This window comes from Halomonas eurihalina (assembly GCF_008274785.1).
Lineage (GTDB): Bacteria > Pseudomonadota > Gammaproteobacteria > Pseudomonadales > Halomonadaceae > Halomonas > Halomonas eurihalina.
Window position 1 is genome coordinate 1 of record NZ_VTPU01000018.1, and the last position, 55,471, is coordinate 55,471.

The window sequence follows — 55,471 nt, forward strand, 5'->3', positions numbered from 1 at the left end:
TTGTTGTCGCTGTCGATGGCCTGCTTGCCGAGAATCACCAACTCCGGCTGCTCCTCTTCAACCACCTTGGCCAGCACCTTGGCCGCGCCCAGCGACTCGACACGCTCGTCGGTCTGCACGTGGATGGCGCGATCGGCGCCCAGCGCCAGGGCGGTACGCAGCTGCTCCTGGGCGGCCTTGGGACCGACGGTGACCGCGACCACCTCGCTGGCCGTGCCGGCCTCCTTCAGGCGTACGGCCTCTTCCACGGCGATCTCGCAGAAGGGATTCATGGCCATCTTGACGTTGGTGAGGTCAACGTCGGAGTTATCCGGCTTGACCCGGATCTTGACGTTGTAGTCGATGACGCGTTTGACCGCGACGAGGATTTTCATGACGAGAACTCCCGATGAAATTTATTGAATTTCTTTCAGCATGCTCTGGAACTGACGGCCCACATTCTCGTTGGGCTTCGGCGTCATCAGCGTGACGAGGACAATGGCCAATGCTGATAAAATAAAGCCCGGCACGATTTCATAGATAGCGTAGATACCGCCACTGAGTTGCCCCCAGATAATGACGGTCAATCCCCCCATAATGACACCTGCCAGGGCGCCCCACTGGTTCATTCGTGGCCAGAAGAGTGACGCGATGAGGGCCGGCCCGAAGGCCGCACCGAACCCTGCCCAGGCATACGACACCAGGCCGAGTACATTGGAGTCAGGGTTCAAGGCCAGCATGACCGCCACACTGGATACGCCCAGGACCGCCACACGTCCCACCATGACCAGCTCCTTTTGCGAGGCGGACTGGCGAAAAACGGCCTTGTAGATATCGTCGGCAATCGTCGACGAACAGATCAGCAACTGAGAGTCGGCTGTCGACATGACGGCAGCCATCACTGTCGTCAGCAATACCCCGGCGACCAGCGGATTGAACATGATATCGATCATGAACATGAAGATGCGCTCGTGGTCATCCAGGCCTTCGGGGAAATAGGCGTTGCCGAGTATGCCGATCAGCAGGGCGCCCACCAGACCGACAGCCGTCCAGGTCACCGCAATCCAACGCGCCATGGGGATATTGCGTGCATCATTGATGCCGGCAAAGCGCGCCAGTGAATGCGGTTGCCCGAAGTAGCCAAGCCCCCATGCCAGTGAGCTGACGACAGCCGTCCAAGTCAGCCATTCGCCGGTCGAGGCATCACGCAGGCCATTCAGAATACCTGCCTTGGCGCCTTCTGCGGCGGAGAAAGCGTCACCGACCCCACCAAGCTCATATATTGCCACCACCGGCACGATGACCAGGGTCAGGAACATCATCATGCCCTGGATGACATCGGTCCAGGAGACCGCCAGGTAACCACCGAAAAAGGTGTAGGAAATGACCGCCAGGGCACCGGCCAGTACCGCCAGCGAATAGTCCATGCCGAAGACAGTGTTCAATAGTTTTCCGCCAGCCACCAGGCCTGAGCTGGTGTAGAACAGGTAGAAGATAATGATGAAAATCGCCGATATCAGTCTCAACACCAGCGTGCGGTCCTGAAAGCGCTCGGCCAGATACTCGGGAATCGTCAGAGCATTATTGGCGATGAAGCTATAGACCCGCAGGCGGCGCGCCACGATCAGCCAGTTGAGCAGCGCGCCCGCCAGCAGGCCCACGGCAATCCAGAAGGATGACATGCCTGTCAGAAAGGCCGCACCGGGCATGGCAATCAACAGCCAGCCAGACATCTCGGAAGCTCCGGAAGAGATCGCCGTGGCGAATGGCCCCAGGGTGCGACCGCCCAACACATAGTCGGAGAAACTGTTGGAACGCCGATAGGCGACAAAACCGACGATTAGCATGACGACGAAATACGCCATGAAGGTGCCGATCACGACACCGTGACTCGTATCTATCATTGTGGAACCTGATTATTGAATATTGTTGGTCTTGAACCGGAGGTTCGGCGTACTCGTTGTTATGGGTCTGGTGATCAATGGTTGGCCAACACAACGTCGGCCAGATACGTGCTTATCCCCCCCTGGCGGTTCGATAGGCCGCCTGCAGCCCCTCGTGGACGACCCGCTCGAAACCGCCCTCAATCATGGTGCGCAGTCCCTCGGCGGTGGTGCCTTGATAATCCACCAGGCGTTTGACCATCTCGCCGGGCTCAGCCGCCTGCTGTTCCAGCAACAGGCTCCCGCCCATCAGGGTCTGCATCACGGCTTCCCGGGCGACGTCACCGTCGAGTCCCGCCTGTCTGGCATGCGACAGCATTGCCTGCGCCAGCAGGGCCGGATAGGCGGGCCCGGCACCGCTCACCGCCGTCAGGTAGTCGATCGCGTCTTCGGACGACACCTCGCGTGCCGTGCCGCAGCTTTCCAGCAACGCCTGCACGATGCCGCGATCGGCATCACTGATGGCCGGTGACGCATACCAGGGAAAGTAGCCACGCTGGATTTCCGCGGCCGCATTGGGCATGGCCCGCACCACTCGCTGGCTGCCGAGTTGATGCGATACGGCCTGCTGCGAGGCCATCGCCAGCAGCGATATCACCAGCTTGTCGCCGACCTGGATGTCGATATCAACGAGATCCTGCGGACGAATTGACAGCACGATGACATCCGCCAGGTCAGCGAGCTGCCGATTGTCCTGAACACAGCGCACGCCGGGCCAATCCACATAGGCACCGCGCTTCCCTGAACGAGAGGAAATCACCAGTTGCTCGGGCGCCAGCAGATTCTTCTCCAGCAAGGCCAGCCCCAGAGCGCGCCCCACCCAACCTTGCCCGCCAATCAGGCCAACCACCGCACTTTCCAACATGCGTCGTACCTCTCGGAAGCCTTATGTACATCGATGAACATATAATTGACAATTATGTACATTCGACTCTAACGTTGTCAAGAACACAACAATCAAGAACGCAACACTAAGGAGAATCCGACCGTGGCCACCGATCCCCTGCTGCAGCCGTTTCAGCTCAAGAACCTGACCATCAAGAACCGTCTGATGATGACGTCCCATGAACCGGCATACCCAGAAGACGGCATGCCCAAGGAGCTCTATCGCGCCTATCACGTCGAGCGCGCCAGAGCAGGCCTGGGCCTGACCATGACGGCCGGTTCGGCTGCGGTGTCCAGGGACAGTCCGCCGGTGTTCAACAACATCCTGGCCTACAAGGATGAGGTCGTGCCGTGGATGCGCGAGCTGACGGATGCCTGCCATGAACACGGCACGGCGGTGATGATTCAGCTCACTCACCTGGGCCGGCGCACGCGCTGGGACAAGGGCGACTGGCTGCCGACGGTCTCGCCCTCACACCATCGTGAGGCCTCGCATCGTGCCTACCCCAAGCAGGTCGAGGACTGGGATATCGAACGCCTGATCCGCGATTACGCCGATGCCGCCGAACGCATGCATGCGGCAGGGCTCGACGGTATCGAGCTGCAGGCCTATGGTCACCTGATGGATCAGTTCTGGTCGCCGCTGACCAATACCCTCGAGGGTCCTTATGGCGGCAGTCTGGACAACCGACTGCGCTTCACCTTCGAAGTGCTCGAGGCCATTCGCAAACGGGTGGGACCAGAGTTCATCGTCGGCCTGCGCTATACCGGCGACGAGATGCTCGAGGGCGGCCTGACGCCGGAAGATGGCATGGATATCTCCCAACGCCTCAAGGACAGTGGCCTGGTCGACTTCCTCAATGTGGTTCGGGGACACATCGATACCGACCCGGGCCTGACCGATGTCATCCCGGTACAGGGCATGCGCAGTGCCCCTCACCTGGATTTCGCCGGCGAGATCCGCCGCCAGGTCGATTTCCCCACCTTCCATGGCGCCAAGATTCAGGATGTCGCCACGGCCCGTCATGCCATTTCTTCCGGCCTGGTCGACATGATCGGCATGACACGCGCCCATATGGCCGAGCCGCATATCGTCAAGAAGCTGGTGGAAGACCGCGAAGAAGAGATCCGCCCCTGCGTGGGTGCCAACTACTGCCTGGACCGCATCTATCAGGGCGGCGCCGCCTACTGTATTCACAATGCGGCCACCGGGCGTGAAACCACCATGCCGCACACAATTCCACCCGCCACTCAGCAGCGACGAATCGTCATTATCGGCGCAGGGCCTGGCGGCCTGGAAGCCGCCCGTGTCGCCGGCGAGCGCGGCCATGAGGTTCTGGTGTTGGAGGCTTCCAGCGAAGCCGGTGGCCAGGTACGTCTGACCGCACAGAGCAAGCGTCGTCGCGAGATGATGGGCATCATCGATTGGCGCCTGTCACGCTGCGAGGCGCTCGGGGTGGAAATTCGCTACAACGTCTTTGCCGAGGCCGAGGAAGTGCTCGCGGAGAATCCGGACGTAGTGATCGTGGCCACCGGTGGTTACCCCATCGAGGACATGCCCGCTCAGGGCCACCAACTGGTGGTCAACACCTGGGATATCCTTTCGGGCCACGTTGCGCCAGGCAACAAGGTACTGCTGTTCGATGACGCCGGAGACCACGCCGCCCTGCAAGCCGCCGAGATCATCGCCGCCACCGGGGCAGAAGTGGAAATCATGACCCCCGACCGCACCTTCTCGGCCGAGATCATGGCCATGAACCTGGTGCCCTACATGCGTGAACTGCAGCGCCCCAACGTGACGTTCACACCGACCTATCGTCTGAAGTCCGTGGAAAAGGAAGGCAATGGCTTGCTGGCCAGGGTCACCAGTGACTACATGGACCTGAATCATGAACGCCACATCGATCAGGTCGTGGTTAACTACGGCATCACGCCCATGGCCGATGTCTACTTCGAGCTCAAGGAGCACGCCTCGAACGGCGGCGAAGTGGATTACGATGACTTGATCGCCGGCAACCTACAATCGGTCGTACGCCATGCCGGCGGCAGCTTCCAACTGTTCCGACTGGGCGATGCCGTGGAGTCGCGTAATACCCATGCTGCCATCTATGACGCCCTCAGACTGGTCAAGGATCTGTGAAACCGGCCGCGACAATGCCGATAACGCTTCCATATCCAGGATAGCCGCCGAGCATGGCGGCTATTCCGTTCAGTCGCTCGTGACGCGGCACGCCTCAGTCAGCCATTACCAAGGCTCATCCAGAATGGACTCCAGCGCCTCGTTGAGCTCCCTGATCCCCGCCCGCGGCGAGAAACGACGCACGACACGGCCATCCCGAGCCACCAGGAACTTGGTAAAATTCCACTTGATGGCCTTCGTCCCCAGGACCCCCGGCGCCTCGCGCTTGAGTTCGATGAACAAGGGATGAGCGTGGCGCCCGTTGACCTGCACCTTTTCCATCATCGGAAAGGTCACGCTATAGGTCTGTTCACCAAACGAGCAGAACCCGGCTGCCGACTCGGGAGATTGCCGCCCGAACTGGTTGCAGGGGAACGCCAGCACGGTAAAGCCGCGGTCGCGGTGACGCCGATAGAGACGCTCGAGCTCGCCGAGCTGGGACGTGAATCCACAGCGGCTGGCCACATTGACGATCAGGAGCACCTGGCCGCGCAAGGCGCGGAGGTTGAAGGGCTCGCCGCTATGGGTGCGGCAATCGTGGTCATGGATGCTCATGGCTCGGGCTCGCTGTCTGTTCCATCACGATGCCACGCCGGCTCCCTCGGCGCCAGTCCCGCGCCGAAGACTCACCTGGAGGCTGCAAGCGAGCCGTCGTGGATAAGCGTTTCCACCACCTGGCGCGTGTCCGGTGTGACATCCTCGAGCACCAGTGCCTGCTCGGGAGGCAGCCAGAAGGCCTCGGCGACTTCTTCTGCCTGCAGAATCAAGGGGCCATCGTAGTCGACCAGATAGGCACTACCGAAGATGTGATTGCCATTCCGGGCATGAACGAATTCCAGCACATGCCGCAGGGGAACCCCCTCAATTCCAAGTTCCTCGGCCAGCTCGCGTCTCGCCGCCACATGCACCGCCTCGCCGGCACCGACCACGCCACCGGCAGCCAGGTCGATGCCGCCGGGAAAGACTTCCTTGAACAGCGTACGGCGCTGCACGCATAGCTCGCCTTGCGCATTGCGCACCACGATATAGGTGGCACGATGCCAGAAGCGATAGCGGCGCATGGTCGCGCGCAGCGCGCTGCCGCAAGGCCGATTGCGCGCATCCACCAACTGGATGCTCTCGTCGGATATGCGCTGGACCGTCGTCGGCTCGGACGACACACCTGGATCGGTGGCCATGGAAACTCCCTGAAGGGAAATGGATTCAGCCTAACGGCCCGTCGTGGGCACGTCACCTCCCTGCCGCAACGACACCTTCGCCCTCGCCAGCGGCTGCGTTACAGTCTTCACCCTACCGACAACAACGACAAGGCCCGAGCGATGCGCGATACCGATGCGAATGCCGACAGCCGCCAGGTGGATCTCGACGACGAGGGCGTGCACTGGGATCAGGCCATGAGCTATGGCCAGTACCTGAACCTCGAGACGCTACTCGATTGCCAGCGCCCGTTGTCCCATGAACACGACGAAATGCTGTTCATCGTCATCCATCAGACCTCCGAACTCTGGATACGACTGTGCCTGCACGAAGCGCACGGCGCCGCCGAGCGCATTCGCCACGGCGACCTGCGCCCCGCTTTCAAGATGCTGACTCGAGTCGCGCGCATTCAGGAACAACTCATCAAGGCCTGGGAAGTCCTCGTCACCCTGACCCCGGCGGACTACCTGAGTTTCCGCGACGAACTGGGCCAGAGCTCCGGCTTCCAGTCATACCAGTACCGGGAACTGGAATTCCTGCTCGGCAACAAGAACGCGCGCATGGTCGAGGCCCACCGTGCCCATCCCCACCACCATGAGCGATTGCTCGCGGTGCTGCACGCGCCGAGTCTCTACGACATCACCCTGCAACTACTGGGGCGGCGCGGCTTCGACATCCCCGACGACCGGCTCGAGCGAGACTGGTCCGAGCCCTATAGCGCCTCATCGCTCGTCGAGGATGCCTGGCGCGAGATCTATCGCGACACCGAGACCCACTGGGACCTGTACGAACTGGCCGAAAAGCTGGTCGACCTGGAGTACAACTTCCAGAAATGGCGCTTCAGCCACATGAAGACCGTCGAGCGCATCATCGGCTATCGTCGCGGTACCGGTGGCACCGGAGGTGTCAGCTATCTGGTCAAGGCCCTCGACCTGCAGTTCTTCCCCGAACTCTGGTCGGTGAGAACCACTATCTGAGCGCTGCCGAAAGCGTTGACCGGGCACCAAGTGGCGGCCATGCTCACAACAGGCCCAGTCATCGGAGTTTGCCATGCAGGAATACGCGCCGCGTGCCCGGTTGGCCACCCATGAGGTGACCAACCAGCCTCCTCCCTCCGAGGATCGCCACCTACTCGACGATGACCTGCCGATGCGCGAAGCATTAGCCCGCGAGGCCCCCGACTGGGTAGCCGAACGCCTGGCGCCGCTGGGGCGCGACGTCGGCAGCGAACGCGTCCGTGCCCTGGGCGAGGCCGCCAACCATCACCCGCCCGAACTGCGACTGTTCGACCGCTACGGGCGACGCCTGGATGCCGTCGACTACCACCCGGCCTACCATGAGCTGATGCACTTGGCCATGGACCATGGCTGGCACGCGGTTGCCTGGCAGGAAGAAGGCCGCGGCGGGCACCAGGCCCATGTGGCAGCCCTGTACCTGCTCACCCAAGCCGAGCCCGGCTTCTGCTGCCCGGTGACCATGACCCATGCCGCCATGCCGGCGCTGCGCCACTCGCCAAGCCTGCATGAACACTGGTCTCCCGGCCTGCTGCACTGGGATTACGATCCCCGGGCACTGCCCGCCGAACGCAAGACGGCGCTGACCTTTGGCATGGCGATGACCGAGAAACAGGGCGGCAGCGACGTTCGCGCCAACACCACCCAAGCCACTCCCGTCGCCGACGGCTGGCGGTTGAACGGCCACAAGTGGTTCTGTAGCGCGCCCATGTCGGATGCCTTCCTGACCCTGGCGCAGACCGACGAGGGCCTCGGCTGTTTCCTGGTGCCTCGCTTCACCCCGGATGGCGAGCGCAACGCCATCGAACTGCAACGACTCAAGGACAAGTGCGGCAACCGGGCCAATGCCTCGGCGGAGATCGAATACCGCGATGCCTGGGCCGAACCGCTGGGCGAACCAGGACGCGGCATCGCCACCATCCTTTCGATGGTTCAGCAGACCCGGCTCGATGCCGCTACCGCTCCGGTGGCGATGATGCGTCAGGCACTGAGCGAGGCGTGGCGGCACGTTCGAGCCCGCCACGCCTTCGGCCGGTGCCTGGCCGAACAGCCCTTGATGCGCACCCTGCTCGCCGACATGGCCCTCGAAGTCGAGGCCGGCGTCGCCCTGACCCTGCGCACCGCCCGTGCCTTCGACGGCGCCGCCCGTGGTGACGCCCACGAGACCGCCCTGGCACGCCTGTTGCCGGCCCTGGCCAAGTACTGGCACAACAAGCGCGCCCCCGGCTTTTTGGCCGAGGCCATGGAATGCCTGGGCGGCATCGGCTATGTGGAAGAATCGCCGCTGGCGCGGCTCTATCGCGAAGCGCCGGTGAATTCCATCTGGGAAGGCTCGGGCAACGTCATCTGCCTCGACGTGTTGCGGGTTTTCGGTCGCCATCCCGAAGCACTGACGGCACTCCGCCAGGAACTCGACGCCGCTCGCGGCGCATCACCAGCGCTGGATGCCGCCATGCAGGAACTCGTCACGCGTCTCGAAGCGCCGCCGGACACCCTGGAGCGACAGGCACGCTGGCTGACACAACGCCTGGCCCAATGCCTGCAGGGCGCCCTGCTGCTGCAACACGCTCCTGCCGAGATCGGCGAGACCTTCTGTCGCTCGCGGCTCATCGATGCCAGCCCCGTTTTCGGGACCTTGCCCGCGGATGCGCCGGAAGCGGCGATCCTGAACCGTATCCAGGCCTGAGCTTCCCAGGGTTTTGCGTGTAGAGTGTGGGGCCGGAGCCCTTATGTCGCGGAGCCTCTCATGGAAGACTGGACGCTCAGGTGGATGCTGGGGCAGGCGGTCAGCCTTGTCGCCCTGGCGCTTTGCGTCGTCGCCTTTGCCAGCAAGCGCGACGACCGGCTGTTCGTGATTCTGGTGTTTGCCAATGTTGCCTTCGCCGCACAGTTCGCTCTCTTCCAGAGCTGGGTGGCGGCCGGCATCTCCGCACTGATCGTGCTGCGCATCGCCCTGGCACGCCGTTATCCGCGCAATACCGGCATCATGCTCGCGATGCTGGTCGCCACCCTCGCGATCGCCGCCCTGACCTGGGGCGGACCACAGGATATTCCGGCCTTGGCGGCGGGGTTGCTGGGTACCTATGGCATGTTCATGCTGCATGGCGCCCTGTGACGCCTTGCCGGCTTCAGCCGCCAATAGGCTCCAAGGCTACCCGCAGCGCCAACGCCAGCAGCAGCACCCCGGTGGCGCGGTTGATCCAGTGGGCACGCGCCTGCAACCAGGGCAACACTCGGGAATGGGATAGCCCGACGGCGACCAGCACATACCAGCCGCCATCAATGATCATGGCCGTGAACACGATGATCGCACGTGCCGCCAGACTCATGTCCGGCGTCACGAACTGACTGAGCAGAGCGACGAAAAACAGGATGAGCTTGGGATTGCCGAGTGCCACCAGCATCCCTTCACGCGCCGCTTGCATGCCAGAGGTTGCCATGGCATCCGCGTTGAGCGCTCCTGCTCGCCCGGCACGCAGAGCCTTGATGCCCAACCAGGCCAGATAGGCCGCCCCAGCCCAGGTGATCATCTGGAACAGCTCCGGGAACCGCACGATCAGCGCTCCCAGCCCCCAAACAGTCAGCAGCGCATAAAACCCCACCCCCAGGGCATGGGACAAGGCCGCCGCCACGCCCGGCATGCGACCGCCCCCGAGGGTATGGCGTAACACCAGCGCCAGGCTCGGCCCGGGCGACATGGCCCCCATGGCACAGACAGCCGCCAACGACAACCAGAGGGAAAGTGGCATGAGCATTCTCCGTAAACATGACCGACAAGGCGTCTCCCGGCCTGTCGGCGAGAACAGATGCGTTGTGAAATGACCGCCTGACGATGGGGAGACGATGACAGTACCGGCTCCATCGCCTCCTAGGTCTTGTACGAAAAGTCGACGAGCGAAGGTGAGGCAAGGCGAAATCGGTCGAGAAAGCGCAGTTTACAAGGGTAAATGAGCATTTTGATCGGACTCGCGCACGAGATCGGTTTCAACACTGCATCACCGATTGCAGGCACTTTTCATACAGACCCTAGCGGTGAAACTGCCCTTCCCGCTCCGGCTGCCAGAGAATGGCATCGACGCGCAGTGACGTCCGTTTCCCTCCGGGCAGCGGCCACTCGATGACATCGCCGACATGCAGACCGAGCAAGGCCGCGCCGACCGGCGCCATTACCGAAACGCCATCTTCGGTGGCATCCAGCGCATGAGGATAAACCAGGGTCTTGATGATCTCACGCTCGCGCGTCAGGTCGGTAAAGCGCACCCGGCTGTTCATGCTGATCACATCCGCCGGAATCTGCTCCGGCTCAAGCACCTCGCCACGCTCCAGTTCCTCCTCCAGGGAAAGCGCCACGACATCCTCGCCGGCCGCATCAATGAGTTGCTGCAGTCGCTCGGCATCGAGCCGATTGATGATCAAGGGGGGACGCGCCACCACATGAGCCTCCTTGCCAGACATGGCGTACGGAAATAACCAATAAAAACAGCCCTCCACCCGTTAGCGGGAGAAGGACTGTCCACGAAGCCACCATACGACATCACCACGAGGAAAGACAGGCCGCATGATCCCCCGTGCTTCCGCCTTGTCGATATCCAGCCGCCTGGCGCACATGTTCCCTAGGCGAGGGGGCATGACACATCATCGGCAACAGGCGATAACAAAACCTCACAACAACGCTACCCACACCCCTCGATGTGGGCATCTATACTCACGCCAAGCTCCCAAGGCACCTGTTTCTCAAGGAATCATCGACTTTCCTTGAGACGACGCCTCCAATTGGCAGGCATCACTTGGAAGCCGGCAAGAGATTGCGTACCAGGAGACACAGGAGAGCATACCAATGGTCGACAAGCATCATGCCACCACAAGCCTCCCATCCCCCAAAGGCATCAGACCCCTACAAGAGAACGAATACGTATTCGTGAACGGTGGCGTAAACGATCAGAGCGCCATGCTTTCACTCGACGAGCTCGGCGGAGGATGGGCTACGACCATGGCAGTCGGTGAGGAAGAGCCCTGGCATAACGCCCCGGTGGCACTCGATATCGAACTGCACATTGGTGCATCAGCCAAGTCCGAATAGATGCGCCAGGTCACCAGGGCACGACGCGCCCTCTTTCAGCCCTGGTGACCTCCCTAGCCTGGCTTGACAACCCGAATGCTTCTTCTCCTGGCCACTACACCGCCATCCGATACACAACAATCGCTGTCAACACAGGTCTCCAGACGTCATGATTTTGATCGCCGGCGGTCAGTTCGACGTCAATCTTAGAGCGCTGCATGAACGACTAACCTATCGAGACATTCCATTCTACAGTCTCCTGGTTGGCCCGAATCAGACACCGAATTTACGCATCGACATTCAGGGCAACCGCCTTGAAGTGAATGATAGCGAAATATCGCCCACGGCCTGTTTCATCAGACACGATGTCTTCCTGCACCAGGCTTCCGATAGAAAAAGGGCGCAAACCAGTGCTCTTAATTGGTTCCAGGCCGTTCGTGGCTGGGCCGTCAGCCAGCCAAGTGTCCAAGTATTCAACCGACACTCCTACCTTTGTGAGAACAACAAGGTACAGAACCTGCTCCTTGCACAGGCGCATGGGCTCTCGATTCCCGACACGATTGTCGTCAACGACCTCTCCAACCTTGATACCTCAGCAGAGGCCAAGGTGCACAAGCCGGTTGCCGGAGGAGAATACACGGGGCTGGTCAGTGAGTTACATCAATCACCCACCCTCGACTACCCTCGCTTCATCCAGCCACGCCTGCAGCGCCCCGAGATGAGGATTTACCGTATTGGACCCGCCCTGATGGCGTTCTGGCTGTATTCCTCCGAACTCGACTACCGTCGCACGCAGGATGTCAAGATCGTCCACACTGCGGTCCCACACACCCTCGGCAATGACCTGATGCGGCTGCTGGATCACCTAGAGCTCGACTTTGCGGCAGCAGATTTCATGGCAGACGAGGAAGGAACCCTGCATTTCCTCGAGGTCAACACGCAGCCGATGTTTGCCGCCTTTGATCGCGCAACCCACGGGAAGCTCTGTGATGCCATCATCGATGGCTTGTTCTACTGAGGAGAGTGCTGCAAAAAGAAGGGAAATGCCGCTAACCACTTGATGTAAAAGTGGTGCCGGTGGTCGGACTCGAACCGACACACCCGTGAAGGCGGCGGATTTTGAATCCGCTGCGTCTACCAATTCCGCCACACCGGCAACGGCGTTGCATTATACGGAGCCAGCGTGGCAGGTCAATCACCATCCTGACTTCGTGGCCAGGAAGCGGTATCCTATGCGGCTTGCCGCCGTGCTGGCGGCTCCGTTCTGCTTTATCCTGATCAACTGAGTCACGCCATGCAGCGCGCCGATTTCCATTACGAGCTTCCCGAGGCGCTGATCGCCCGCTATCCCTCCGAGCAACGCAGCGACTGTCGCCTGCTGTGCGTCGACGGTGCCAGCGGCGCCCTCGACCACTGCCGCTTTCCCGAGCTCATCGACAAGCTCGCGCCGGGCGATCTGCTGGTGTTCAACGACACCCGCGTGATTCCGGCGCGGCTGCATGGGCACAAGGCCAGCGGCGGTCGCGTGGAGATGTTGCTGGAGCGTCCGCTGGATGCGCACCGCGGTCTTGCCCACCTGCGTTCCAGCAAGTCCCCGAAGATCGGCACCGAGTTGACCTTCGAGGGCGGCATCCAGGCCGTGGTCGAGGGACGCCGCGAGGCACTGTTCGAGCTGCGTTTTCTCGGCGAGACGCCACTGATCGCGCTGCTCGAGCGCCACGGCCACATGCCGTTGCCGCCTTATATCACCCGCGACGACGAGCTCTCCGACCGGGAGCGCTATCAGACGGTCTATGCCAAGCGCGATGGCGCCGTGGCCGCACCCACCGCCGGCCTGCACTTCGATGAGCCACTGCTGGAGCGCCTCGCGGCCAAGGGCGTGGAAAGCGCCTTCGTTACCCTCCACGTGGGGGCCGGCACCTTCCAGCCGGTACGCGTCGACGACATCCGCGAACACGAGATGCACAGCGAGTGGATCGAGGTCTCGGCGTCGGTATGCGAGCAAGTCCGCGCCACACGTGCGCGGGGCAATCGCGTCATCGCCGTGGGCACCACCAGCGTACGTTGCCTGGAGTCGGCCAGCCTGAAAAGCTCCGATGGCGACATCGCGCCCTACAGCGGCGAGACCGATATTTTCATTTATCCGGGCTATGAATGGCGCGTGGTCGACGCCCTGGTCACCAACTTCCACCTCCCTGAGTCGACCCTGTTGATGCTGGTGTCCTCATTCGCCGGTTACGATACGGTCATGGCGGCGTATCGGGAGGCGGTTCAGGAGGGCTATGCCTTCTTCAGCTATGGCGACGCCATGTTATTGACCCGTCACAATTCTTCACCCACTAGACACGCTGATGTCGAGACTCCCGATGCGTAACGAGTGCTTCATGACTTTCGAGCGCCTGGCCACCGATGGCCGGGCGCGCCGCGGCAGACTGACCTTCCCCCGGGGCACGGTCGAGACGCCTGCCTTCATGCCGGTCGGGACCTACGGCACCGTCAAGGGCATGACGCCCCAGTCAGTGGAGGAGATCGGCGCCGACATCATTCTCGGCAACACCTTTCACCTGTGGCTGCGCCCGGGAACCGAGGTCATCGAGGGCCACGGCGACCTCCACGACTTCGCCCAGTGGGACAAGCCGATTCTCACCGACTCGGGTGGATTCCAGGTCTTCTCGCTTGGCGAGATGCGCAAGATCACCGAGCAAGGCGTGCATTTCCGTTCGCCGGTGGATGGTGCCAAGGTCTTCATGGGTCCCGAGGAATCCATGGCGGTACAGCGTTCGCTGGGCTCCGACATCGTGATGATCTTCGATGAGTGCACCCCCTACCCGGCAAGCTTCGACGAAGCCAAGCGCTCCATGGAAATGTCGCTGCGCTGGGCACAACGTTCGCGCGATGCGCACGGTGACTCGCCCTCGGCACTGTTCGGCATCATTCAGGGCGGCATGTATCCGGCGCTACGCGAAGCCTCCCTGAAAGGGCTCGATGCGATCGGTTTCGACGGCTATGCCATCGGCGGCCTGTCGGTAGGCGAGCCCAAGGAAGAGATGATCGAAGTGCTCGATTATCTGCCCGAATGGATGCCGGCCGACAAGCCGCGCTACCTGATGGGCGTGGGCAAGCCGGAAGACCTGGTGGAAGGTGTGCGCCGGGGCGTCGACATGTTCGACTGCGTGATGCCAACCCGCAACGCCCGCAACGGTCATCTCTTCACGGCTGAAGGTACCGTCAAGATCCGCAACGCCAAGCACCGCCACGATACCGGGCCGCTGGAAGAAGGATGCGATTGCTACACCTGCCAGCACTTCTCGCGCGCCTATCTGCATCATCTGGATCGCTGCGGTGAAATGCTCGGCTCGATGCTTAATACTGTCCACAACCTGCGCCATTATCAGCGCCTGATGGCTGGTTTGCGCGGTGCCATCGAAGCGGGTACATTGGCCAACTTCGTGGAAGGGTTCTACGCGCAGCGCGGTCTGCCGGTACCTCCCGCACCGAATTGACGGTTGGCCGGCCCGAGGGGCCCGCCGACGAGCGCCGTCAGGCGCCACTTTGTTTACCACGACTCAGGAGACTGTCGTAAATGCTGGACTTCTTCATTTCCCCGGCCCTGGCCCAGGACGCCGGCGGCGCAGCGGGCGGTGGCATCGCCCAGATCGTGATGCTGGTCGGCTTCGTGCTGATCTTCTACTTCCTGCTGTGGCGCCCTCAGGCCAAGCGGGCCAAGCAGCACAAGAAGCTGATCACCAGCCTTTCCAAGGGCGATGAAATCGTCATCGGCGGCGGCATGCTGGGCCGTGTCACCAAGGTCAGCGATGACAGCGAGTTCCTCACCATGGAAATCGCCGAGGGCACCGAGGTCAGCGTGCAGAAGAATGCCGTGGCCACTGTCCTGCCCAAGGGCACGCTCAAGTCCATCTAACTGGACACGCTCGCGCTGCCATGCGGCGCGAGCTGCCCTGCGACCACCGAGGCGGGGCCCGGCCAACCGGCTTCCGCCCGGTGCTCGTGATGACGCAACGCCCGTCTCCATCATCAGCAACCTGAGGGCAGGGCCCCCATGCTCAACCGTTATCCCCTGTGGAAGTATCTGCTGATACTCCTCGTCCTCGTCGTCGGCCTGATCTACGCCCTTCCCAACCTCTTCCCCGAGGATCCGGCGGTACAGATCAGCAGTGACCGCGGCGAATTTACCCTCGACGAACGACGGCTCGACCGCCTCGAGGATTCTCTCGATGAAGCGGGCATCGCCACGCAGTCCATCGAGCGTCAACCCCAGAGCGTCCTGATCCGGCTTCGCCACGCCGACGACCAGATCAGAGCACGCGACCTGCTCGGCGACTCGCTCGGCGACGACTATGTCGTGGCACTGAACCTGGCCGAATCCACGCCTTCCTGGCTGGAATCGCTGGCAGCCTCGCCCATGACGCTTGGCCTCGACCTGCGCGGCGGCGTGCACTTCCTGCTCGAAGTCGATATGGATGCTGCGCTCTCCCAGCGCCTGGAATCGGACGCCAGCGCCATGCGCAACGTCCTGCGCGACGAGCGGCTACGCTATCGCAATACCGAGATCGACGAACGCTCGATCAGCATGGGCTTCATGAATGCCGAGGATCGTGACCAGGCTCGGCAACTGATCGCTCCCGAATATCCCGAGTTCGACTACAGCAACGTCGAACAGGCGCGCGGCGCCGGCCTGGAAATGACCCTGACCGACACCGCCGTCAACGAGATCCAGGATTATGCGGTCAACCAGAACCTGACCACGCTGCGTAACCGCGTCAACGAACTGGGCGTCTCCGAGCCGTTGGTGCAACGCCAGGGGCCGAATCGCATCGTTGTCGAGCTGCCCGGCGTTCAGGATACCGCCGCTGCCAAGCGCATCATCGGCGCCACGGCCAACCTGGAATTCCGCCTCGAGGCGCGCTCCGACACGCCGGACGCCGAAACCGAGACCTTCTCGTTCCGTAACGAAGAGGCGCGTACCGCGACCTTGATGCGCGACGTGATCATTACAGGCGACCGGGTCTCGAACGCCAACCGCAGCTTCGATGAAAATGGCCGCCCTCAGGTCAACATCGATCTCGACGGCACCGGCGGCACCCTGATGAACCGTGCCACCCGCACCAACATCGGGCGCAACATGGCGGTGCTGTTCATCGAGCACAATTCCCGTGAGCGCACGGTGATGCAGGACGGCGAGCCCACCACTGTGCGTACACAGGACACCGAGCGCGGCATCATCAGCCTGGCCACCATCCAGAGCGCGCTGGGCAACAGCTTCCGCATCACCGGCCTGGAGTCGCCCACCGAGGCGGCCGACCTGGCACTGTTGCTGCGCTCTGGCTCGCTGGCCGCGCCGATGTACTTCGCGCAGGAACGCACCATCGGGCCGAGCCTTGGCGCCAAGAACGTCGAGCGCGGCATTCTGTCCGTTCAGGTCGGGCTGCTGCTGGTGGTGCTGTTCATGCTGGTGCGCTACCGGGTGTTCGGGGTGTTCGCCAACATTGCCCTGGCGCTCAACCTGACCCTGCTTGTCGCTGTCATGTCGATGCTGGGCGCCACCCTGACCCTCCCGGGCATCGCCGGTATTGTGCTGACCCTGGGGATGGCAGTGGACGCCAATGTGTTGATCTTCGAGCGCATCCGCGAGGAACTACGCAACGGGCTATCGGTCCAGCAAGCCATTCACGCCGGTTACGAGCGCGCCTTCTCGTCGATCGTCGACGCCAACATCACCACCCTACTGGTGGCGTTGATTCTGTTCTCGATCGGCAGCGGGCCGGTCAAGGGCTTCGCCGTGACGCTGTCACTGGGCATTTTGACCTCGCTGTTCACCGCACTGATGGTGACTCGTGCGATGGTCAATCTGCGCTACGGCGGCAAGCCGGTCAAGAAGCTCTGGATATAAGAGGTGGCCATGCAATCCCTCATCAATCGACAATTCGACTTCATGGGCAAGCGCCGCTATGCCTTCATCATCTCGGTGGCAACGCTGCTGATATCGGTGGTCGCGATACTGGTCCTGGGGCTCAACCTGGGACTCGATTTCACCGGCGGCACCCTGGTCGAAGTTCGTTATGCCACGGCGCCGGCGCTCAGTGCAGTCCGCGAAACCCTGGAGGCCGCCGGCTTCAAGGACGTGGCGGTGCAAACCTTCGGTGCCTCCACCGAGGTGCTGATTCGTCTGCAGCAAGCCTTCGATGCCGGTGTTGGCGACCAGGTCGTCGACCTGCTCCGCCAGGGCGGCAACAGCGTGGATCTGGTGCGTGCCGAGTTCGTCGGCGCCCAAGTCGGCGACCAACTGCGTGACCAGAGCGGTATGGGCATGCTGGTGGCGCTTGGCGTCGTCGTGCTCTACGTGGCCTTCCGCTTCCAGTACAAGTTCGCCATCGGTGCCCTGCTGGCCTTGGGCCATGATGTCTTCATCGTGCTGGGTGTCTTTGCGCTGTTCGGCTTCGAGTTCGACCTGACAGTGCTGGCAGCGGTACTCGCGGTGATCGGTTATTCGCTCAACGACACCATCGTGGTCTATGACCGCATCCGCGAGAACATCCGCAAATCGCGTATCGACGACATGCCCGCCATCTTCAACGAATCCATCAACCAGACCCTGTCGCGGACACTCGCGACATCCGGCACCACCCTGCTGGTAGTACTGGCCCTGATGATTCTTGGTGGCGACATGATCCACTACTTCGCCGTGGCACTGTTCATCGGCATCACGGTCGGGACCTTCTCGTCCATCTATGTCTCCGCCGCCCTGCTGCTACCGCTCAAGCTACAGCGCGCGGATCTGATGCCGGCGAAGAAGGAAGACGCGGAAGCCGAAGAAGAACTGCCCTAACGGTCGCGCGAAGACGACCCAACCAAAAAGCGCCACCCGGCATGCCGGGTGGCGCTTTTTCATCTAGCGGCATTTGGCGGTGTCGCTTCAGGCACCACCACCTGCTCACCGCCCTCCTCAGGCGACGCCTTGCGCGTCGGGACAAAAGACTTCACGGGCGTGGTGGTAAAGCACGCCGGCATAACCGTTGCGCTGCATCACCTTGAGGATCTTGGCGGGGTTCTCGTCATCGAGGGCACGTCGCAGCTTGTCCTGCTGCTCGTCATCGAGGGCCTCGTGCCAATGATACGGCTCGCCATTCGCGCTGGCTGCTTCGGCACGGCGCATCAAGTCCATCTCGACGCGTCCACCGTAGCGGTACAGAAGATCATAGCCTTCCTGGAGATGCAGGGCGGGCACATCGCAGGGTTTTTCCAGGCTTTCCAGCACGTTGTAGTAATAATAGCTGAGCGGTTGCATCGTCACTCCTCTCGCGGGTGGTGTTCATGGTCCGGCGAGGCCGGGGGCATGAAACCGGCGCCCGAACAGGCCGCCGGATACCTTCAACGTACACCGACTCATCGATCTAGAACAGTCTCGAGAGCGTTACGAGATGTTGTCACGACGCCCTGATGGGTCAGAGGCCGATCAGAAGTGAGGCTTGAGCTGCTTCACCAGCGCCTTGTACAGGCGCGGCCCGGCGGCCATCAGCGGCTGACTGGCCGACACCGACGGCTGGCCGTCCAGTGCTCCCATCAGGGCGCCGGATTCCTTGAGCAGCAACGAGCCGACATGCAGATCCTGATCCTCGAGCCCGAGAACGAAGGCGGCATCGACACGTCCCGACGCCAGCTCGGCCATATCCAGCAAACCGCTGCCGGATGCCCGCATCAGCTCGACCCGAGGTGCCAATTGCTGGGTCAAGGTCAAGTGCGCGGGCAGCAGCCGGGAGCGCAACTCGCTCTCGGGCAGTCCCATGGCGATGCGCGCACCGTCGATCGTGTAATGCTTGGGGACACGAATACGCTTGCCGTTGAGCTGGGCACCACGCCCACGGCTCGCCAGGTATTCGTCATCACTGAAGGGGCAGATCACCACCGCATGCTCCGGACGGCCCTTGACCATGCAGCCCACCGACAGTGCGAAGCCAGGAGCGGCAACGGTGAGGTTGGAGTAGCCATGAACGGGTTCGATGCGCCACAGGACATCGCGGCCTTCGCCCTCGCCTTCGCGATGCGGCGTATAGCGGCCAACGACACCGTGTTGCGGATAGCCTCGCGCCAGTTGACGCTGGATCAGCGTCTCGGCGTTGCGGGCAGTATCCTCGAGCAGCTTGTCGAGGCTGTGTTCTTCATGAGCATTTTCGATGCGCTCGCGAATGCGCAGGAATTGCTCGCCGGCACTGCGCGCGGCGCGCAGAGCAAATTGGACCATCGGATGCATGATCGGGCCTTGGGGAGTCTCGGTGATGTTAAAGAACGGATCGGCGCGCATCCTAGCAGATGCATGGACCCTGCGCCACGCGCTCGAAACCCAAAGCATACGAGCGGCGAGACGCGAGACCCGAACCCCGACAACCGCCTCCAGAGCTGCAGCTCCCTGCTCGAAGCTCGAAGCTCGAAGCTCGAAGCTCGAAGCTCGAAGCTCGAAGCCAGCATGCTAGACTGCGCCTTCCCCGACCTTCAACAGCCTCAACCGGAAGTTCCTCATGCTCGAACGTATTCGCATCGTTCTGATCGGCACCAGCCACCCCGGCAACATCGGCGGCACCGCCCGAGCCATGCACAACATGGGGCTCGAGGACCTGGCGCTGGTTGCGCCACGCTGCGAACCAATCACCGCAGACACCGTCTCGCGCGCCTCCGGCGCCGACGCCCTGGTGCACAACGCCAAAGTGGTCGACAGCCTGGAAGACGCGGTCGGCGACTGCAGCCTGGTGGTAGGTGCCAGCGCCCGCTCACGCACCCTGCCCTGGCCGATGGTCACGCCACGCGAACTGGGCGAGCGCTTGCCGACCGAGCTGACCGCGGCACAGGGGCGGGTTGCGCTGGTCTTCGGCCGCGAGGACAGCGGCCTGACCAACACCGAAATGCAACGTTGCCATGCCCATGTGCACATTCCCACCAACCCGGATTTCAGCTCCCTGAACCTGGCGGCCGCCGTTCAGGTGCTGGCCTATGAGTGCCGCCTGGCCTGCCAGGCCGAGCTCCCCGACACGCAGGAGCCGGATGCCGAGCCGCTGGCCAGCCACGAAGAGCTCGAGCATTACTTCGCGCATCTGGAACGCACCCTGATCGACATTGGCTTTCACGATCCGGACATGCCCCGCCAGTTGATGGCCCGGCTGCGCCGCTTCATCTTGCGGGCTCGTCCGGAGCGCATGGAGCTCAACATCCTGCGCGGCATACTCTCCGCCACGCAGCGCCAGGCCGAGCATCGCAAGGACAAATGAGCTACTGCTTGAACCCCGCTCGAGCGGCCCCCAATATGAAAGGCAACGACTCGCCCCCTATCCAAGGATCGCCGCATGTTTCAACGTCTGCGCGAGGACATCAATAGCGTATTCGCCCGCGACCCGGCGGCACGCAACTTCCTGGAAGTGCTGACCAACTATCCTGGCCTGCATGCGCTGCTGCTCCATCGCCTCGGCCACTGGCTCTGGCAACGCAATCTCAAGTGGCTGGCTCGCACTCTCTCGACCCTGGGGCGCTGGCTGACCGGCATAGAGATCCACCCGGGCGCCAGCATCGGCCGGCGCTTCTTCATCGACCACGGCATGGGCGTGGTGATCGGCGAAACCGCCAGCGTCGGCGACGATGTCACCCTCTACCAGGGCGTGACGCTGGGGGGCACCAGCTGGAATCACGGCAAGCGCCACCCGACCCTGGGTGACGGCGTAATCGTCGGCGCCGGCGCCAAGATCCTCGGCCCCTTCACCGTGGGTGCCGGTGCCAAGATCGGCTCCAACGCCGTGATCACCAAGGAGGTGCCGGCCGGCGCCACCGTGGTTGGCATTCCCGGCAAGGTGGTGCAGCGTAGCGACCCCGACAAGGAAGAAGCCCTCCAGGTCGACCCCGAACGCCGCGAGGCCATGTGCCGCAAGTTCGGCTTCGACGCCTACGGCGTCAGCCAGGACATGCCCGACCCCGTGGCCCGTTCCATGCAGGCAATGCTCGACCACATGCATGCTGTCGACGAGCGCATCGAGCGCATGTGCTCCACGCTGCACCAGATCGACGCCAGCTTCCGCGACGGCCAGCTACCGGAATTGCGTGACGAGGACTTTGCCAACATTCTCGAGGACGTCGACAGCTGCTGCCCCCCGCCCGAGGAGAACACAAGCTCCGGGGATACGGAGCCCGGCAAGCCTCGCCGCGAGCAAGACGCCGTGAGCGACCGCCACGGCAAAGGTTGACCGTCACACTGGGTCTTTACCATAATGGCTCATCCACCCGACGCCCACTTGGGCGTCGGGCCGATCAACGACCACCGACGTCCGCACCGGTGCCGAGGTGAATGCCCCATGCGCCTGACCACCAAGGGACGCTACGCCGTCACCGCCATGCTCGACCTGGCGATGCATGCCGACGAGGGGCCGATCTGCCTCGCCGATATCGCCAAGCGCCAGGAAATCTCGCTTTCCTATCTCGAGCAGCTGTTCGCGCGCCTGCGGCGCGGCGGCCTGGTGGACAGCGTGCGCGGCCCCGGCGGCGGTTATCTGCTGACCCTCTCGCCGGAGGCCATCTCGGTGGCACAGGTGATCGACGCCGTGGACGAGTCGGTGGATGCCACGCGCTGCGGCGGCATGTCGGACTGCCAGCAGGGTGACACCTGCCTCACCCACCACCTGTGGAACGAGCTGTCCGAACAGATCCACGGCTTTCTCGACGGCGTCACCCTGGGCCAACTGGCCCGCCGCGACGAGTTCCGGGCCATTGCCACGCGGCAACATCGCGCGGCCGATAACCAGATCCCGGCTTCATCGCCCTGAGCCGACGGCCCGACCGTCTCCGATTCGCTTTCACCGTTCCGAGCCCATGAGCGCACCCATTTATCTCGATTACGCCGCCACTACCCCCGTCGACCCCAGGGTCGCCGAGGTCATGAGTCGCCACCTCACGCTCGACGGGGTCTTCGCCAACCCTGCCTCGCGCAGCCATATGCCTGGCTGGCAGGCCGAACAGGCCGTCGAGAGCGCGCGTCGTCAGGTCGCCGACCAGATCGGCGCCGATCCCCGCGAGATCGTCTGGACCAGCGGTGCCACCGAGGCCGACAACCTGGCGCTGACCGGCATCATGCGCGCCAACCGCGAGAAGGGCCGCCACCTGGTGACCTCGACCATCGAGCACAAGGCGGTGATCGACACGGTCCTGGCGCTGGAGCGCGAAGGTTTCGAGGTTTCCTGGCTGACACCCGGCGAGGATGGTCGCATCGCGCCCTCGTCACTGCGTGACGCCCTGCGCGACGACACCGTGCTCGTCTCGCTGATGGCGGTGAACAACGAGCTGGGCTCGATCAACGACCTGGCCGACCTGGCCGAGGTGGCCCACGCCGGTGGAGCGCTCTTCCACACCGATGCCGCCCAGGCGATGGGCCGCCTGCCGCTGGACGTGGCGCAGAGCGGTATCGACCTGATGTCGCTCTCCGGGCACAAGGTCTACGGCCCCAAGGGCATTGGCGCGCTCTATGTGAAGCGCGATCCGGACATCCGCGTGGAAGCCCTGATTCACGGCGGCGGGCACGAGCGCGGCATGCGCTCGGGCACGCTGCCGACCCATCAGATTGCCGGCATGGGCGAAGCCTTCGCCATTGCCGGGCGCGAGGGCGAGGCCGATCAGGCCCGTATCCAGGCGCTGCACGATCGCCTGCTCGCGGGCCTCGATGACCTCGACGGCATCCAGCTCAACGGTGCTGTAGAGGTCTCGGTACCCAACATCCTCAACCTGGCCTTCACCGGGGTCGACGGCGAATCACTGCTGATGGCACTGCGCAATATCGCCGTGTCCACCGGTTCGGCCTGCAACTCTGCCAGCGTCGAGCCATCCTATGTATTGAAGGAGATCGGCGTCCCCCGACCGCTGGCGCTGGCCTCGTTGCGTTTCAGCCTCGGCCGCTTCACTACCGAGGACGACATCGACCGCACCATCGCCACTCTGCGGAATGCCCTGACCGGGCTACGCCGCTAACTCATCGAGCAGGAGGCCACCATGGCGAACCTTTCCATCACCACCGCCGCCGCCGAGCAGATCAATCGCGTGCTCGACGAGCGCGGACACGGCCTGGGTCTGCGGGTCACCGTCAAGCCCAGCGGCTGCTCGGGCTACAGCTACGTCCTCGACTTCGCCGACGAGGCATCGAACGACGACGTGGCCTTCGAGGAACACGGCGTCAAGGTCTTCGTCGCGCCAGATGCCTTGGAAATGCTCGATGGCAGTGAGGTCGACTATGTTTCGGAAGGGCTCAACCGCTTCTTCCGCTTCAACAACCCCAACGTCAAGGACGAGTGCGGCTGCGGCGAAAGCTTCAGCGTCTGACGCCCACGAGGCGCGCCGTCAATTGTTCAACACCGCCGCGGGCGGTATACTCTGCGCCCATTCGGCGCGAGGCGCCGAGCCGCACGAATCACATGCCCAGCGCCGCCCTGGTTTCCCCGGGGCGGCGCTGGGTTATCACTGCTTTATACCAAGACTGGAGAGCACGCCACATGGCCACTGAACGCACCCTGTCCATCATCAAGCCCGACGCCGTCGCCAAGAACGTCATCGGCGAGATCGAAAGCCGTTTCGAGAAGGCCGGCCTGAAGATCGTCGCCGCCAAGATGCTGCACCTCTCCCAGGAGCAGGCCGAGGGCTTCTACGCCGAGCACAAGGAGCGCCCCTTCTTCGGTGACCTGGTCGGCTTCATGACCTCCGGTCCGGTCGTGGTCCAGGTGCTCGAAGGTGAGAACGCCATCGCCGCCAACCGCGACCTGATGGGCGCCACCAACCCCAAGGAAGCCGAGGCCGGCACCATTCGCGCCGACTATGCTCAGTCCATCGACGCCAACGCCGTCCATGGCTCCGACTCTCCGGAGTCCGCAGCGCGCGAAATCGCCTACTTCTTCGAAGAAAGCGAGATCTGCTCGCGCTGAGGAAACGCTGATTCATCGCCGCGCGCGACATCAATCAGTAGCTCCCTGGTGGCAGGTTTCCTGCCGAGCGGGGGCCACACGGCCCCCGCACCTTGCCCCAACGACCCACGATGCCCGCCATGACCGCTGATACTGCCCCACAACGCCCCAACCTGCTCGGCATGACGCGCGAGGAAATGGAGGCTTTCTTCCTTTCCATCGGCGAGAAGAAGTTTCGCGCCGCCCAGGTGATGAAATGGATTCACCAGGAAGGCTGCAGCGACTTCGCGTCCATGACCAACCTGTCCAAGGCCTTGCGGGCACAGCTCTCCGAGGTCGCCGAGATACGCGGGCCCAGCGTGGTCTACGAAGGCACCTCCAGCGACGGCACCCGCAAGTGGGTACTGGAAGTGGAAGATGGCAGCTACGTCGAGACGGTGCTGATCCCGGCCGACAACGGCAAGCGCCGCACGCTGTGCGTCTCGTCCCAGGTCGGCTGCTCGCTGGACTGCAGTTTCTGCTCCACGGGCAAGCAGGGCTTCCAGCGCAACCTCACCGCCGCCGAGATCATCGGCCAGGTGTGGGTCGCCAGCAACAGCTTCGGGCCGCGCCACGATACGGCCAACCGTCCCGTCACCAATGTGGTGATGATGGGCATGGGCGAGCCGCTGCTGAATTACGACAATGTCGTGCCGGCGATGAAGCTGATGCTCGACGACAACGGCTACAGCCTCTCCAAACGCCGCGTCACCCTCTCCACATCCGGCGTGGTGCCGATGCTCGACCGCCTCGGCGACGAGCTCGACGTGAGCCTGGCCATCTCGCTGCATGCCGCCAACGATGAGCTGCGCAGCGAACTGGTGCCACTCAACCGCAAGTACAACATTCGTACCCTGCTCGATGCCTGCCAGCGTTACCTGGCCAAGTGCGCTGACACACGCATGGTCACCATCGAGTACACCCTGATCAAGGACGTCAACGATCAGCAGGAGCATGCCCGCCAGCTCGCCGAGTTGCTGCAGGAGCTGCCCAGCAAGATCAACCTGATCCCGTTCAATCCGTTTCCCCATTCGGGATACGAGACACCGTCGCGCAACCAGGTGAAGCGCTTCCAGCAGTGGCTCGCCGATCTCGGTTACACGGCGCCGATCCGCTCCACCCGCGGCGACGACATCGATGCTGCCTGCGGCCAGCTGGTGGGCCGCGTCAAGGACCGCACGCGACGCCACGAGCGCTACATCCAGTCGATCCAGCTCGACGCCGACTGAACCCGGTCACGTCTTGACTTCAATCGGGCACGACGCTTTGATGGTCAAGCTTTTTTCACCATCGGCCAGGTGTCGTGCCACCACGACACCCCAATCGAGGATGCCATGACGGGTCGCCCGAGTCTCGACGGCTACCGACAGTACCGCATCGCGGCCCTTCTGGCCGGCGCTCTCTGGCTGAGCGGCTGCGCCACGCGTGCCGACCAGCCGCCACAAGACGCCGACCCCGCCGAGGCCTACACACGCCTCGGCACGGCCTACCTGGCGCGTGACGACCTGTCGCGTGCCTCGCAGGCCCTGGGCCACGCCCTGGAGCTAGCCCCCGATGACGCCGAAGCGCGACAGACCATGGCCGTGGTGCATTACCGCCGAGGCGACAACGCCCTGGCTGAAGAGAACTTTCGTGCGGCGCTACGTGACGCTCCCGATCTCACTCGGGCACGCAACAACTACGCCGCCTTCCTGTATGATCAGGGACGTATTCGAGAGGCGTGCCATCAGTTGCAACGCGCGAGCGAGGACACTCACTACACCAACCGGGCTCAGTTGCTCGTCAATCTGGGGCGTTGCCACCGCGCAACCGGCAACGAAGCGGCGGCGCGAGCCAGCTTCGAACGTGCCTTGCGCATCGCCCCAGATCAGCCCGGCAGTCATCTGCGCCTCGCCGAGCTCGATGTCGCGCAAGGGCAACTCGCCAGCGCCGAGCGGCACCTGGAACGCTATCGGCGCCAAGCGGGCCCGGATGCGCTATCGGCTCGCCTGGCCGACGACATCGCCCGCGCCCGTGACGACCATGATCGGCCGGCAACCTCGCGAGGCACGCCCTGAGCCCTGTTTTCCAATGAAGGATGCCACGCCATGAGCGACACACCCCTCCAGGAACCCGACGCCGTCACGCCCCAGGCCTCGCCTGGCGAGCTGTTGCGTCGGGAACGGAATGCCCTGGAACTATCGCGCGAGGAGGTCGCCGCGGCCCTCAACCTTCGCCCGGCCGTGATCGACGGCCTGGAACGCGACAGCTACGAGGAGATCCCGGTCGCCACTTACCGGCGCGGATACCTGCGTAGCTACGCCAATCTGCTCGGCCTCGACGAGAATCGAGTGCTGGCGGCTTACAAGGCGCACTTCGGCCAGGACGACGAGCACAAGGTCACCCCTGTGCACATCGTCAGCAAGCCGCCCTCACGGCTCGGTGCCTGGCTGTTCCGCCTCGCCACCCTGGTCGTCATCGCCGGCCTGATCGGCCTGACGCTGATGTGGTGGCAAAGTCGTGGCGGCAGCCAGCCGCCGTCACCCAGCGACAACGCTCCGGTTGCAGTCGACGGCCTCGATGGCAGCACCACCGTCGCCGAAGATGCCTCCTCCACAGGCGATGCCACGCCGGCCCCCGAGGAGACCAGCGAAACCACCGAGAACGTGGCCAGCGACGCCGAAGCCTCGGCACCCACGGACGGCGAACCGGAGCTGCTACCGACGGCCGACGATGCCCCGGTCGCCGCGACACCGGAAGCGCCGGGGGACGCTTCGACGGCAGAAGACACCGCCACGGCGGAAGGCGACGACGCCTCCGCCGACGCTGACAATGCAGACGCTGACAATACAGGCGCTGACAATGCAGACGCCGCCGAGTCCGAGCAGGCAGCACAGGCCGACCCTCGGGTAATGAACCTGACCTTCAACGAACAGTCCTGGACCGAGATCTTCGACGCCAACAACCAGCGCGTCTTCGTCGGTCTGCAGGAACCTGGCACCACGGCACGTGTCGAGGGAGATCCGCCCTTTCGACTGACCGTGGGCAACGCGACCGGCGTCGAACTCAACTGGGGCGGCGAAAGCGTCGACCTCAGCGAGCACGCCGGTGCCAACAATGTCGCTCGCTTCACCTTGGGAGAGTGAGTCTCATGCACGCACCATCGCCCATCCAACGACGCCAATCTCGCCGCATTCATGTCGGCGACGTCCCGGTCGGAGGCGGCGCCCCCATCTCCGTGCAGAGCATGACCAACACCGACACGCTCGATGTGGATGCTACCGTCGCGCAGATCCAGCAACTGGAGAACGCCGGTGCCGACATCGTGCGCGTCTCGGTGCCGACCATGGACGCCGCCGAAACCTTCGGCCGCATCAAGCGTGCCGTGAATGTCCCTCTGGTCGCCGATATCCACTTCGACTACCGCATCGCCCTGCGTGTCGCCGAACTCGGTGTCGACTGCCTGCGCATCAACCCCGGCAACATCGGCCGCGAGGACCGCGTCGCCGCGGTGGTCAGCGCCGCGCGTGACAACGGCATCCCGATCCGCATCGGCGTCAACGCCGGTTCGCTGGAAAAGGACCTGCAGAAGAAGTACGGCGAGCCGACCCCGGCGGCCCTGGTCGAATCTGCCATGCGCCACATCGACCATCTCGACCGCCTCGACTTCCCCGACTTCAAGGTCAGCGTCAAGGCCTCCGATGTGTTCATGGCCGTCGCCGCCTACCGGGAGCTCGCCTCGCGCATCGAGCAGCCGCTGCACCTCGGCATCACCGAAGCCGGCGGCCTGCGCTCGGGCACCGTCAAGTCCTCCATCGGGCTTGGCATGTTGCTGATGGACGGCATCGGCGACACCATTCGCGTCTCGCTGGCCGCCGACCCGGTCGAGGAGATCAAGGTCGGCTTCGACATGCTCAAGAGCCTGAGCCTGCGCTCCAAGGGCATCAATTTCATCGCCTGCCCGAGCTGCTCGCGACAGAACTTCGATGTCATCGGTACCATGAACGCCCTCGAGGAGCGTCTGGAAGACGTGCTCACGCCGCTCGACGTCTCGGTCATCGGCTGCGTGGTCAATGGTCCGGGCGAGGCCAAGGAGAGCGACATCGGCCTGACCGGCGGCAGCCCTGCCAATCTCGTTTATATCGACGGCAAACCGGCCAGCAAGTTACGCAACGACCATCTGGTCGACGATCTCGAACGACTGATTCGTGACAAGGTCCGCGAGAAGCAGCAGGCCGAACAGGACGTGATCGCCCGGGACGCCTGATCCCGGCACGTGAAGGAGTCATCATTGAGCAAGAAGATCCAGGCCATTCGAGGCATGAACGACCTGCTGCCGGCGCAAGCGCCCCTGTGGCAGTACTTCGAGCAACAGGTTCGCGCGCTGATGGGGCGCTACGGATATGACGAGATCCGTACCCCCATCCTCGAGCAGACCGCGCTGTTCAAGCGCTCCATCGGCGAAGTCACCGATATCGTCGAAAAGGAAATGTACACCTTCGAGGACCGCAACGGCGACAGTCTGACCCTGCGGCCCGAGGGTACGGCAAGCTGTGTGCGCGCCGCCATGGAGAACGGCCTGCTGCACAACCAGACCCAGCGTCTCTGGTACCAGGGCCCGATGTTCCGCCACGAGCGCCCCCAGAAGGGCCGCTATCGCCAGTTCCACCAGGTCGGCGTGGAAACCTTCGGCCTCGAGGGGCCGGACATCGACGCCGAAGTGATCCTGCTGTCGGCCCGCCTGTGGAAGCAACTCGGCCTGTTCGAGCACGTCACCCTGGAACTCAACTCCTTGGGGTCGCCGGAAGCTCGTGCCGCCTATCGCGACAAGCTGGTGAGCTACTTCGAGACGCATATCGATGTGCTCGACGAGGACTCGCGCCGCCGTCTGTCCACCAATCCGCTGCGCATCCTTGATTCCAAGAATCCGGCCATGGCGGACATGCTGGCCGACGCCCCGCGCCTGATGGATCACCTGGACGACGCGTCCCGGGAACACTTCGAACGCCTCACCGCCATCCTCGACGCCGCCGGTATCGAGTACGTCATCAATCCGCGCCTGGTGCGCGGGCTGGACTATTACTCGCGGACCGTCTTCGAATGGACCACCGAGGCGCTGGGCAGTCAGGGAACGGTATGCGCCGGAGGACGCTACGACGGCCTGGTCGAGCAGCTCGGCGGCAAGCCGGTACCAGCAGTCGGCTTCGCCATGGGCATCGAGCGGCTGATCCTGCTGCTCGAGACGCTGGAGCTCGTGCCCGATGCCGTCCACGACACCCTGGATGTCTACCTCTTGCCGATGGGCGAGGCCGCCGAAGCCGCGGCCCTGGAACTGGCCGAACGGCTGCGCGATGAGCTGCCGACGCTGCGCCTGCAGCTCCACTGCGGCGGTGGCGGCTTCAAGAGCCGCATTCGCAAGGCCGACAAGAGTGGCGCTCGTCTGGCGCTCTTGCTCGGCGAAGAGGAACTCGCCGAGAACGCCGTCACTCTCAAGTTCCTGCGCGAGGAGCGTGAGCAGCGCCGTCTCTCACGCAGCGAGCTCGCCCCGGCCCTCGCCGACCTCTTGTCGGAAGCCTGACGGACCCTATATCGAACAAGGAGGCCGCCCGTGGCGGAACTGAGAACCGAAGAAGAACAGATGGAAGCCATCAAACGCTGGTGGAAGGAAAACGGCGTTTCACTGCTGGTCGGCGCGGCAATCGCCGTCGCCGGCGTCTTCGGCTGGAAAACCTGGCAGGATTACCAGGCCGGCCAGTCCGAGGCCGCCTCTCAGCGTTACCAGCAACTGCTGACCCTGAGCAGCCAGGAACAACTGGATGACGCGGCCCGTGGCCGTGCAGAGGAATTGGCCACCACCCTCAGCGAAGAGCACGGCGGCACCCTCTACGCTGACATGGCCCAACTGCTGTCGGCTCGACTGTCTGTGGAAGGCGGCGACCAGCCCGCGGCGCGCGAGGCCCTGGAAGGAGTGATCGCCAACAGCGAGCACGCCTATCTCAGCGGCCTGGCACGCCTTCGTCTGGCGCGCCTGCAGGTCGCTGCCGATGAGGCCGAAGCGGCCCTGGACACTCTCGACGGCGAGATCCCCGCCACCCTGGCCGCCCAGCAGTCAGACATTCGCGGCGATGCCTACTTCGCCCTGGAGCAGACCGACCAGGCGAGCGATGCCTGGCGTGAAGCCTTGCGGCTGGCCGAAGAAGGCGAACGCCCGCTCTACGGCGTACAACTCAAGCTCGACAACCTGGGCGTTCAGGAGACCACGTCATGAAATCGACCCTGGCGATCACCGCAATCGCGGCACTAGGACTGCTGGCAGGCTGTGCCGGCCAGGTGGATTCACAGAATCCGCCGCGCGAACTGCAGGACATCTCCCACAGCACATCCGTGAACACCCGCTGGGACGAACAGGTCGGCGATGGCCTCGGGCTGGGCGGCTACAGCCTATCTCCCGCCCAGGACGGCGATGCCCTGTTCGCCGCCGACCAGCACGGCCTGGTGATGGCACTGAACGCCAGCACTGGCCAGATCCGCTGGGAGCAGAAGCTCGACAACGGTGTTTCCAGTAGCCTGACCGCCGTGGCCGGCCAGGTCTATCTCGGCACCCGTAACGGCGAAGTCGTGGCCCTGGATCAGTCCAGCGGCGAGGAAGTCTGGCGCTCGCGCGTCAGCAGCGAAGTCCTCTCCGCTCCCCAGGTCAACAGCCAGCTGGTGGTGGTGCAGAGCATCGACGGCAACGTCACCGCCCTGGATCGCAGCAGCGGCGCGGAGCGTTGGGTCCATACGACGTCACGTCCCTCGCTGACCCTGCGTACCACCGGTACACCACGGGTCATCGACGCGGTTACCTTCGCCGGCCTGGCCAATGGCCGTCTGGTAACCATCGAGAACGGCAGCGGCCGACCCCTGTGGGAGCGACGCATCGCCACGCCCGAGGGGCGCAGCGACATCGAACGCCTGGTCGACCTGGCCGGCCAGCCGGTGCTGACTCCCGACGGACGCCTCTATGTCACCAGCTACAGTGGTCGCCTGGTCGCCCTTCAGGCCACCAGTGGCCAGGAGCTGTGGTCGCGGGACATCGCCAGCTACCAGACGCCGCTTCTGATCGGCGAGACGCTCTACATCGTTGACGCCGACAGCCACCTGCTCGCCCTGTCGGCCAGCCGCGGCGACGAGCTCTGGCACCTCGACGACCTCGAGGGCCGCAAACTGACGGCCCCCGCCTTCGCCGATGGCCGCTTGGTGGTCGGCGACTACGCCGGCTACCTGCACGTTATCGACGCCGAGAACGGCAGCCTGGTCGGCCGCACCAAGGTCGATAGCTCCGGCATCAGCGTGCGCCCGCTCACCGATGGCAAGCGTATCTATGCGCTGGCCAACGACGGTAGCCTGGAGGCTCTGGAACTCAACCCATGAATCCCGTGATCGCTCTGGTCGGGCGCCCCAATGTGGGCAAGTCGACCCTGTTCAACCGCCTTACTCGCTCGCGCGATGCGCTGGTGGCCGACTTTCCCGGTCTGACCCGGGATCGCAAGTACGGCAACGGCATACTCGGCGGCAAGACCTATACGGTCATCGACACCGGCGGCATCAGCGGCGACGAGGAAGGCATCGACGCCGCCATGGCCGAGCAGTCGCTGCAGGCCATCGATGAGGCCGACATCGTGCTGTTCATGGTCGATGGGCGCAGCGGCTTGAACGTTGCCGACGAAGCCATCGCCAACCACCTGCGCGTCAACCAGAAGAAGACCTGGCTGGTCGTCAACAAGACCGACGGCCTCGAGGAACATTCGGCCATGGCCGACTTCTGGCAGCTCGGCATCGGCGAGCCGCGCTCCATTGCCGCCGCCCATGGCCGCAACGTCACCTCGCTGATCGAGGAAGTGCTCGAGCCCTTCCCCGAGCGCGACCCGGACCTCCCCGCCGACACCGGCGCCTCGGGCATCCACATCGGGGTGATCGGTCGCCCCAACGTGGGCAAGTCGACCCTGGTCAACCGGTTGCTCGGCGAGGATCGCGTGGTGGTCTTCGACGAGGCGGGAACCACCCGCGATGCCATCGAGATCCCTTTCGAGCGTCGCGGCAAGCCCTATGTCCTGGTCGATACCGCCGGTGTCCGGCGCCGCAAGAATGTCCGCGAGGTGGCCGAGAAGTTCTCCATCATCAAGACACTGGAGGCCATCAAGGAGTGCCACGTCGCCGTCATGGTGCTGGATGCCCGAAGCGGCCTGGTCGAACAGGATTTGCACCTGCTCGACTATGTGCTGACCAGCGGCCGTGCCCTGGTGCTGGCGGTCAACAAGTGGGACGGCCTGGAGCACGAAGCCAAGGAGAAGATGCGCGCCGAGATCAAGCGTCGCCTGGGATTCGCCGACTACGCCGAGCTGCACTTTATCTCGGCGCTGCACGGCACCGCAGTGGGCGATCTCTATCCCTCGATCGAGCGCGCCTTCGAATCGGCCAACAGCCATTGGTCGACCAACCGGCTCACCAACATCCTCCGGGATGCCGTGGAGCAGCATCAGCCACCGATGATCCACGGTCGCCGCATCAAGCTGCGCATGGCCCACCAGGGCGGCACCAATCCGCCGATCATCGTGGTGCACGGCAACCAGACGGACTCGTTGCCCGAGGCCTACAAGCGCTACCTGACCAACACCTTCCGCAAGGTGCTCAAGGTGCGCGGCACGCCGATGCGCTTCGAGTTCCGCTCGGGCAAGAACCCCTATGACAACATGGCAGGGGCCAACGACCGCGAGAAGGCCAAGAAACGCGAGCTCGACCGCACCCGCTCGGCGCGCCGCGACCGACGCTGAGCGCTCCGACGTCTCGCACTCGATGCGCTGCCTGCCCTGGCTCGCAGCAACAAGCGCCGCCCACTCGGGCGGCGCTTTGCGTTCCGGCCAGCGGCTCTCGACGCCTCACGCCTCGAGGCGCAAACGCCCGACCCACTGGCAGGCGAATTGCCACGCCACCCGACCGCTGCGCCCTCCGCGCAGGGTCGCATAGCGAATCGCCTCGCCGCGGGCTTCGTCGTTCCAGTCGCCGTCATCACCCAGCCAACTCACCCAGTGGGCGCAGGCTTCCAGATAGGTCGCCTGGTCGAAGGGCCGGAAGCCCAGCCAGAGCCCGAAGCGGTCCGAGAGCGAGATCTTCTCTTCCACGGCATCGCCGTGATGCAGTTCCTCGCCCACCAGCCGGGAGGCGTCATTGTCGTTCATCGACTCCGGCAGCAGGTGGCGACGGTTCGAGGTGGCATACAGCAGAACATTCTCGGGCGGCCCGGTCAGGGTACCGTCGAGCACGCTCTTCAGCGCCTTGTAAGCGTCGTCATGTCCCTCGAAGGACAGGTCGTCGCAATAGACCACGAAGCGCTGGGGCTCGCGACGCAACCGCTCGACCAGCACCGGCAGACCGGCCAGGTCATGGCGATCCACCTGCACCAGCCGCAGCCCTTCCCCGGCCAGATCATTGAGCAGCGCCCGCACCAGCGACGACTTGCCGCCGCCCCGAGCGCCCCACAGCAAGGCATGATTGGCGGGATAGCCTCGCAGGAAGGCCCGGGTATTGTCGACCAGGGCCTTCTTCTGCCGCTCGATGCCCAGCAGATCGTCCAGGCGCAGCGCATCCCGGGGCGGCACCGGCGTCAAATGGCCACCCAGCATGTGCCGCTGCCAGAGAGCCGCCACATCGCGATTCCAATCGACTTCCACCGGCGTCGGCGGCAGCCAGGGTTCCACACGTTCCAGCACGCCGAGCAGACGCCTGGCCAGTTCATCATCCATCACTCCGTTCTCTCCTTCTTGCTATCGTGGTTCCTGGTGCCACGTGCCCTTGGTCGCCCCTATCGTAGGCAACACTCCCTGCCCTGGTTGACCCGCAAGACAGTCGCGGTATCTTGTCATCCAACAAAGCCCCGCCCCGGGGTCGATCCACGGAGGAAACCATCATGCGCTGGATGCATTATCTCGCCGTGGGCGCGCTCGGCGTGTCCCTGGCGGCTTGCACCACCTCACCGACCGGCCGCTCACAGATGCTGCTGATGAGTGAGAACGACCTCAGTCAGATGGGAGCCCAGGCCTTTTCCCAGTATCAACAGCAATTGCCGACGGCTGGCGGTGCCCAACTGAATTATGTGCAGTGCGTCACCAACGACATCGTGGCGATATTGCCTCCCGAACAACGTGACCAGAATTGGCAGGTCAAGGTCTTCGAGTCTGAAGAGGCCAATGCCTTCGCCCTGCCGGGCGGCTATGTCGGAGTGAATACCGGCCTGCTCGAGATCGCCACCAATCAGGACCAACTGGCCAGTGTCATCGGCCACGAGATCGGCCATGTGCTGGCCCACCACGCCAACGAGCGCGCCTCCACCCAGAGCGCCACCCAGCTCGGCATGTCGGTTGTCGGCACGGCACTGGGGGCCAATGGCGTGGCCGGTAGCGACCAGATCATGGCGGCACTCGGCATGGGGGCCCAGTATGGCATTCAACTGCCCTTCTCGCGCAGCCACGAGAGCGAAGCCGACAAGATCGGCCTGCAGTTGATGGCCGAGGCCGGCTTCGACCCCCGCGCCAGCATCGAGCTATGGCACAACATGAACGCCACCGGCGGCGGCCAGCCACCCGAGTGGATGTCCACCCACCCCAGCCATGGCCACCGCATCGACGGCCTGCAGGCCAACATGGACGCGGCCCTGGCCCAGTACCAACAGGCCCGGCAGGCCGGTCGCCGTCCCAATTGCCAATAGGCCACCACCCGCTCGCCCTAGGGCCGGGCGGGTGGCTCAGCGCAGGCGCACCACACGCTTGCCGACGCCCCTAGCACCGCCATCGCCGAAGAGCCCGCAGAAGGCCCGGGGCCAGTCATCGAAGCCATCCACCACATCCAGGGGCGCGACCACCGCGTCCCATTGGGCCATGTCCTGCTGGAAGCGCGCCCAGTGGGCACTTTCATGCCCCGGCACCACGAACGGCTGCAGATGCCCGCCCACCGCCGTCAAACGTGACAGGTTGCGCGGCGAGCGCCGTGGCTCGGGCGAATTGTACTGGCCGACCAACCCGCACAGCACCACGCGACCGCCCGGCACCAGGGCGTCGATGGCCGCCTCGAAGACACCAGCGCCCACGTTCTCGATGCTCAGATCGATGCCCTCCGGCGCCACCTCGGCCAGTCGCGACGCGATGTCACTGTCATGATGATCCAGCGCCGCCGCCACACCCAGCCGCTCGGTCAGCCAGTCTCGCCTGGCGGAATCACCGGCCGTGGCAACGACCCGGGCCCCGGCCCGCTGCGCCCACTGGATGGCCAGGCTGCCCACCGCACCGGCCCCGGCGGACACCAGCACGGTCTCGCCGGCTCGGGGGCGCCCATAGAGGCGCATGGCGAGCCAGGCGGTGAAGCCCGTCATGCCCCGGGCATGGAGCCAGCGCTCAGGAAAGGGCGTCGCGGCAGGGAGCACCAGGGGCGGCAGCTGCGGCGACTCGCTCGGCCCCAGCCGGCAACGTTCGGCCACGGGCATGTGACCCACCACCCAATCGCCTTCGCGCCAGGGGCCACGCGAGGCAACGACGCGCGCCAGCCCCCAGGCAGACAGGGCATCGCCGGGCCGCCAGCGCGTCAGGTAGTCATATCCCGCAGGCTGCATGCGCGTGCGCATGTAAGGATCCACCGACAGCCAGTGAGGCTCCAGCCAGGCCTCACCCGGAGCGGGCGGCTCGAGAGGAATGGAGTGGCAGACGAAGTCCTCGGGTTCGGGGCGACCCCGTGGCGTCCGCGCCAGATGCCAGGCGCGGACGGTCGTATCCCGGCAGGTCGTCACAGCAAGCGGCGCAGCATGTCCAGCACCGGGGCCACATCGGGATACTTGCCGCGCCACAGCCGGAAGGACTCGGCAGCCTGCCCGACCAGCATGCCCAGCCCGTCGATGATGCGAGCACCGCGCTCGCCGGCCCAGTGCAGGAAAACGGTCGGCTCGCTGCCGTACATCATGTCGTAGGCAACGCCGCCCTCGGCGAAGAGGTCGTCGGGCAGAGGCGGCAGGTCGCCGGCCAGGCTGGCGCTGGTGCCATTGATGACCAGATCGAAGGGACCGCGCACGGCGTCGAAGCCGCCACCGGCCACCTCGCCGAGATCCGCGAAATCGGCGGCCAGGGCCTCGGCCTTGGCCGCCGTGCGATTGGCGATGAACAGGCTGGCCGGTGCCGCCTCGAGCAGCGGCTCCAGCACGCCCCGCACCGCGCCCCCGGCGCCCAGCACCAGCACGCGGGCACCGGTCAGCTCGACATGGTGTCGATGCAGATCGCCGACCAGCCCCAGACCATCGGTAGTATCACCGCGCGTCTGGCCATCCGCATCCAGCACCAGGGTATTCACCGCCCCGGCCCGCCGGGCACGATGACTGAGGGTATCGCAGAGCCGATGCGCCTGTTCCTTGAACGGCACCGTGACATTGGCTCCCCGGCCACCCTCGGCGGTGAAGGCTCGCCAGGCACCGGCGAAGTCGTCCAGGGGCGCCTCGATGGCGACGTATTCGAGCGCCTCCCCGGTCTGGGCGGCGAAGGCGGCATGGATCGCCGGCGACTTCGAGTGACCGACGGGATGGCCGAAGACACAGTAGCGATCATTCATTGGGCTTGCTCCTCCCGCTCCGCCTCACCGAGCCAGTCCCGGGGACGGAGGTAGTCGTTCAACTCGGCCTCGGGGCTGCCCGACTCGGGCTCCCAGCCATATTCCCAGCGCGCCAGGGGCGGCATCGACATCAGGATCGACTCGGTACGCCCGCCACTCTGCAAGCCGAACAGGGTGCCGCGATCCCAGACCAGGTTGAATTCCACGTAGCGCCCTCGGCGATACAACTGGAAATCGCGCGCGCGCTGGCCCCAGGGGGTGTCGCGGCGTCGCTGCACGATGGGCAGGTAGGCGTCGAGGAAGCTGTCACCCACCGCACGCTGGAAATCGAAGCAACGCTCGAAGCCTCCCTCGTTCAGGTCGTCGAAGAACAGGCCGCCGACCCCGCGGGTCTCGTCGCGATGCTTGAGCGTGAAATAGTCGTCACACCAGGCCTTGTAGCGCGGATAGACGTCCTCGCCGAAGGGCGCACAGGCGTCCCGGGCAACACGATGCCAATGACGCACATCATCGAGCACGGGATAGAAGGGCGTCAGATCATAACCGCCCCCGAACCACCAGACCGGCGCCTCGCCCTCCTTCTCGGCGATGAGAAAGCGCACGTTGCCATGGCTGGTGGGTACATGAGGGTTCTCCGGATGCAGCACCCAGGAGACGCCCACCGCATGAAAGCTCCGCCCCGCCAGTTCCGGCCGCGCAGCCGAAGCGGAAGCCGGCAGCGTCGCCCCGTGCACGTGGGAGAAGTTGACGCCGCCCTTCTCGAACACCGCACCGTTCTCGATCACCCGGGAGCGGCCGCCCCCGCCTCCTTCGCGACGCCAGCTATCCTCGCGAAAGCCAGCCTCGCCGTCCTCGGCAGCCAGGCCTTCGCACAGGCGGTCCTGCAGATCGAGCAGGTACGTCTTGACGTCATCGAGATGCGCTTGGGCCATGGGATCTCCTCGGGAAGCGGATTGGGGTAAACGGATTGGGGAAGCACCGAGTGCTTGCAGATAAAGCCCAGAGTCAGGCCCGCAAGACCCGGCCGCTCGCCAGATCGCGGATGGTACTGGGGCGGGTATGGCCCCCCAGCGGGCCATCGAGCAGGGCATCCAGCTCATCGCCGAAGACACGACGCACCTCTTCGGCATTCATCGCCGAAGGCTCACCGGCACGGTTGGCCGAGGTCGACACCAGCGGACCGCCGAAGGCGCGGCACAGCTCGCCGACCAGCGGATGATCGCTGACGCGCAGTGCCACCTTGTCGTGCTCGCCCCGGACCAGTTCGGCGGCGCGTCCGTTGTCGGGCACCAGCCAGGTCGTGGGTTGCGGCTGCGGTTCGGCCAGCACTGCGCGGCGATCGTCCGGCAGCCCCTCCAGCCAGGGCGCGAACTGGTCGAGGTCGGCGGCCACCAAGATCACGCCCTTGGCGGGATCGCGGCGCTTGATGCGCAGCAGGCGAGTCAGTGCCGAGGTGTCGTCGGGGTCGCACCCCAGCCCCCAGACGGCTTCGGTGGGATAGGCGATCACGCCACCTTCGTGCAAGGCGGCCACGGCAGTGTCGAGGGAACTGGCCTGAAGCATGGTGGTATATCCGAACGAACGATTAACCGGCAAGCGAAGCGCTCGACCCGGCATCTTGCCGAATCGATCACGACGCCAGCCGATTCTAGCATGGCCCCGGCGAGGTCGGCAGGCGTACCCAGCCGCCCGCCGCCTGGCTCGCCCGTCCCTCCAGTTCCAGCGCCAGCAAGCGACGCTGGCAGTCCGACACCGCCAGCCCGGACAAATCGACCAGAGCATCCACCGGCGTGGGCGTGTCGCTGAGCCAGGCCAGCACGGGATCCGCGTCCGGCGCCGCCTGCGGTGCGCAACGATTCATCACGGGAGCCGCACTCCATTGGGTGAGCTCGGCGAGGATGTCATCCAGGTCTCTGACCAGGGCGGCCCCCTCCCGAATCAGGTGCAGACAGCCGCGTGCCTGGGGATTGTGGATCGAACCTGGCAGAGCGAAGACTTCACGTCCCTGCTCGACTGCCAGCCGGGCGCTGACCAGCGAGCCACTGCGCTCGGCAGCCTCCACCACCAGCACGCCCCGCGACAAGCCGGTAATGAGGCGATTGCGACGCGGAAAGAATCCCGCTCTTGCCCGAGTGCCCGGCGGATGCTCGGAGAGCAGCAGGCCACCAGGCCCGCACAACCGCTCGTGGAGGCGTCGATGGCGGGCCGGATAGATCACATCCACACCGCAGCCCAGTACCGCGACACTGCGGCCCTCGGCATCCAGGGCGGCTTGCTGGGCAATGCCATCGATGCCGAGGGCCATGCCGCTGACCACGCACCAGCCCCGCTCGGCAAGGCGGCGAGCGAAACCCGCGGCGTTGCCCGTGCCTTCGCGCGTCGGGCGCCGGGTGCCGACCATCGCCAGCCGTGGCGCTTCCAGGGCATCGAGATCCCCCTGGGCCCAGAGCACCGGTGGCGGGTCGGCAATCTGGCTCAGCGCCTCCGGCCAGGCCGGGTGATCGGGATGCAGCAGGTGGCGATCGGGCGAGGCATCAAGCCATTCCCGCTCAGTAGCGAGTCGCGCCGCCAGCGGGCTCTGCGCAGGATGTTCGAGACACAACCGCAGGGCCTGAGCGGCCGATCGCGGCAAGGCGGCCAACCAGCCATGCGGCCAGGGCGGATCGCTGGCCGCCAGCTCAGCGATCCGTGCGGCCCCCACGCCCGGTAAGAGAGACAAAGCCAGCCAGTCCGTGGCGCTGTGTTGCATGGGCGAATCTCCTTGCCCGAGTCGGCGACGGTCCCCGGAACATCGCCAAGATGGTATAGTCCAATTCTATCGAGACGATGCATGCCGAGCGGTTTTCCCCTCGCCTCTCGCCTCCTAGAATAGACGTATATTTCGCATGACTGCACAACGGTGACCTGACGCCATGGCCAAACTCCCTATCCTCGAATTCCCCGACGAACGGCTGCGCACCGAGGCCGCTGCGGTCGAGACGGTCGACGACGAGGTACGCCAACTGGTCGACGACATGCTCGAGACCATGTATGACGCCCGTGGCATCGGCCTGGCCGCCACCCAGGTGGACGTGCACCGCCGGGTCATCGTCATGGACGTCAGCGATGACCAAAGCACTCCCCTGGTGCTGATCAACCCCGAATTCACCCCGATCGGCGACGAACGCGAGCCGATGCAGGAAGGTTGCCTGTCGATCCCCGAGTACTACGCCGAAGTGCCGCGCGCTCTCAAGGTCCATCTCAAGGCGCTGGATCGCCAGGGCGAACCCTACGAGCTCGAGGCCGAGGGGCTGCTGGCCCATTGCATCCAGCATGAGTGCGACCACCTGCGTGGCGTGCTCTTCGTCGACTACCTGTCGCCGCTCAAGCGCGACCGGGTGATGAAAAAGATGCAGAAGCGCCACAAGCTCGCCCAGGACGCTTGAGCGCTCTCCGACGCCAAGGCCAAGAACCGCGGCAAGGCGTCACAGTAGCAGTAGCAACCCCAGAAGGAAGGCCGACGCCATTATTGGCGTCGGCCTTCGTTGTTAACGGCCGGCTCCGTTATCATAAGGGGCATCCATTTCGGCAAGGCTGCTCGACATGTCCCAATCCCTGCGCGTCATCTTCGCCGGCACGCCCGATTTCGCCGCCGTGAACCTGCGAGCGCTGCTGGCGAGCCATCACCGCGTCGTCGGCGTCTATACCCAGCCCGACCGGGCCGCCGGTCGCGGCCGCAAGCTGACCGCGAGTCCCGTCAAGGTGCTGGCCCAGTCCCACGATATCTCCGTCTATCAGCCGGAATCGCTGCGGACACCGGAAGCCCAGGCGCAACTCGCAGCCCTGGACGCCGACCTGATGGTGGTGGTCGCCTATGGCCTGATCCTGCCACGCGAGATCCTCGACACCCCCAGGCTGGGCTGCATCAATGTGCATGCCTCGCTGCTACCACGCTGGCGCGGGGCCGCCCCGATCCAGCGCGCCATCGAAGCCGGCGACAGCGAGAGCGGCGTGACGCTGATGCAGATGGACGAGGGGCTGGATACCGGCGACATGTTGCTCACCCGGCGCACGCCCATCGAATCCGACACCACCGGGGGCTCGCTCCACGATACCCTGGCCGAGCTGGGCGGCGAGGCACTGATCGAGACCCTCGACGCTCTCGCCGGCCCCGGCCTCACAGCGCATCCCCAGCCCGAGGATGGCGTCACCTACGCCGCCAAGCTCTCCAAGGCCGAAGCCGAACTGGATTTCCGCGACCCCACCGCGACCCTCGCCGCGAGGATTCGCGCCTTCAACCCCTGGCCGGTCGCCTGGTGCTCGCTCGGCGACGAACGCCTCCGCCTGTGGCTGGCCGAACCCGGCGAACCCGCGCACCACGAGACGAACGCCATGCCGGGCACCCTGCTCGAGCCTGATGCCGACGCGCTGCGCATCGCCTGTGGCGATGGCGTGCTACGCGTGACCCGAGCGCAACTGCCCGGCGGCAAGCCCCTGGACGTCACCGAGCTACTGCGGGCCCGAGCGGACCGCTTCACCGTCGGCACACGACTCGCTACACCTGATCGGGAGAGATCCGCATGAACCAGCAGCGACGCGACGCCGGACGCGGCAAGCCCCTCGACAATGGCCAAGCCGTGCGCGCCGCCGCCGCCCGGGCGATCGCGCCGGTAATCACCGGCAAGAAAGCGCTGAATGACCTTGACGAGCACCAGGTCGTGGCCCGGGACCGAGGACTCTTCAAGGAGCTCTGCTTCGGCACCTGCCGGGCCCTGCCCCGCCTGGAGGCTCTGGCGGGAAAACTGCTTGAAAAGCCCTTCAAGACCCGCGATGCCGATATTCAGGCCCTGCTGCTGGTCGGCATCTACCAGTTGCTGTATCTGCGCGTACCCGCACATGCCGCCGTGGGCGAGACCGCTGGCGCGGCGCGCCTACTGAGCAAGGCCTGGGCCACCCGAGTGCTCAATGGCTGCCTGCGGCGCCTGCAACGAGAGAGCGAGGCACTACAGGCCGACGTGGATAGCGACCCGGCGGTGGCCCTGCTGCACCCGCGCTGGTGGGTGAAGGCATTCCGCCAGGCCTGGCCCGATGACTGGCGGGCGATCTGCGACGCCAACAACCAGCCCGGCCCCATGACGCTACGGGTCAACCGCCGTCATGGCGACCGCGAGATGTACCTGGAGCGACTCGATTCGCCCGGCGCGCGACTCTGCCCTCATGCCCCCGATGGCCTGACCCTGGAGTCGCCCTGCGATATCGCCGATCTGCCGGGCTTCCGGGAAGGCCATGTCAGTGTCCAGGACGAAGCCGCCCAACTCTCCGCTGTGTTGCTGGGGCCAGTGATCGCTCCTCGGCCCGGCGCCCGGGTGCTGGACGCCTGCTGCGCCCCGGGCGGCAAGAGCGCGCACCTGCTGGAGCTGTTCGATATCGACCTGCAGGCAATCGACAGCGATGACGCCCGCCTGGCGCGGGTCGAAGACACCCTGGCGCGGCTCGGCCTGAGCGCTTCGCTGGTCCATGGCGACGCCACCGATCGGGACTGGTGGGACGGCACCACCTTTGACGCCATCCTGCTCGACGCCCCCTGCTCCGGCAGCGGCGTGATCCGGCGCCACCCGGACATCAAGCGCCTGCGCCGTCCGTCGGATATCGCCAAGCTCGCCGAGCTGCAGGCACGTCTGCTGGACAATCTCTGGCCGCTGCTGGCGCCGGGCGGCACCCTGCTCTATGCCACCTGTTCGGTACTGCCGGAGGAAAACGCCGACCAGGTCCAGGCCTTCCTCGAACGTACCCCGGGCGTCGAGGTCACCACGCCGCACGGCCTGGCATGGGGGCGCCCCGCCGGCGCCGGACGCCAGCTTTTGCCGAGTCCCGACAGCCACGACGGCTTCTTCTATGCCAGACTGAGGAAAGGGACCGCCTGACGAGTCCTCGTCATCTTTCCAATGCCAACCGAAGGATCGTCATCATGAACCATACCTACAAGCACATCGAGCTGACCGGCTCCTCCGACAAAGGCGTCGAGGATGCCATCCAAGGTGCGCTGAGCAAGGCCTCGGAGAGCCTGCATGGCATGCGCTGGTTCGAGGTCATCGACACGCGCGGCCATATCGAGCATGGCCGGGTGGCCCATTGGCAGGTGACGATCAAGGTCGGGTTTACCCTCGACTGAGCTCGTGTCTGTTCTTCCTCCAGCGACTGGTTTAGGCTTTGCGCCACCTAGGCACTGTCTGAAAGTCGACGCGCGAAGGTTAGACAAGGCGAAAATCTTCGAAAACGCAGAGTTTACAAAGCGTAAATGAGCATTTTGAGAAGATTTTCAACGTCGTATAACCGAGCGCAGGCAGTTTTCAGACAATGCCTAACAGATGGTGGTGGCCATGGCGCCCCCCTCTCATCCCTGCGGACAGTGATACACGATGAAGATCATCATCCTCGGTGCCGGCCAGGTCGGCGGCACCCTGGCCGAGCACCTGGCTCGCGAAGAAAATGACATCACGGTAGTGGACACCGATGCCGACCGTCTGCGCGAGCTGCATACTCGCCTGGACATTCGCACCGTGACCGGTGCCGGCTCCTACCCCATAGTGCTTCGCCAGGCAGGCTGCGAGGACGCCGACATGCTGATCGCGGTGACCAACACCGACGAGGTCAACATGATCGCCTGCCAGGTGGCGCACACCCTGTTCCGCACGCCGACCAAGATCGCCCGGGTGCGCGCCACCGCCTACCTGACCCGCAAGGGGTTGTTCGCCCATGAAGCAGTGCCCATCGATGTCCTGATCAGCCCGGAGCAGGTGGTTACCGACCACATCCGCCGCCTGATCGAGCATCCCGGCGCCCTGCAGGTACTGGAGTTCACCGGCGGCCTGGTGCAGCTGGTGGCGGTCAAGGCCTACTACGGCGGCCCCCTGGTCGGCCAGGAGCTCGGCTTCCTACGTCGCCACATGCCCAGCGTCGACACCCGGGTCGCGGCCATCTACCGCCGCAACCGCCCCATCATTCCGCGCGGCGACACCGTCATCGAGGCCGACGACGAAGTCTTCTTCATCGCCGCTCGGCGTGATATCCGCGCCGTGATGAGCGAGCTGCGCCGCCTGGAGCGCGACTTCCGCCGCGTGGTCATCGTCGGCGGCGGCAACATCGGTGAGCGCCTCGCCGAGCACCTGGAGCACAGCCATCAGGTCAAGATCGTCGAGCGCAGCCTGGAGCGCTGCACCCAGCTCTCCGAGCGTCTCGACCGCACCGTGGTGCTGCACGGCAGTGCTACCAGCAAGCGCCTGCTGGAAGAAGAGAACATCGAGGACTGTGATATCTTCTGCGCGCTGACCAACGACGACGAGGTCAACATCATGTCGTCGATGCTGGCCAAGCGCATGGGCGCCAAGAAGGTCCTGACACTGATCAACAACGCCGCCTACGTGGACCTGGTCCAGGGCGGCGAGATCGACATCGCCATCTCTCCCCAGCAGGCCACCATCGGCAGCCTGCTGACCCATGTGCGTCGCGGCGACATCGTCAATGTCCACTCGCTGCGGCGCGGTGCCGCCGAGGCCATCGAGGCCATCGCCCACGGCGATACTCAGTCCTCCAAGGTCGTGGGACGCGCCATCGGCGACATCGACCTGCCCAGCGGCACCACCATCGGGGCCGTGGTTCGAGGCAAGGAGGTACTGATCGCCCACGACGACGTAGTCGTCGAATCCGGCGACCATGTCATTTTGTTCGTCATCGACAAGCGCCGCATTCGCGATGTCGAGCGACTCTTCCAGGTAGGGCTGACCTTCTTCTGATGGAGTTCACCATGTCGACAGGGACGACGAGGGGGCTCATCGCATGAGTTTGCGCATGATCCTGCGCATCCTGGGACTGCTGCTGATGATGTTCAGCCTGACCATGGTGCCGCCGATCTTGATCTCGCTGCTGTTCGCCGATGGCATGTGGCAAGCCTTTGTGGTGGCCCTGGGGATCACCGTGGCCACCGGCGCCCTGATGTATCTGCCCAATCGCCATGCCCGCAAGGAGCTGCGCACCCGCGACGGCTTTCTGATCGCGGCCCTGTTCTGGAGCGTGTTGGGGCTGTTCGGTTCCCTGCCCCTGATGCTCACCGGCGCCTCCGCGCTCTCGCCCACCGATGCGGTCTTCGAGTCGTTCTCCGGCCTGACCACCACCGGGGCGACAGTGATCACCGGCATCGACCTGCTGCCAAAGGCGATTCTCTACTACCGCCAGCAGCTCCAGTGGCTCGGCGGCATGGGGATCGTGGTGCTGGCGGTGGCGATCCTGCCAACACTCGGCGTCGGCGGCATGGCCCTGTATCGCACCGAGATCCCCGGGCCGCTCAAGGATTCCAAGCTGACACCGCGCATCACCGAAACAGCCAAGGCACTGTGGTACATCTACGCCACCCTGACGGTCACCTGCGCCCTGGCCTACATGGCCGCCGGCATGAACTGGTTCGATGCCCTGGGACACAGCTTCTCCACCGTGGCCATCGGTGGCTTCTCCACGCATGACGCCAGCATCGGCTACTTCGACAGCGCCGCCATCGAGCTGATCTGCTCCGCCTTCCTGCTGATTTCGGCCTTCAGCTTCAGCCTGCACTTCGTGGCCTGGCGAGAGCGCCGCCTGACCCACTACTTCCAGGACCCGGAAGCACGCTTTTTGATGCTGTTCCTGGCCGGCTTGATTACCATCACCACGGTGTCGCTATGGCTCACCAGCGACTACGAGACCGTCGAAGGCCTGCGCCACGCCATCTTCGAGGTCATCTCGGTGGCCACTACCGCCGGCTTCTCGGTGGCAGACTTCTCCACCTGGCCCGGCGCGCTGCCCTTCCTGCTGTTCGTGGCCGCCTTCGTCGGCGGCTGCTCCGGCTCCACCGGTGGTGGCATGAAGGTGATTCGCATCATCCTGATTCTCAAGCAGGGCATGCGCGAAGTGATGCGCCTGATCCACCCCAGCGCGGTGTTCGCCGTGAAGATCGGCAAGGTCAGTGTGCCGGATGGCATCGCCCAGGCAGTGTGGGGGTTCTTCTCGGCCTATGTGATGCTGTTCTTCCTGATGCTGGTAGGTGTGATGGCCACCGGCGTCGACCAGGTCACCGCCTGGTCCACGGTGGGCGCGACCCTGAACAACCTGGGCCCGGCGCTCGGCGAGGCTTCGGCCCACTACGGCGACCTCCCCAGCCTGGCCAAGTGGATCCTGGTCGTCGCCATGCTGCTCGGTCGCCTGGAGATCTTCACGGTGGTGGTGCTGTTTACCCCGGCCTTCTGGCGCAAGTAGCAAAGTCAATGCAAGTGCCGCGTCGGGTTTGGCCCGCCGCTGAGCTTCGTGGATAATCGACCCTTCACATTTTCAAGGCCCGAGCGCCCATGACCGACACTCAGGACTGCGCCATCGCCGAACCGGCCGCCGAAACTCTCGGCCCGCGCCGGACCCTGCAAGTAGGCGAGACCCGCTATACCCTGCTGGGCACTGCCCACGTCTCCGCCCAGAGCGCCGCCGAAGTGCGCGACTTGATCGCTTCCGGCGAATTCGATGCCGTGGCCATCGAGCTGTGCGATTCGCGCCACCAGAACCTCGCCAACCCGGATGCCCTCGGCGAGCAGGATCTCTTTCAGATCTTTCGCCAGGGCAAGGCCGGCATGGTGGCCGCCAGCCTGGCGCTGGGTGCCTTTCAACAGCGTGTGGCAGAGCAGTCCGGCATCGAGCCCGGTGCTGAGATGCGTGCAGCTCTGGAGGGCGCGCGCGCCCATGCACTGCCGCTGGAGCTGATCGACCGCGATATCGGCATTACCCTCAAGCGCATCTACCATAACGTGCCCTGGTGGCAGCGCTTCTCGCTGTTCTCCGGGCTGCTCGGCGGCGTGCTCTCCCGCCAGGACGTCTCCGCCGAGGATATCGAGCGCCTCAAGGAAGGCGACGTGCTGGAATCCACCTTCAGCGAGTTCGCCACCCAGTCCGAATCGCTCTATACCCCGTTGATCAGCGAACGTGACCGCTACATGGCCCTGCGACTGGCCGAGCGCTGCCCGCCGGGGCGTTATCGGCACGTGCTGGTGGTGATCGGCGCCGGCCACCTGCAGGGCATGGCCGAGCACCTGGAGGCACCGCTGCCCGAAGTCCCCAGCGAGGAACGGGAGCGCCTGGAAGCCACCCCACCACGTTCCAGGGTCTGGAAGGCCATCCCCTGGCTGATCACCGCGCTGGTGCTCACCGGCTTCGCCATCGGCTTCTCGCGCAACACCGGCCTCGGCTGGCAACTGGTCGGCGAATGGTTCCTGATCAACGGTTTGCTGTCCGGTGCGGCGACCCTAGTGGCCTTGGCGCATCCGCTGACGGTGCTCGCCACCGTCGTCGCCGCCCCGCTGACCTCGTTGAACCCCACCATCGGCGCCGGCTTCGTCGCCGCCGGGGTCGAGCTGGCCCTGCGCAAGCCCAAGGTCCGGGACTTCTCGACCCTGCGCCATGACGTTACCGACTGGAAAGGCTGGTGGCGCAACCGAGTGGCCCGCACCCTGCTGGTGTTCTTGACCGCAACGCTCGGCTCCGCCGCCGGCACCTGGATCGCCGGGCTGCGCATCGCCGGCACCCTGTTTGGCTAAGAGGCAGCTCAGACTACCGCAGGCGTTCGGCAAGAAACTCGATAAGCACCCTGAGCTTGTGGGGTAAATGTCGGGTCGGTGGATAGAGGGCCCAGGCATCACCACAGTAATTCGTCTTGAAGGCCCAGTCGGGTAGGACCTGGATGACAAGGCCCTGTTGAAGGGCCTCTTTGGCCGTAAAATAGGGAAGGCTCCCGATACCTATATGATGCAATACGGCGTCCAGGCGGGCGCCGGTGTGGTTGACTGCATAGCGGCCCTGGACATTCACCGTGAAAACCTTGCTGCCCTGGCGGAACTTCCACCTGGAATCCCCGGGCTCCTCCCCGAGGTAGATGCAACTGTGATGCTTCAGGTCACGGGGATGCGTGGGCGTACCGTGCTCGGCCAGGTAGTGAGGCGTTGCACACAGCAGATGGTCGATGTTCAGCAGCCGGCGTCCCATCAGCCCGGGAGGCGGCTGATCGGTGATGCGAATCGCCACATCGATCTGGTCGTCGATGAGATCGATATAGCGATCATCCAGTCTCATCTCCAGATTGACCTTGGGATAGAGCGCAAGAAATTCCGGGATGTGCGGATGGATCACGAAGCGCCCTACGGCCTTTGGGACACTGAGCCTTACCAAGCCCTGAGGTTCATGGCTGAACCGCCCGGAAACCTCCATCACCGCTTGTGCCGCATTGACGATGTCCCGACTACGTTCGTAGACCTCCTTGCCACTGTCACTCAGCCGCAGCTTGCGGGTCGTTCTCTGTAACAACCGGGTCCCCAGCGCCTTCTCCAGCCGGGCAACGGAACGGCTGACGGCCGACGGGGTGGAAGCAAGCTGCCGGCCAGCTTCAGAGAAACTGCCAGCCTCGACGACCTTCACGAATACGGCCATCTCGCTCAGCAAGGCCGTGGCTTCATTTTTGCTCATGGGGAATAAATCTTTTGATCCGATAAGGGATTATCGCCTTGCGACTCCATTCATACAATGAAAGCACTATCGGAGGAAGAGCCAAGGAATCGAGAAAATGTCGGAGCGGTTGTATTTGGCCGAGGAAGTACTGACATGCGCTGTCGAGATCATCGACTGCCGTCCCTGCGACAATGAGCGGTTTGCCGTTCGCATGCTGTCGACCCCCTTTCATCCCCAGGGCGGCGGACAGCCGAGTGATACCGGCTGGATCGATGAGGCAAAGGTGTTACATGTCGAATCAACAGCGGAGAGCGACGTGCTCCATTACACCGATGTCGCGGTGCCTGTGGGTATTGCCCAGGCTCGCGTCGATCAAGAACAGCGCCGACTTCACTCCATGCTGCATTCGGCCGGGCATTTGATCGGCCACGTTCTGGAGCAAAGGGGGTGGGTGCCGATCAAGGCGCACCACTGGCCCGGAGAGGCTCGCGTCGTCTTCAAGCCGGAGGCCCAAGCACAGCAACCGACATCCGACAGCATTCAGGCGGCATGCGCCCAACTCATTGCTGCGGATCTACCTCTGCGTATCACCGTAGATGAAAGCGGGACTAGAAAAGTTGGCTTCGGCGAACTGGCACCCTACCCCTGCGGCGGCACCCACGTGCATTCACTGGGGAAGATTCCAAGCATAGATATTCAGGGCATGAAAATGAAGAAGGGCAACCTGATTATCCGATACGACATATCTTCACTGAAGACCGCGCTGCCATCATGGAACGCCCTTCTATCCTGAGCAGGCCGCTCGGGACGAGAGCCATTACTAGCTGGAGTGTTGCTTTACGTTGTTTTACGACTAAACTGATAAATTATTAGAATCAAGATAAAAGTTGATAAAGTCGTGATCTACTTCCCAAGACATCAGCTGGCTGCTGACATGGCAGACGCCCTGAGAGGGCTCATCCTCTTCAGCGACGCGCCCAATGGCCTATTCCTTGCCGCTCCTCGAAGGACCGGCAAGACCACATTCCTGCGCAACGATCTGCTGCCCACGCTGGAGGCGCAAGGCGTCGAGGTGGTCTATGTCGACCTCTGGTCGGATCAACAGCGCGACCCCGCCCAACTGATCCAGGCTGCAATCCAGGAAGCCATGGCTCCCCACCGCACCGCCATCGAGAAGATGGCAGCACGGTGGGGCATCAGCAAGGTGGGGCTCGGGCAATGGATTCAGTTCGATGCCAATCCCACAGAAGATGAGGCCGCCTCCCTCCCCGAGGCACTACGTCTGCTCATCGAGGCCGGCGGCAAACCGATTGCCCTGGTGATTGATGAGGCCCAACAAGCGGTAACCACCGAAGCCGGCAACACCCTCATGGCCGCCCTAAAGTCGGCGCGGGACCAGCTCAACACGCCCGACCACATCCAGCTGATGCTGGTCATGTCTGGGTCCGATCGTGACAAGCTGCTCCGGCTGGTCAACAGCCATGCCGCCCCATTCTACGGATCGCAAATCCAGCAGATGCCGCTGCTTGGCAAGGACTTTATCGAGCACATCGCCGATCTGATCGAACGCCAGCAGCCGGCGCAGGCCCCAGTGGACACAGAAATGCTGTTGCAGGCATTCACTGCCTATGGGTTTCGCCCCCAGTTGTTCATGGAGGCTCTTGGGCAAGCGATGAGCCCCCTGGCCACGGATGGAGGCCGGTTCGAGCAGCGGCTTTTATCCCTTGCACAGGCGCGACAGCGAGATGTCGAGCAGGACATGACGAGTGATTACCTCGGCCTGGATCCCCTCCAGCAGGCGGTATTGTGGCGAATGCTTGAGATGGGAGAAGGGTTTCGTCCGTACAATGCCGAGTCACGGGCCTTCTATCGGCGCATCACCGGTAAGCCCATTTCTGCTCAGCAAGCTCAACGGGCCCTGGAAAGTCTGCGGGAACGAACCCCACCCCTAGCATGGAAATCGAGCCGGGGTGAATACGCCGTAGAGGATGCCAGCATGACCAAATGGTTCCGAGCCCTGGTCGACGAAGGCCGCTGGCCACCCGGAGCCAACGAGTAATCCTCACCGTTGGTGGCCAACGCCGAACATCACGAGCTCCTCAGTTTGCTTGCTGTTCATCACGCTCTGACAAGGTGATGTGCTCACCGACTTCTTCAGCTTCCTCCCCTCGCGCCGCCAACAGGCGGCGCATCGCCGGTGTCGGTTCCGCCGGTTTGGCGTCGCGGCGGCTGGCGGCGTAGTTGTCATTGAAGACGTCGCAATAGTCGTCGAGTACATCGGCTGCCCGAGTGTCGCCGGCCTGACGCAGCAACTCCGCCGCCACCTCGGCGGTGCACAGGTGGTCGCTGGACGCCGCCTTGCGCAGTCGATAGCGGCTCTGCCGGTCGGTGACCAGCGGCAGTACCGGCAGGGTCGCCAGATAAGGGCTGCGGCGGAAGATACGACGCGCCTGCCGCCAGGTGCCGTCGAGGAGAATGAAGACGGGAATCCGGCCGGTCTTTTGACGCTCGATCACGCGGTCCATGCCGACCACGCGCTCGGCGTATCCCTCCTGATCGTCGGGGAAGACCACGAAGGGCGCATAGCGCGAATCCTCCAGCAGGGCGAGCAGCCGCTCGTCCGGTGCCGTGCGATACCAGGTGAAGACCTCGGTGTCCGGCAGGACATCGCGGATCAGACGGCCGGTGTTGGTAGGCTTGTACTGCTCGATCGGATGCGTCAGCAGCCACACTCGGGTCTGGCTTTCGGCACGCACCCGGTAGGGACACAGGCAGTTGAGGCGTGGCAGGTTGCACGCTTCACAGCGCACCACGAAACTGCCGCGCGCCTTGAACTCACGCCGGGGTGGCGAGGCGGGGTCAGTATCGGAGGAAGGTGATGTCGGGGATTCGTCTTGCATGCTTCACTGGCGTGTCGAAAAAGGGGCGGCATTCTAGCATGCTCGCCAACTTCGTCCGCTCAGCCGAACACGGTCTCCGGCAGCCACAGGCGCCCCTCGCGTCGCCAGTGGCGAGCCAGCAAGGGCACGCCTTCGCCGGCGGGTAGCGCCAGGCCATGAACCCCGGCAGTCGCCAGTTCATGGGCCTCGGGGTCAACCAGCACTCGAGAGGCCGCCAGGGGCGTCTCATCGATCAGCGAGGCCGCCGGCATCACCGCCAGCGAGGTTCCCACGACCAGCAGCAGATCAGCCTCGGCGACGAGCTCGAGGGCATCGTCGAAACGGGGCACCGCCTCGCCGAACCACACCACGTCGGGGCGCAACTGGCTGCCCTTGTCGCAGACATCGCCCAGGGCGATTCCGCCGCGAGGTAGCGGATAGCGCATACGCGCATCCACCGAGGAGCGCGCCTTGAGGATCTCGCCATGCAAGTGCACGACCTGCCGGGAGCCAGCCCGTTCGTGCAGGTCATCGATGTTCTGAGTGATGATGCTGACCCGAAAGCCTTCGCGCTCGAGCAGTGCCAGGGCCTTGTGGGCGGCATTGGGGCGTGCACGGCGCACCTGATCGCGACGGGCATCGTAGAAGCGCAGGACGCGCTCGGGATCCCGGGCCCAGCCCTCCGGAGTCGCGACCTCCTCGATGGGATGGTCGGCCCAGAGCCCGTCGGCGGCACGAAAGGTCTGGATACCGCTCTCGGCGCTGATGCCGGCGCCGGTCAGTACTACCAGGTGGGGGCGCGAAGTCTCGTCCATGGCGTTCGGGTCGTCGTCTCGAGGTGTTGCAAACAGGAAAGGGCCGGATTCCTCTGGAAAAATATCACTGGGCCCCACCGAGTACCAGAGCGCCTCGGCCGGCCCTTTTCGAAGCACCAGCAACGACGATGGATGACATCCGCGCGAGCGGCGGCGACAATGTCGCCCTCGTTGCGACCTCGATGCCGACATGATCGAAGCACTGCCCATTCTCCATCACGATGACCACCTGATCGCTGTGCACAAGCCGGCGGGCATGCTCGTGCACCGCAGCGCCCTGGCGCGGGGTGAACGGCACTTCCTGTTGCAGACGCTGCGCGACCAGATCGGCCAGCGCGTCTACCCGGTCCATCGCCTCGATCGCCCCACCTCGGGCTTGATGGTGTTTGCTCTCGACCCGGAGACAGCCAGCCAACTGGCAGACGCCTTCGCCGCGCAGAGGGTCGCCAAGCGTTATCTGGCCGTCGTGCGCGGCCAGGGGCCCGAGGCTGAACGGCTGGACTATGCCTTGCGGGAGGAAGACGGGCGGCGCCCCAAGGCCGAGATGCCGGCACGCGAGGCGCGCACCGAGGTACAGCGCCTGGACAGCGTGGAGCTGCCGGTGCGGGTCGACCGCTACCCAAGCGCACGTTATTCGCTGATGGAGGCCCGCCCGCTCACCGGCCGGCGCCACCAGATCCGCCGCCACCTGTCGCGCCGCGGCTACCCGATCATCGGCGACGCCAAGCACGGCAAGGGGGTGCACAACCGCTTCTTCGCCGAGCAACTGGACTGCCCTCGCCTGCTGCTCGCCGCCGTGGGCCTGGAGTTCGAGCACCCGGTCGATGGCCGCCGCTTCACGCTCGGCTGTGCCCTCGATGCCCCCATGACCGCGCTTTTCCAGCGCTTCGGCTGGTCGGCTCATTTGCCCGCCAATCGCCGAGGCATCTCCACCTCAGCCCCCTCGATGACGACTTCATGAACGACCCCCTCATGCCCCCCACGCCCACACAGGACGACGACTACGAGCTGCGCTTCGGCGGCATCCGGCGTCTCTACGGTGCGCGCGCCGCAGAACGCTTTCGGCAGGCTCACGTAGTGGTAGCCGGGGTCGGCGGCGTGGGTAGCTGGGCGGTGGAGGCCCTGGCGCGCTCCGGCATCGGCCGGCTGACCTTGATCGATCTGGACGACGTCTGCGTCTCCAACGTCAATCGCCAGTTGCACGCCCTGGATGGCACCATCGGCCGCCCCAAGGTCGAAGTGCTGGCCGAGCGCTGCCGCGCGATCCAGCCCGGCATCGAGGTCATCGCCGACACCGCTTTCGTCACGCCAGGCAACCTGGCCGACCGTCTGCCCGGGGACGCCGATCATGTGGTCGATGCCATCGACAGCGTGGTCGCCAAGGCGGCGCTGATCGCCTGGTGCAAGCGACGCAAACTGCCGATCACCGTCACTGGCGCGGCCGGAGGCCAGACCGACCCCACGCGCATTCGCACGGCGGATCTCACCCGCACCGAGCACGACCCGCTGCTCGCCAAGGTGCGCGCCCGCCTGCGCCGCGACCATGGCTTCTCGCGCAACCCCCGGCGACGCTTCTCGGTGGAGTGCGTCTATTCCGACGAGCAACTGGTCTACCCCGGCGCCGACGGCGAGGTCTGCCACACCAAGCCGGGTACCGGCGAGTCGACTCGGCTCGACTGTGCCTCGGGCTTCGGCGCCGCCACCTTCGTCACCGGCAGCTTCGGCTTCACGGCCGCCAGCCGCGTCCTCGCGCGATTGGCCCGCGATACCTCCCCTGCTCATTGACCACGGAGATCCACGATGGAAGCGCAGCATCCCGTTCCCGGTATCTATCGCCACTACAAGGGCGCGCTCTACGAGGTGATCGGCGTGGCCCATCACAGCGAAACCGAAGAGCCGCTGGTAGCCTATCGCGCCCTGTACGGCGACTACGGCCTCTGGGTCCGTCCCCTGTCGATGTTCATGGAAGAAGTCGTGATGCAGGGTGAGCCGCTACCGCGTTTCGCCCTGGAGAAGGCTTTTTAAGAGGGGAAGAGGGAAGAAAGGCTAGCCCCGGGAATTTGGACATCAAGCGTTTTCTTCTCTCTTAAAGGCGCACAGCGCCGTTCTTCCTTCTTCCAGCGGCGTCTGCCGCGCTCTTCTTATTTCTTTATTCAGCTTCCTGCATTTGCTTCTGCAGGTAGTTCTGGATACCCACCTTGTCGATCAGGCCAAGTTCGGTTTCCAGGTGGTCGATGTGCTCTTCCTCGTCATCGAGGATGCACTTGAACAGGTCCCGGCTGACGTAGTCCTTGACCTGCTCGCAGTGAGTGATGGCGTCGATCAGGTCGGCGCGAGCCTTCTGCTCGAGCTTGAGGTCACACTCGAGCATCTCCTTGGTGTTCTCGCCGATCAGTAGCTTGCCGTAATCCTGCAGGTTGGGGATGCCTTCAAGGAAGAGAATGCGCTCGATCAGAGTATCAGCGTGCTGCATTTCCTCGATGGATTCCTTGTACTCCCACTTGCCCAGGGCGGCGAGCCCCCAATCCTGATACATCTTGGCATGCAGGTAGTACTGGTTGATGGCTACCAGTTCGTTGCCGAGTACCGTATTGAGGTACTGGATGACCTTGCTGTCGCCTTTCATGACGTTACCTCGATTGCTGTCAGGGTCCATTTCACATTGGCACGGGACTCTCCGCCCTGCCAGGCATACCCAACAGTCTAGACCACGTCACAAAAAATTCAATGAAATCAATTATTTGCTAATGACAACACAAACAATATCGATTGTCATCACACCGCATAGGCCAGCGCTTCGGCGGGAGCGGTCAGCGTCTCGCGAATGGCTTCGCGGGTAATGCCCTTGCCCATGCAGGCGCACTTGCCGCATTGGGTACCACAGCCCGTCTCGAGCTGGACCTCGCGCCAACTGCGCGCACCTTCCTCCACGCTCTGGCGGATGGCCTTGTCGCTGACACCCTTGCATAGACACACGTACATGACATCACCTCGTGCTGACCTCGAGGCAAATGTAAATGATTCGCATAGTCTATCGCAACCATAGGCTGCCACTTTTTTGTCTGGAGAGGCTGGAACTTTCGTATCAGGCGTGTCAGGTGGCCGCCTTGGGCACCACCACCACCTGCGTACCGGAGACGATATCGGCCCAGCTACGGCGTTCGGCGTCGAACAGCACCCACAGATGCCCAAGGCCGAAAGCCGCCCAGGAAAGAGCGCCCACCAGATAGCGCACCAGACTCTGGCGCAGGTTGATCGCCCGCCCATCCGTCGTCTGCACGCGCAGTCGCCAAGCCTGCATGCCCAGCGTCATGCCGCCGCGCATCCAGAAAAAAGCGAAGAATACGTAAGCGCCGAACAGCAATAAGGCGCGCAGCGAAGCCACCTGGGCGACACCGGCGCCCAGGTGCGCCGCCGGCAGATCCAGCAACAGGCGGCTGACCAGCACATGGCC

The 55,471-nt window shown here is 64.2% G+C and carries 59 protein-coding genes and 1 tRNA gene (1 of these 60 cut by a window edge); 38 read left to right on the forward strand and 22 right to left on the reverse strand.

Annotation, left to right across the window (positions count from 1 at the left end):
- From FZZ93_RS15270 to FZZ93_RS15280, 3 genes are all read right to left on the reverse strand, one after another.
- On the reverse strand, positions 1-374 hold a 374-nt coding region (locus FZZ93_RS15270; protein WP_149323170.1), incomplete at its 3' end, for an electron transfer flavoprotein subunit beta/FixA family protein.
- Positions 375-395: 21 nt separating this feature from the next.
- A complete protein-coding gene (putP, locus tag FZZ93_RS15275) occupies positions 396-1,883 on the reverse strand; it encodes a sodium/proline symporter PutP (protein ID WP_149323171.1) in 1,488 nt (495 codons plus the stop codon).
- 112 nt (positions 1,884-1,995) lie between these two features.
- Positions 1,996-2,787, reverse strand: coding sequence for a pyrroline-5-carboxylate reductase family protein (locus FZZ93_RS15280; protein ID WP_149323172.1), 792 nt, complete (start codon positions 2,785-2,787; stop codon positions 1,996-1,998).
- A gap of 123 nt (positions 2,788-2,910) precedes the next feature.
- Here FZZ93_RS15280 and FZZ93_RS15285 point away from each other — a divergent pair, with 123 nt between their 5' ends.
- Positions 2,911-4,947, forward strand: a complete 2,037-nt coding sequence (locus FZZ93_RS15285) for an NADH:flavin oxidoreductase (RefSeq protein WP_149323173.1) — start codon at positions 2,911-2,913, stop codon at positions 4,945-4,947.
- 105 nt (positions 4,948-5,052) lie between these two features.
- On the opposite strand, the gene FZZ93_RS15290 is transcribed toward FZZ93_RS15285, so the two are convergent.
- Both FZZ93_RS15290 and FZZ93_RS15295 read right to left on the reverse strand, forming a co-directional pair.
- Complete coding sequence (locus FZZ93_RS15290; protein WP_149323174.1) at positions 5,053-5,541, reverse strand: glutathione peroxidase; 489 nt, start codon at positions 5,539-5,541, stop codon at positions 5,053-5,055.
- 71 nt (positions 5,542-5,612) lie between these two features.
- Positions 5,613-6,164, reverse strand: a complete 552-nt coding sequence (locus FZZ93_RS15295; RefSeq protein WP_149323175.1) for an NUDIX hydrolase — start codon at positions 6,162-6,164, stop codon at positions 5,613-5,615.
- Between the two features lie 141 nt (positions 6,165-6,305).
- On the opposite strand from FZZ93_RS15295, the gene kynA reads away from it, so the two are divergent.
- The 3 genes from kynA to FZZ93_RS15310 all read left to right on the forward strand — a co-directional run bounded on the left by kynA (position 6,306) and on the right by FZZ93_RS15310 (position 9,312).
- Positions 6,306-7,160: a tryptophan 2,3-dioxygenase gene (gene kynA, locus FZZ93_RS15300; RefSeq protein WP_149323176.1), complete on the forward strand. Its 855-nt coding sequence runs from the start codon at positions 6,306-6,308 to the stop codon at positions 7,158-7,160.
- 73 nt (positions 7,161-7,233) lie between these two features.
- A complete protein-coding gene (locus FZZ93_RS15305) occupies positions 7,234-8,883 on the forward strand; it encodes an acyl-CoA dehydrogenase family protein (RefSeq protein ID WP_149323177.1) in 1,650 nt (549 codons plus the stop codon).
- A gap of 60 nt (positions 8,884-8,943) precedes the next feature.
- On the forward strand, positions 8,944-9,312 hold the full coding sequence (locus tag FZZ93_RS15310) for a YgjV family protein (RefSeq protein WP_246146238.1): 369 nt from the start codon (positions 8,944-8,946) through the stop codon (positions 9,310-9,312).
- 13 nt (positions 9,313-9,325) lie between these two features.
- On the opposite strand, the gene FZZ93_RS15315 is transcribed toward FZZ93_RS15310, so the two are convergent.
- Positions 9,326-9,946, reverse strand: coding sequence for a LysE family translocator (locus FZZ93_RS15315; protein WP_149323178.1), 621 nt, complete (start codon positions 9,944-9,946; stop codon positions 9,326-9,328).
- Positions 9,947-10,223: 277 nt separating this feature from the next.
- Complete coding sequence (gene rnk / locus FZZ93_RS15320) at positions 10,224-10,631, reverse strand: nucleoside diphosphate kinase regulator (protein WP_149323179.1); 408 nt, start codon at positions 10,629-10,631, stop codon at positions 10,224-10,226.
- Between the two features lie 403 nt (positions 10,632-11,034).
- On the opposite strand from rnk, the gene FZZ93_RS15325 reads away from it, so the two are divergent.
- Together FZZ93_RS15325 and FZZ93_RS15330 are read left to right on the forward strand one after the other, a co-directional pair.
- Positions 11,035-11,277 (forward strand): hypothetical protein, encoded by a 243-nt coding sequence (locus FZZ93_RS15325; protein WP_149323180.1) that lies wholly within the window; start codon positions 11,035-11,037, stop codon positions 11,275-11,277.
- A gap of 148 nt (positions 11,278-11,425) precedes the next feature.
- The gene (locus tag FZZ93_RS15330; RefSeq protein WP_149323181.1) at positions 11,426-12,274 is read left to right on the forward strand and encodes an ATP-grasp domain-containing protein; all 849 of its coding nucleotides are present in this window, start codon (positions 11,426-11,428) and stop codon (positions 12,272-12,274) included.
- Between the two features lie 51 nt (positions 12,275-12,325).
- On the opposite strand, the gene FZZ93_RS15335 is transcribed toward FZZ93_RS15330, so the two are convergent.
- Positions 12,326-12,412, reverse strand: a tRNA-Leu gene (locus tag FZZ93_RS15335).
- 138 nt (positions 12,413-12,550) lie between these two features.
- On the opposite strand from FZZ93_RS15335, the gene queA reads away from it, so the two are divergent.
- The 5 genes from queA to secF all read left to right on the forward strand — a co-directional run bounded on the left by queA (position 12,551) and on the right by secF (position 18,103).
- The gene (gene queA / locus FZZ93_RS15340) at positions 12,551-13,630 is read left to right on the forward strand and encodes a tRNA preQ1(34) S-adenosylmethionine ribosyltransferase-isomerase QueA (RefSeq protein ID WP_149323182.1); all 1,080 of its coding nucleotides are present in this window, start codon (positions 12,551-12,553) and stop codon (positions 13,628-13,630) included.
- 10 nt (positions 13,631-13,640) lie between these two features.
- On the forward strand, positions 13,641-14,759 hold the full coding sequence (gene tgt, locus FZZ93_RS15345; protein ID WP_187774551.1) for a tRNA guanosine(34) transglycosylase Tgt: 1,119 nt from the start codon (positions 13,641-13,643) through the stop codon (positions 14,757-14,759).
- Positions 14,760-14,839: 80 nt separating this feature from the next.
- A complete protein-coding gene (gene yajC, locus FZZ93_RS15350; RefSeq protein ID WP_149323184.1) occupies positions 14,840-15,178 on the forward strand; it encodes a preprotein translocase subunit YajC in 339 nt (112 codons plus the stop codon).
- 138 nt (positions 15,179-15,316) lie between these two features.
- Positions 15,317-17,167: a protein translocase subunit SecD gene (gene secD / locus FZZ93_RS15355; RefSeq protein ID WP_149323185.1), complete on the forward strand. Its 1,851-nt coding sequence runs from the start codon at positions 15,317-15,319 to the stop codon at positions 17,165-17,167.
- Between the two features lie 9 nt (positions 17,168-17,176).
- The gene (secF, locus tag FZZ93_RS15360) at positions 17,177-18,103 is read left to right on the forward strand and encodes a protein translocase subunit SecF (RefSeq protein WP_149323186.1); all 927 of its coding nucleotides are present in this window, start codon (positions 17,177-17,179) and stop codon (positions 18,101-18,103) included.
- A gap of 117 nt (positions 18,104-18,220) precedes the next feature.
- Here the strand turns inward: secF and FZZ93_RS15365 are convergent, their stop codons facing one another.
- Positions 18,221-18,562 carry a hypothetical protein gene (locus tag FZZ93_RS15365; RefSeq protein ID WP_149323187.1) on the reverse strand — a complete coding sequence of 114 codons (342 nt, stop codon included), beginning with the start codon at positions 18,560-18,562 and terminating at the stop codon, positions 18,221-18,223.
- A 168-nt stretch (positions 18,563-18,730) separates the two neighbouring features.
- Positions 18,731-19,525 (reverse strand): inositol monophosphatase family protein, encoded by a 795-nt coding sequence (locus FZZ93_RS15370; protein WP_149323188.1) that lies wholly within the window; start codon positions 19,523-19,525, stop codon positions 18,731-18,733.
- A 265-nt stretch (positions 19,526-19,790) separates the two neighbouring features.
- Here FZZ93_RS15370 and trmJ point away from each other — a divergent pair, with 265 nt between their 5' ends.
- The 14 genes from trmJ to der all read left to right on the forward strand — a co-directional run bounded on the left by trmJ (position 19,791) and on the right by der (position 33,022).
- A complete protein-coding gene (gene trmJ / locus FZZ93_RS15375; RefSeq protein WP_149323189.1) occupies positions 19,791-20,534 on the forward strand; it encodes a tRNA (cytosine(32)/uridine(32)-2'-O)-methyltransferase TrmJ in 744 nt (247 codons plus the stop codon).
- Between the two features lie 75 nt (positions 20,535-20,609).
- The gene (gene cysE / locus FZZ93_RS18785) at positions 20,610-21,497 is read left to right on the forward strand and encodes a serine O-acetyltransferase (protein WP_149323190.1); all 888 of its coding nucleotides are present in this window, start codon (positions 20,610-20,612) and stop codon (positions 21,495-21,497) included.
- Between the two features lie 108 nt (positions 21,498-21,605).
- Complete coding sequence (locus FZZ93_RS15385; protein WP_149323191.1) at positions 21,606-22,073, forward strand: Fe-S cluster assembly transcription factor; 468 nt, start codon at positions 21,606-21,608, stop codon at positions 22,071-22,073.
- Between the two features lie 46 nt (positions 22,074-22,119).
- On the forward strand, positions 22,120-23,268 hold the full coding sequence (locus tag FZZ93_RS15390; protein ID WP_149323192.1) for an IscS subfamily cysteine desulfurase: 1,149 nt from the start codon (positions 22,120-22,122) through the stop codon (positions 23,266-23,268).
- Between the two features lie 21 nt (positions 23,269-23,289).
- Positions 23,290-23,616, forward strand: a complete 327-nt coding sequence (locus FZZ93_RS15395; RefSeq protein WP_013331147.1) for a HesB/IscA family protein — start codon at positions 23,290-23,292, stop codon at positions 23,614-23,616.
- Positions 23,617-23,786: 170 nt separating this feature from the next.
- A complete protein-coding gene (gene ndk / locus FZZ93_RS15400; RefSeq protein ID WP_064700887.1) occupies positions 23,787-24,212 on the forward strand; it encodes a nucleoside-diphosphate kinase in 426 nt (141 codons plus the stop codon).
- 119 nt (positions 24,213-24,331) lie between these two features.
- The gene (rlmN, locus tag FZZ93_RS15405; RefSeq protein WP_149323193.1) at positions 24,332-25,459 is read left to right on the forward strand and encodes a dual-specificity RNA methyltransferase RlmN; all 1,128 of its coding nucleotides are present in this window, start codon (positions 24,332-24,334) and stop codon (positions 25,457-25,459) included.
- Positions 25,460-25,564: 105 nt separating this feature from the next.
- Positions 25,565-26,287, forward strand: a complete 723-nt coding sequence (gene pilW, locus FZZ93_RS15410) for a type IV pilus biogenesis/stability protein PilW (RefSeq protein ID WP_149323194.1) — start codon at positions 25,565-25,567, stop codon at positions 26,285-26,287.
- Between the two features lie 30 nt (positions 26,288-26,317).
- Positions 26,318-27,355, forward strand: a complete 1,038-nt coding sequence (locus tag FZZ93_RS15415) for a RodZ domain-containing protein (protein ID WP_149323195.1) — start codon at positions 26,318-26,320, stop codon at positions 27,353-27,355.
- Between the two features lie 5 nt (positions 27,356-27,360).
- Positions 27,361-28,476 (forward strand): flavodoxin-dependent (E)-4-hydroxy-3-methylbut-2-enyl-diphosphate synthase, encoded by a 1,116-nt coding sequence (ispG, locus tag FZZ93_RS15420; protein WP_149323196.1) that lies wholly within the window; start codon positions 27,361-27,363, stop codon positions 28,474-28,476.
- 24 nt (positions 28,477-28,500) lie between these two features.
- Positions 28,501-29,787: a histidine--tRNA ligase gene (gene hisS / locus FZZ93_RS15425; RefSeq protein WP_149323197.1), complete on the forward strand. Its 1,287-nt coding sequence runs from the start codon at positions 28,501-28,503 to the stop codon at positions 29,785-29,787.
- Between the two features lie 30 nt (positions 29,788-29,817).
- On the forward strand, positions 29,818-30,477 hold the full coding sequence (locus FZZ93_RS15430; protein ID WP_149323198.1) for a YfgM family protein: 660 nt from the start codon (positions 29,818-29,820) through the stop codon (positions 30,475-30,477).
- Positions 30,474-31,622 (forward strand): outer membrane protein assembly factor BamB, encoded by a 1,149-nt coding sequence (gene bamB / locus FZZ93_RS15435; RefSeq protein WP_149323199.1) that lies wholly within the window; start codon positions 30,474-30,476, stop codon positions 31,620-31,622. The genes FZZ93_RS15430 and bamB overlap by 4 nt, the downstream gene beginning before the upstream one ends.
- Positions 31,619-33,022, forward strand: coding sequence for a ribosome biogenesis GTPase Der (gene der / locus FZZ93_RS15440; protein ID WP_149323200.1), 1,404 nt, complete (start codon positions 31,619-31,621; stop codon positions 33,020-33,022). The genes bamB and der overlap by 4 nt, the downstream gene beginning before the upstream one ends.
- A gap of 105 nt (positions 33,023-33,127) precedes the next feature.
- On the opposite strand, the gene FZZ93_RS15445 is transcribed toward der, so the two are convergent.
- On the reverse strand, positions 33,128-33,991 hold the full coding sequence (locus FZZ93_RS15445; protein ID WP_149323242.1) for an ATP-binding protein: 864 nt from the start codon (positions 33,989-33,991) through the stop codon (positions 33,128-33,130).
- Between the two features lie 164 nt (positions 33,992-34,155).
- On the opposite strand from FZZ93_RS15445, the gene FZZ93_RS15450 reads away from it, so the two are divergent.
- Entirely contained in the window at positions 34,156-34,953 is a 798-nt protein-coding gene (locus FZZ93_RS15450) for a M48 family metallopeptidase (RefSeq protein ID WP_149323201.1), read from the forward strand.
- Between the two features lie 36 nt (positions 34,954-34,989).
- On the opposite strand, the gene FZZ93_RS15455 is transcribed toward FZZ93_RS15450, so the two are convergent.
- The 5 genes from FZZ93_RS15455 to dprA all read right to left on the reverse strand — a co-directional run bounded on the left by FZZ93_RS15455 (position 34,990) and on the right by dprA (position 39,582).
- Entirely contained in the window at positions 34,990-36,024 is a 1,035-nt protein-coding gene (locus tag FZZ93_RS15455) for an MDR family NADP-dependent oxidoreductase (protein ID WP_187774552.1), read from the reverse strand.
- A complete protein-coding gene (gene aroE / locus FZZ93_RS15460) occupies positions 36,021-36,833 on the reverse strand; it encodes a shikimate dehydrogenase (RefSeq protein WP_149323203.1) in 813 nt (270 codons plus the stop codon). Before aroE ends, FZZ93_RS15455 begins: the two co-directional genes overlap by 4 nt.
- Complete coding sequence (hemF, locus tag FZZ93_RS15465) at positions 36,830-37,765, reverse strand: oxygen-dependent coproporphyrinogen oxidase (protein WP_149323204.1); 936 nt, start codon at positions 37,763-37,765, stop codon at positions 36,830-36,832. The genes aroE and hemF overlap by 4 nt, the downstream gene beginning before the upstream one ends.
- A 73-nt stretch (positions 37,766-37,838) precedes the next feature.
- Complete coding sequence (gene tsaC / locus FZZ93_RS15470) at positions 37,839-38,396, reverse strand: L-threonylcarbamoyladenylate synthase type 1 TsaC (protein ID WP_149323205.1); 558 nt, start codon at positions 38,394-38,396, stop codon at positions 37,839-37,841.
- Between the two features lie 85 nt (positions 38,397-38,481).
- Positions 38,482-39,582 carry a DNA-processing protein DprA gene (gene dprA, locus FZZ93_RS15475; RefSeq protein ID WP_149323206.1) on the reverse strand — a complete coding sequence of 367 codons (1,101 nt, stop codon included), beginning with the start codon at positions 39,580-39,582 and terminating at the stop codon, positions 38,482-38,484.
- A gap of 163 nt (positions 39,583-39,745) precedes the next feature.
- On the opposite strand from dprA, the gene def reads away from it, so the two are divergent.
- The 7 genes from def (at position 39,746) to FZZ93_RS15510 (ending at position 47,419) form a co-directional block, all read left to right on the forward strand.
- Complete coding sequence (gene def, locus FZZ93_RS15480) at positions 39,746-40,258, forward strand: peptide deformylase (RefSeq protein WP_149323207.1); 513 nt, start codon at positions 39,746-39,748, stop codon at positions 40,256-40,258.
- Positions 40,259-40,415: 157 nt separating this feature from the next.
- Complete coding sequence (gene fmt / locus FZZ93_RS15485) at positions 40,416-41,396, forward strand: methionyl-tRNA formyltransferase (RefSeq protein WP_149323208.1); 981 nt, start codon at positions 40,416-40,418, stop codon at positions 41,394-41,396.
- Positions 41,393-42,736 carry a 16S rRNA (cytosine(967)-C(5))-methyltransferase RsmB gene (rsmB, locus tag FZZ93_RS15490; RefSeq protein WP_149323209.1) on the forward strand — a complete coding sequence of 448 codons (1,344 nt, stop codon included), beginning with the start codon at positions 41,393-41,395 and terminating at the stop codon, positions 42,734-42,736. The genes fmt and rsmB overlap by 4 nt, the downstream gene beginning before the upstream one ends.
- A 41-nt stretch (positions 42,737-42,777) precedes the next feature.
- On the forward strand, positions 42,778-42,984 hold the full coding sequence (locus FZZ93_RS15495) for a dodecin (protein ID WP_065241253.1): 207 nt from the start codon (positions 42,778-42,780) through the stop codon (positions 42,982-42,984).
- 247 nt (positions 42,985-43,231) lie between these two features.
- On the forward strand, positions 43,232-44,605 hold the full coding sequence (trkA, locus tag FZZ93_RS15500; RefSeq protein WP_149323210.1) for a Trk system potassium transporter TrkA: 1,374 nt from the start codon (positions 43,232-43,234) through the stop codon (positions 44,603-44,605).
- Between the two features lie 43 nt (positions 44,606-44,648).
- Entirely contained in the window at positions 44,649-46,097 is a 1,449-nt protein-coding gene (locus FZZ93_RS15505) for a TrkH family potassium uptake protein (protein WP_149323211.1), read from the forward strand.
- Positions 46,098-46,186: 89 nt separating this feature from the next.
- Positions 46,187-47,419 (forward strand): TraB/GumN family protein, encoded by a 1,233-nt coding sequence (locus FZZ93_RS15510; protein WP_149323212.1) that lies wholly within the window; start codon positions 46,187-46,189, stop codon positions 47,417-47,419.
- 13 nt (positions 47,420-47,432) lie between these two features.
- Here the strand turns inward: FZZ93_RS15510 and FZZ93_RS15515 are convergent, their stop codons facing one another.
- The gene (locus FZZ93_RS15515; protein WP_149323213.1) at positions 47,433-48,341 is read right to left on the reverse strand and encodes a LysR family transcriptional regulator; all 909 of its coding nucleotides are present in this window, start codon (positions 48,339-48,341) and stop codon (positions 47,433-47,435) included.
- Positions 48,342-48,438: 97 nt separating this feature from the next.
- On the opposite strand from FZZ93_RS15515, the gene FZZ93_RS15520 reads away from it, so the two are divergent.
- Complete coding sequence (locus FZZ93_RS15520) at positions 48,439-49,116, forward strand: alanyl-tRNA editing protein (RefSeq protein ID WP_149323214.1); 678 nt, start codon at positions 48,439-48,441, stop codon at positions 49,114-49,116.
- A 141-nt stretch (positions 49,117-49,257) separates the two neighbouring features.
- Positions 49,258-50,382: an AAA family ATPase gene (locus FZZ93_RS15525; RefSeq protein ID WP_223111795.1), complete on the forward strand. Its 1,125-nt coding sequence runs from the start codon at positions 49,258-49,260 to the stop codon at positions 50,380-50,382.
- 40 nt (positions 50,383-50,422) lie between these two features.
- Here FZZ93_RS15525 and FZZ93_RS15530 read toward each other — a convergent pair whose 3' ends face one another.
- Both FZZ93_RS15530 and FZZ93_RS15535 read right to left on the reverse strand, forming a co-directional pair.
- Entirely contained in the window at positions 50,423-51,223 is an 801-nt protein-coding gene (locus FZZ93_RS15530; RefSeq protein ID WP_149323216.1) for a tRNA-uridine aminocarboxypropyltransferase, read from the reverse strand.
- A gap of 59 nt (positions 51,224-51,282) precedes the next feature.
- The gene (locus tag FZZ93_RS15535; RefSeq protein WP_149323217.1) at positions 51,283-52,017 is read right to left on the reverse strand and encodes an SIR2 family NAD-dependent protein deacylase; all 735 of its coding nucleotides are present in this window, start codon (positions 52,015-52,017) and stop codon (positions 51,283-51,285) included.
- A 190-nt stretch (positions 52,018-52,207) separates the two neighbouring features.
- Here FZZ93_RS15535 and FZZ93_RS15540 point away from each other — a divergent pair, with 190 nt between their 5' ends.
- The 3 genes from FZZ93_RS15540 to FZZ93_RS15550 are packed head-to-tail and all read left to right on the forward strand — an operon-like array spanning position 52,208 to position 54,042.
- The gene (locus tag FZZ93_RS15540) at positions 52,208-52,978 is read left to right on the forward strand and encodes a pseudouridine synthase (protein ID WP_187774553.1); all 771 of its coding nucleotides are present in this window, start codon (positions 52,208-52,210) and stop codon (positions 52,976-52,978) included.
- Positions 52,975-53,802: a tRNA cyclic N6-threonylcarbamoyladenosine(37) synthase TcdA gene (tcdA, locus tag FZZ93_RS15545; protein WP_149323218.1), complete on the forward strand. Its 828-nt coding sequence runs from the start codon at positions 52,975-52,977 to the stop codon at positions 53,800-53,802. The genes FZZ93_RS15540 and tcdA overlap by 4 nt, the downstream gene beginning before the upstream one ends.
- Before the next feature lie 15 nt (positions 53,803-53,817).
- A complete protein-coding gene (locus FZZ93_RS15550; protein WP_149323219.1) occupies positions 53,818-54,042 on the forward strand; it encodes a DUF1653 domain-containing protein in 225 nt (74 codons plus the stop codon).
- Between the two features lie 124 nt (positions 54,043-54,166).
- On the opposite strand, the gene bfr is transcribed toward FZZ93_RS15550, so the two are convergent.
- From bfr to FZZ93_RS15565, 3 genes are all read right to left on the reverse strand, one after another.
- Positions 54,167-54,643, reverse strand: a complete 477-nt coding sequence (gene bfr, locus FZZ93_RS15555) for a bacterioferritin (protein ID WP_013331118.1) — start codon at positions 54,641-54,643, stop codon at positions 54,167-54,169.
- A gap of 149 nt (positions 54,644-54,792) precedes the next feature.
- Positions 54,793-54,999 (reverse strand): (2Fe-2S)-binding protein, encoded by a 207-nt coding sequence (locus tag FZZ93_RS15560; protein ID WP_069384413.1) that lies wholly within the window; start codon positions 54,997-54,999, stop codon positions 54,793-54,795.
- A gap of 112 nt (positions 55,000-55,111) precedes the next feature.
- Positions 55,112-55,471, reverse strand: the 3' portion of a protein-coding gene (locus FZZ93_RS15565) for an RDD family protein (RefSeq protein ID WP_149323220.1). It continues 117 nt past the right edge of the window; the window shows 360 of its 477 coding nt (coding positions 118-477); the start codon falls outside the window, past its right edge; the stop codon is at positions 55,112-55,114.

Excerpts from the sequence above, each read along its gene's own strand:
- fmt (WP_149323208.1), top strand. The coding sequence starts at position 40,416 with ATGTCCCAATCCCTGCGCGTCATCTTCGCCGGCACGCCCGATTTCGCC.
- FZZ93_RS15280 (WP_149323172.1), bottom strand. The coding sequence starts at position 2,787 with ATGTTGGAAAGTGCGGTGGTTGGCCTGATTGGCGGGCAAGGTTGGGTG.
- secD (WP_149323185.1), top strand. The coding sequence starts at position 15,317 with ATGCTCAACCGTTATCCCCTGTGGAAGTATCTGCTGATACTCCTCGTC.
- trmJ (WP_149323189.1), top strand. The coding sequence starts at position 19,791 with ATGCTCGAACGTATTCGCATCGTTCTGATCGGCACCAGCCACCCCGGC.
- FZZ93_RS15390 (WP_149323192.1), top strand. The coding sequence starts at position 22,120 with ATGAGCGCACCCATTTATCTCGATTACGCCGCCACTACCCCCGTCGAC.
- FZZ93_RS15290 (WP_149323174.1), bottom strand. The coding sequence starts at position 5,541 with ATGAGCATCCATGACCACGATTGCCGCACCCATAGCGGCGAGCCCTTC.
- FZZ93_RS15370 (WP_149323188.1), bottom strand. The coding sequence starts at position 19,525 with ATGCATCCGATGGTCCAATTTGCTCTGCGCGCCGCGCGCAGTGCCGGC.
- FZZ93_RS15445 (WP_149323242.1), bottom strand. The coding sequence starts at position 33,991 with ATGGATGATGAACTGGCCAGGCGTCTGCTCGGCGTGCTGGAACGTGTG.
- der (WP_149323200.1), top strand. The coding sequence starts at position 31,619 with ATGAATCCCGTGATCGCTCTGGTCGGGCGCCCCAATGTGGGCAAGTCG.
- pilW (WP_149323194.1), top strand. The coding sequence starts at position 25,565 with ATGACGGGTCGCCCGAGTCTCGACGGCTACCGACAGTACCGCATCGCG.
- yajC (WP_149323184.1), top strand. The coding sequence starts at position 14,840 with ATGCTGGACTTCTTCATTTCCCCGGCCCTGGCCCAGGACGCCGGCGGC.
- FZZ93_RS15415 (WP_149323195.1), top strand. The coding sequence starts at position 26,318 with ATGAGCGACACACCCCTCCAGGAACCCGACGCCGTCACGCCCCAGGCC.
- ndk (WP_064700887.1), top strand. The coding sequence starts at position 23,787 with ATGGCCACTGAACGCACCCTGTCCATCATCAAGCCCGACGCCGTCGCC.
- hemF (WP_149323204.1), bottom strand. The coding sequence starts at position 37,765 with ATGGCCCAAGCGCATCTCGATGACGTCAAGACGTACCTGCTCGATCTG.
- secF (WP_149323186.1), top strand. The coding sequence starts at position 17,177 with ATGCAATCCCTCATCAATCGACAATTCGACTTCATGGGCAAGCGCCGC.
- FZZ93_RS15325 (WP_149323180.1), top strand. The coding sequence starts at position 11,035 with ATGGTCGACAAGCATCATGCCACCACAAGCCTCCCATCCCCCAAAGGC.
- rlmN (WP_149323193.1), top strand. The coding sequence starts at position 24,332 with ATGACCGCTGATACTGCCCCACAACGCCCCAACCTGCTCGGCATGACG.
- FZZ93_RS15450 (WP_149323201.1), top strand. The coding sequence starts at position 34,156 with ATGCGCTGGATGCATTATCTCGCCGTGGGCGCGCTCGGCGTGTCCCTG.
- ispG (WP_149323196.1), top strand. The coding sequence starts at position 27,361 with ATGCACGCACCATCGCCCATCCAACGACGCCAATCTCGCCGCATTCAT.
- FZZ93_RS15535 (WP_149323217.1), bottom strand. The coding sequence starts at position 52,017 with ATGGACGAGACTTCGCGCCCCCACCTGGTAGTACTGACCGGCGCCGGC.
- FZZ93_RS15540 (WP_187774553.1), top strand. The coding sequence starts at position 52,208 with ATGATCGAAGCACTGCCCATTCTCCATCACGATGACCACCTGATCGCT.
- FZZ93_RS15530 (WP_149323216.1), bottom strand. The coding sequence starts at position 51,223 with ATGCAAGACGAATCCCCGACATCACCTTCCTCCGATACTGACCCCGCC.
- FZZ93_RS15550 (WP_149323219.1), top strand. The coding sequence starts at position 53,818 with ATGGAAGCGCAGCATCCCGTTCCCGGTATCTATCGCCACTACAAGGGC.
- tcdA (WP_149323218.1), top strand. The coding sequence starts at position 52,975 with ATGAACGACCCCCTCATGCCCCCCACGCCCACACAGGACGACGACTAC.
- FZZ93_RS15395 (WP_013331147.1), top strand. The coding sequence starts at position 23,290 with ATGGCGAACCTTTCCATCACCACCGCCGCCGCCGAGCAGATCAATCGC.
- bamB (WP_149323199.1), top strand. The coding sequence starts at position 30,474 with ATGAAATCGACCCTGGCGATCACCGCAATCGCGGCACTAGGACTGCTG.
- trkA (WP_149323210.1), top strand. The coding sequence starts at position 43,232 with ATGAAGATCATCATCCTCGGTGCCGGCCAGGTCGGCGGCACCCTGGCC.
- FZZ93_RS15515 (WP_149323213.1), bottom strand. The coding sequence starts at position 48,341 with ATGAGCAAAAATGAAGCCACGGCCTTGCTGAGCGAGATGGCCGTATTC.
- FZZ93_RS15505 (WP_149323211.1), top strand. The coding sequence starts at position 44,649 with ATGAGTTTGCGCATGATCCTGCGCATCCTGGGACTGCTGCTGATGATG.
- FZZ93_RS15385 (WP_149323191.1), top strand. The coding sequence starts at position 21,606 with ATGCGCCTGACCACCAAGGGACGCTACGCCGTCACCGCCATGCTCGAC.
- rsmB (WP_149323209.1), top strand. The coding sequence starts at position 41,393 with ATGAACCAGCAGCGACGCGACGCCGGACGCGGCAAGCCCCTCGACAAT.
- FZZ93_RS15560 (WP_069384413.1), bottom strand. The coding sequence starts at position 54,999 with ATGTACGTGTGTCTATGCAAGGGTGTCAGCGACAAGGCCATCCGCCAG.
- FZZ93_RS15525 (WP_223111795.1), top strand. The coding sequence starts at position 49,258 with ATGGCAGACGCCCTGAGAGGGCTCATCCTCTTCAGCGACGCGCCCAAT.
- kynA (WP_149323176.1), top strand. The coding sequence starts at position 6,306 with ATGCGCGATACCGATGCGAATGCCGACAGCCGCCAGGTGGATCTCGAC.
- tsaC (WP_149323205.1), bottom strand. The coding sequence starts at position 38,396 with ATGCTTCAGGCCAGTTCCCTCGACACTGCCGTGGCCGCCTTGCACGAA.
- putP (WP_149323171.1), bottom strand. The coding sequence starts at position 1,883 with ATGATAGATACGAGTCACGGTGTCGTGATCGGCACCTTCATGGCGTAT.
- FZZ93_RS15305 (WP_149323177.1), top strand. The coding sequence starts at position 7,234 with ATGCAGGAATACGCGCCGCGTGCCCGGTTGGCCACCCATGAGGTGACC.
- FZZ93_RS15510 (WP_149323212.1), top strand. The coding sequence starts at position 46,187 with ATGACCGACACTCAGGACTGCGCCATCGCCGAACCGGCCGCCGAAACT.
- queA (WP_149323182.1), top strand. The coding sequence starts at position 12,551 with ATGCAGCGCGCCGATTTCCATTACGAGCTTCCCGAGGCGCTGATCGCC.
- tgt (WP_187774551.1), top strand. The coding sequence starts at position 13,641 with ATGACTTTCGAGCGCCTGGCCACCGATGGCCGGGCGCGCCGCGGCAGA.
- FZZ93_RS15295 (WP_149323175.1), bottom strand. The coding sequence starts at position 6,164 with ATGGCCACCGATCCAGGTGTGTCGTCCGAGCCGACGACGGTCCAGCGC.
- FZZ93_RS15520 (WP_149323214.1), top strand. The coding sequence starts at position 48,439 with ATGTCGGAGCGGTTGTATTTGGCCGAGGAAGTACTGACATGCGCTGTC.
- aroE (WP_149323203.1), bottom strand. The coding sequence starts at position 36,833 with ATGAATGATCGCTACTGTGTCTTCGGCCATCCCGTCGGTCACTCGAAG.
- FZZ93_RS15310 (WP_246146238.1), top strand. The coding sequence starts at position 8,944 with ATGGAAGACTGGACGCTCAGGTGGATGCTGGGGCAGGCGGTCAGCCTT.
- FZZ93_RS15315 (WP_149323178.1), bottom strand. The coding sequence starts at position 9,946 with ATGCCACTTTCCCTCTGGTTGTCGTTGGCGGCTGTCTGTGCCATGGGG.
- FZZ93_RS15365 (WP_149323187.1), bottom strand. The coding sequence starts at position 18,562 with ATGCAACCGCTCAGCTATTATTACTACAACGTGCTGGAAAGCCTGGAA.
- def (WP_149323207.1), top strand. The coding sequence starts at position 39,746 with ATGGCCAAACTCCCTATCCTCGAATTCCCCGACGAACGGCTGCGCACC.
- cysE (WP_149323190.1), top strand. The coding sequence starts at position 20,610 with ATGTTTCAACGTCTGCGCGAGGACATCAATAGCGTATTCGCCCGCGAC.
- bfr (WP_013331118.1), bottom strand. The coding sequence starts at position 54,643 with ATGAAAGGCGACAGCAAGGTCATCCAGTACCTCAATACGGTACTCGGC.
- FZZ93_RS15330 (WP_149323181.1), top strand. The coding sequence starts at position 11,426 with ATGATTTTGATCGCCGGCGGTCAGTTCGACGTCAATCTTAGAGCGCTG.
- dprA (WP_149323206.1), bottom strand. The coding sequence starts at position 39,582 with ATGCAACACAGCGCCACGGACTGGCTGGCTTTGTCTCTCTTACCGGGC.